General features: G+C 62.8%; 53 protein-coding genes, 1 pseudogene and 1 riboswitch (2 of these 55 cut by a window edge). Of the genes and pseudogenes, 22 read left to right on the top strand and 32 right to left on the bottom strand.

Going from position 1 to position 54,989, the window contains the following annotated elements:
* On the bottom strand, window positions 1–2,054 hold the 5' portion of the coding sequence (locus ACMGGN_RS00835) for a DUF1631 domain-containing protein (RefSeq protein WP_414156380.1). It extends 112 nt beyond the left edge of the window; the window shows 2,054 of its 2,166 coding nt (coding positions 1–2,054); it begins with the start codon at window positions 2,052–2,054; its stop codon lies off the left edge, out of view.
* 243 nt (window positions 2,055–2,297) lie between these two features.
* Between ACMGGN_RS00835 and nadC the strand changes: the two genes are divergently transcribed.
* Entirely contained in the window at window positions 2,298–3,146 is an 849-nt protein-coding gene (gene nadC, locus ACMGGN_RS00830; RefSeq protein WP_046784526.1) for a carboxylating nicotinate-nucleotide diphosphorylase, read from the top strand.
* Between the two features lie 74 nt (window positions 3,147–3,220).
* Here the strand turns inward: nadC and trxB are convergent, their stop codons facing one another.
* Complete coding sequence (gene trxB / locus ACMGGN_RS00825) at window positions 3,221–4,183, bottom strand: thioredoxin-disulfide reductase (protein ID WP_003247318.1); 963 nt, start codon at window positions 4,181–4,183, stop codon at window positions 3,221–3,223.
* A 329-nt stretch (window positions 4,184–4,512) separates the two neighbouring features.
* Between trxB and cysZ the strand changes: the two genes are divergently transcribed.
* Entirely contained in the window at window positions 4,513–5,241 is a 729-nt protein-coding gene (gene cysZ / locus ACMGGN_RS00820) for a sulfate transporter CysZ (protein WP_012316215.1), read from the top strand.
* 102 nt (window positions 5,242–5,343) lie between these two features.
* Here the strand turns inward: cysZ and ACMGGN_RS00815 are convergent, their stop codons facing one another.
* Entirely contained in the window at window positions 5,344–6,660 is a 1,317-nt protein-coding gene (locus tag ACMGGN_RS00815) for a methyl-accepting chemotaxis protein (protein WP_281870045.1), read from the bottom strand.
* 174 nt (window positions 6,661–6,834) lie between these two features.
* On the opposite strand from ACMGGN_RS00815, the gene ACMGGN_RS00810 reads away from it, so the two are divergent.
* Window positions 6,835–8,049 carry a glycosyltransferase family 4 protein gene (locus ACMGGN_RS00810; RefSeq protein ID WP_414156379.1) on the top strand — a complete coding sequence of 405 codons (1,215 nt, stop codon included), beginning with the start codon at window positions 6,835–6,837 and terminating at the stop codon, window positions 8,047–8,049.
* Here the strand turns inward: ACMGGN_RS00810 and ACMGGN_RS00805 are convergent.
* The 3 genes from ACMGGN_RS00805 to ACMGGN_RS00795 form a co-directional block, all read right to left on the bottom strand.
* Entirely contained in the window at window positions 8,018–9,121 is a 1,104-nt protein-coding gene (locus ACMGGN_RS00805; protein WP_046784530.1) for an NADH:flavin oxidoreductase, read from the bottom strand. The two genes, ACMGGN_RS00810 and ACMGGN_RS00805, sit on opposite strands and share 32 nt — an antisense overlap.
* Before the next feature lie 124 nt (window positions 9,122–9,245).
* A complete protein-coding gene (locus ACMGGN_RS00800; protein ID WP_046784531.1) occupies window positions 9,246–9,728 on the bottom strand; it encodes a glutathione peroxidase in 483 nt (160 codons plus the stop codon).
* A gap of 141 nt (window positions 9,729–9,869) precedes the next feature.
* A complete protein-coding gene (locus tag ACMGGN_RS00795) occupies window positions 9,870–10,355 on the bottom strand; it encodes an FKBP-type peptidyl-prolyl cis-trans isomerase (RefSeq protein WP_012316220.1) in 486 nt (161 codons plus the stop codon).
* On the opposite strand from ACMGGN_RS00795, the gene ACMGGN_RS00790 reads away from it, so the two are divergent.
* Window positions 10,354–10,656, top strand: a complete 303-nt coding sequence (locus ACMGGN_RS00790; protein WP_080952066.1) for a DUF3565 domain-containing protein — start codon at window positions 10,354–10,356, stop codon at window positions 10,654–10,656. The genes ACMGGN_RS00795 and ACMGGN_RS00790 overlap by 2 nt on opposite strands.
* A 31-nt stretch (window positions 10,657–10,687) precedes the next feature.
* Window positions 10,688–12,775, top strand: a complete 2,088-nt coding sequence (gene pta, locus ACMGGN_RS00785) for a phosphate acetyltransferase (protein WP_414156378.1) — start codon at window positions 10,688–10,690, stop codon at window positions 12,773–12,775.
* A 121-nt stretch (window positions 12,776–12,896) separates the two neighbouring features.
* On the opposite strand, the gene ACMGGN_RS00780 is transcribed toward pta, so the two are convergent.
* The 8 genes from ACMGGN_RS00780 to ACMGGN_RS00745 all read right to left on the bottom strand — a co-directional run bounded on the left by ACMGGN_RS00780 (window position 12,897) and on the right by ACMGGN_RS00745 (window position 25,260).
* On the bottom strand, window positions 12,897–13,619 hold the full coding sequence (locus ACMGGN_RS00780) for an OmpA family protein (protein WP_012316222.1): 723 nt from the start codon (window positions 13,617–13,619) through the stop codon (window positions 12,897–12,899).
* A gap of 109 nt (window positions 13,620–13,728) precedes the next feature.
* Window positions 13,729–14,373 carry an MBL fold metallo-hydrolase gene (locus ACMGGN_RS00775; protein WP_046784534.1) on the bottom strand — a complete coding sequence of 215 codons (645 nt, stop codon included), beginning with the start codon at window positions 14,371–14,373 and terminating at the stop codon, window positions 13,729–13,731.
* Between the two features lie 116 nt (window positions 14,374–14,489).
* The gene (locus tag ACMGGN_RS00770) at window positions 14,490–15,182 is read right to left on the bottom strand and encodes a sensor histidine kinase (RefSeq protein WP_046784535.1); all 693 of its coding nucleotides are present in this window, start codon (window positions 15,180–15,182) and stop codon (window positions 14,490–14,492) included.
* Complete coding sequence (locus ACMGGN_RS00765; protein WP_046784536.1) at window positions 15,179–16,786, bottom strand: tetratricopeptide repeat-containing response regulator; 1,608 nt, start codon at window positions 16,784–16,786, stop codon at window positions 15,179–15,181. Before ACMGGN_RS00765 ends, ACMGGN_RS00770 begins: the two co-directional genes overlap by 4 nt.
* Before the next feature lie 159 nt (window positions 16,787–16,945).
* Window positions 16,946–19,663: a LuxR C-terminal-related transcriptional regulator gene (locus ACMGGN_RS00760; RefSeq protein ID WP_119687766.1), complete on the bottom strand. Its 2,718-nt coding sequence runs from the start codon at window positions 19,661–19,663 to the stop codon at window positions 16,946–16,948.
* Between the two features lie 273 nt (window positions 19,664–19,936).
* On the bottom strand, window positions 19,937–21,301 hold the full coding sequence (locus ACMGGN_RS00755) for a DUF1329 domain-containing protein (protein WP_115273877.1): 1,365 nt from the start codon (window positions 21,299–21,301) through the stop codon (window positions 19,937–19,939).
* A 25-nt stretch (window positions 21,302–21,326) separates the two neighbouring features.
* Complete coding sequence (locus ACMGGN_RS00750) at window positions 21,327–23,246, bottom strand: DUF1302 domain-containing protein (protein ID WP_046784539.1); 1,920 nt, start codon at window positions 23,244–23,246, stop codon at window positions 21,327–21,329.
* Between the two features lie 331 nt (window positions 23,247–23,577).
* On the bottom strand, window positions 23,578–25,260 hold the full coding sequence (locus ACMGGN_RS00745; RefSeq protein ID WP_046784540.1) for a fatty acid--CoA ligase: 1,683 nt from the start codon (window positions 25,258–25,260) through the stop codon (window positions 23,578–23,580).
* 160 nt (window positions 25,261–25,420) lie between these two features.
* On the opposite strand from ACMGGN_RS00745, the gene ACMGGN_RS00740 reads away from it, so the two are divergent.
* From ACMGGN_RS00740 to ACMGGN_RS00730, 3 genes are all read left to right on the top strand, one after another.
* On the top strand, window positions 25,421–26,386 hold the full coding sequence (locus ACMGGN_RS00740) for a 2-hydroxyacid dehydrogenase (protein ID WP_196997040.1): 966 nt from the start codon (window positions 25,421–25,423) through the stop codon (window positions 26,384–26,386).
* 53 nt (window positions 26,387–26,439) lie between these two features.
* Complete coding sequence (locus tag ACMGGN_RS00735; RefSeq protein ID WP_125923400.1) at window positions 26,440–27,435, top strand: class I SAM-dependent methyltransferase; 996 nt, start codon at window positions 26,440–26,442, stop codon at window positions 27,433–27,435.
* 42 nt (window positions 27,436–27,477) lie between these two features.
* A riboswitch (yybP-ykoY riboswitch) is annotated at window positions 27,478–27,597 on the top strand.
* Between the two features lie 91 nt (window positions 27,598–27,688).
* Window positions 27,689–28,270 (top strand): TMEM165/GDT1 family protein, encoded by a 582-nt coding sequence (locus tag ACMGGN_RS00730; protein WP_174141606.1) that lies wholly within the window; start codon window positions 27,689–27,691, stop codon window positions 28,268–28,270.
* Window positions 28,271–28,349: 79 nt separating this feature from the next.
* On the opposite strand, the gene ACMGGN_RS00725 is transcribed toward ACMGGN_RS00730, so the two are convergent.
* From ACMGGN_RS00725 to ACMGGN_RS00710, 4 genes are all read right to left on the bottom strand, one after another.
* Window positions 28,350–29,165: a M48 family metallopeptidase gene (locus ACMGGN_RS00725; RefSeq protein ID WP_012316235.1), complete on the bottom strand. Its 816-nt coding sequence runs from the start codon at window positions 29,163–29,165 to the stop codon at window positions 28,350–28,352.
* A gap of 97 nt (window positions 29,166–29,262) precedes the next feature.
* Complete coding sequence (locus tag ACMGGN_RS00720; protein WP_115273873.1) at window positions 29,263–29,883, bottom strand: SOS response-associated peptidase; 621 nt, start codon at window positions 29,881–29,883, stop codon at window positions 29,263–29,265.
* Window positions 29,884–29,898: 15 nt separating this feature from the next.
* Complete coding sequence (locus tag ACMGGN_RS00715; RefSeq protein WP_115273872.1) at window positions 29,899–30,159, bottom strand: putative signal transducing protein; 261 nt, start codon at window positions 30,157–30,159, stop codon at window positions 29,899–29,901.
* Window positions 30,159–30,344, bottom strand: a complete 186-nt coding sequence (locus tag ACMGGN_RS00710; protein WP_012316238.1) for a CPXCG motif-containing cysteine-rich protein — start codon at window positions 30,342–30,344, stop codon at window positions 30,159–30,161. The genes ACMGGN_RS00715 and ACMGGN_RS00710 overlap by 1 nt, the downstream gene beginning before the upstream one ends.
* Before the next feature lie 122 nt (window positions 30,345–30,466).
* Between ACMGGN_RS00710 and ACMGGN_RS00705 the strand changes: the two genes are divergently transcribed.
* Window positions 30,467–31,636: a 1-acyl-sn-glycerol-3-phosphate acyltransferase gene (locus tag ACMGGN_RS00705; RefSeq protein WP_161871248.1), complete on the top strand. Its 1,170-nt coding sequence runs from the start codon at window positions 30,467–30,469 to the stop codon at window positions 31,634–31,636.
* A gap of 31 nt (window positions 31,637–31,667) precedes the next feature.
* On the opposite strand, the gene ACMGGN_RS00700 is transcribed toward ACMGGN_RS00705, so the two are convergent.
* Window positions 31,668–31,928 (bottom strand): hypothetical protein, encoded by a 261-nt coding sequence (locus ACMGGN_RS00700; protein WP_012316240.1) that lies wholly within the window; start codon window positions 31,926–31,928, stop codon window positions 31,668–31,670.
* 160 nt (window positions 31,929–32,088) lie between these two features.
* Between ACMGGN_RS00700 and ACMGGN_RS00695 the strand changes: the two genes are divergently transcribed.
* Complete coding sequence (locus tag ACMGGN_RS00695) at window positions 32,089–32,295, top strand: hypothetical protein (protein ID WP_046784546.1); 207 nt, start codon at window positions 32,089–32,091, stop codon at window positions 32,293–32,295.
* Between the two features lie 74 nt (window positions 32,296–32,369).
* On the opposite strand, the gene ACMGGN_RS00690 is transcribed toward ACMGGN_RS00695, so the two are convergent.
* Complete coding sequence (locus ACMGGN_RS00690) at window positions 32,370–32,954, bottom strand: YajG family lipoprotein (RefSeq protein ID WP_039603065.1); 585 nt, start codon at window positions 32,952–32,954, stop codon at window positions 32,370–32,372.
* Window positions 32,955–33,158: 204 nt separating this feature from the next.
* Between ACMGGN_RS00690 and ACMGGN_RS00685 the strand changes: the two genes are divergently transcribed.
* Together ACMGGN_RS00685 and mqo are read left to right on the top strand one after the other, a co-directional pair.
* On the top strand, window positions 33,159–33,392 hold the full coding sequence (locus tag ACMGGN_RS00685; RefSeq protein ID WP_046784547.1) for a hypothetical protein: 234 nt from the start codon (window positions 33,159–33,161) through the stop codon (window positions 33,390–33,392).
* Window positions 33,393–33,996: 604 nt separating this feature from the next.
* The gene (gene mqo, locus ACMGGN_RS00680; RefSeq protein WP_119687768.1) at window positions 33,997–35,502 is read left to right on the top strand and encodes a malate dehydrogenase (quinone); all 1,506 of its coding nucleotides are present in this window, start codon (window positions 33,997–33,999) and stop codon (window positions 35,500–35,502) included.
* 110 nt (window positions 35,503–35,612) lie between these two features.
* Here mqo and ACMGGN_RS00675 read toward each other — a convergent pair whose 3' ends face one another.
* The 4 genes from ACMGGN_RS00675 to ACMGGN_RS00660 all read right to left on the bottom strand — a co-directional run bounded on the left by ACMGGN_RS00675 (window position 35,613) and on the right by ACMGGN_RS00660 (window position 37,528).
* Window positions 35,613–35,903: a PA4642 family protein gene (locus tag ACMGGN_RS00675; protein WP_046784549.1), complete on the bottom strand. Its 291-nt coding sequence runs from the start codon at window positions 35,901–35,903 to the stop codon at window positions 35,613–35,615.
* Window positions 35,904–35,970: 67 nt separating this feature from the next.
* The gene (locus tag ACMGGN_RS00670) at window positions 35,971–36,441 is read right to left on the bottom strand and encodes a hypothetical protein (protein WP_046784550.1); all 471 of its coding nucleotides are present in this window, start codon (window positions 36,439–36,441) and stop codon (window positions 35,971–35,973) included.
* A 53-nt stretch (window positions 36,442–36,494) separates the two neighbouring features.
* Window positions 36,495–36,968, bottom strand: a complete 474-nt coding sequence (locus ACMGGN_RS00665) for a WbuC family cupin fold metalloprotein (RefSeq protein ID WP_046784551.1) — start codon at window positions 36,966–36,968, stop codon at window positions 36,495–36,497.
* A gap of 2 nt (window positions 36,969–36,970) precedes the next feature.
* Window positions 36,971–37,528, bottom strand: a complete 558-nt coding sequence (locus tag ACMGGN_RS00660; RefSeq protein WP_012316248.1) for a hypoxanthine-guanine phosphoribosyltransferase — start codon at window positions 37,526–37,528, stop codon at window positions 36,971–36,973.
* Between the two features lie 160 nt (window positions 37,529–37,688).
* Between ACMGGN_RS00660 and upp the strand changes: the two genes are divergently transcribed.
* Window positions 37,689–38,327 carry a uracil phosphoribosyltransferase gene (upp, locus tag ACMGGN_RS00655; RefSeq protein ID WP_011532223.1) on the top strand — a complete coding sequence of 213 codons (639 nt, stop codon included), beginning with the start codon at window positions 37,689–37,691 and terminating at the stop codon, window positions 38,325–38,327.
* A gap of 2 nt (window positions 38,328–38,329) precedes the next feature.
* Window positions 38,330–39,583 (top strand): annotated as a pseudogene (locus ACMGGN_RS00650) (uracil-xanthine permease family protein); the annotation flags it as partial.
* Window positions 39,584–39,639: 56 nt separating this feature from the next.
* Here the strand turns inward: ACMGGN_RS00650 and hemH are convergent.
* Together hemH and ACMGGN_RS00640 are read right to left on the bottom strand one after the other, a co-directional pair.
* On the bottom strand, window positions 39,640–40,653 hold the full coding sequence (gene hemH, locus ACMGGN_RS00645) for a ferrochelatase (protein WP_046784553.1): 1,014 nt from the start codon (window positions 40,651–40,653) through the stop codon (window positions 39,640–39,642).
* A 13-nt stretch (window positions 40,654–40,666) separates the two neighbouring features.
* A complete protein-coding gene (locus ACMGGN_RS00640) occupies window positions 40,667–41,572 on the bottom strand; it encodes a TIGR01777 family oxidoreductase (protein ID WP_251962461.1) in 906 nt (301 codons plus the stop codon).
* Window positions 41,573–41,758: 186 nt separating this feature from the next.
* On the opposite strand from ACMGGN_RS00640, the gene ACMGGN_RS00635 reads away from it, so the two are divergent.
* The 5 genes from ACMGGN_RS00635 (at window position 41,759) to ACMGGN_RS00615 (ending at window position 46,835) form a co-directional block, all read left to right on the top strand.
* Window positions 41,759–42,745 (top strand): NAD(P)/FAD-dependent oxidoreductase, encoded by a 987-nt coding sequence (locus tag ACMGGN_RS00635; protein ID WP_115273868.1) that lies wholly within the window; start codon window positions 41,759–41,761, stop codon window positions 42,743–42,745.
* Between the two features lie 106 nt (window positions 42,746–42,851).
* Window positions 42,852–43,820, top strand: a complete 969-nt coding sequence (locus ACMGGN_RS00630; RefSeq protein ID WP_115275490.1) for a YbgA family protein — start codon at window positions 42,852–42,854, stop codon at window positions 43,818–43,820.
* Entirely contained in the window at window positions 43,810–44,691 is an 882-nt protein-coding gene (locus ACMGGN_RS00625; protein ID WP_115273867.1) for a MerR family transcriptional regulator, read from the top strand. The genes ACMGGN_RS00630 and ACMGGN_RS00625 overlap by 11 nt, the downstream gene beginning before the upstream one ends.
* 6 nt (window positions 44,692–44,697) lie before the next feature.
* Window positions 44,698–46,119, top strand: coding sequence for a deoxyribodipyrimidine photo-lyase (gene phrB / locus ACMGGN_RS00620; protein ID WP_115273866.1), 1,422 nt, complete (start codon window positions 44,698–44,700; stop codon window positions 46,117–46,119).
* Between the two features lie 17 nt (window positions 46,120–46,136).
* Window positions 46,137–46,835 (top strand): SDR family oxidoreductase, encoded by a 699-nt coding sequence (locus ACMGGN_RS00615; RefSeq protein WP_115273865.1) that lies wholly within the window; start codon window positions 46,137–46,139, stop codon window positions 46,833–46,835.
* Window positions 46,836–46,895: 60 nt separating this feature from the next.
* On the opposite strand, the gene ACMGGN_RS00610 is transcribed toward ACMGGN_RS00615, so the two are convergent.
* The 6 genes from ACMGGN_RS00610 to hemA form a co-directional block, all read right to left on the bottom strand.
* Complete coding sequence (locus ACMGGN_RS00610; RefSeq protein WP_012316258.1) at window positions 46,896–47,414, bottom strand: acyloxyacyl hydrolase; 519 nt, start codon at window positions 47,412–47,414, stop codon at window positions 46,896–46,898.
* 105 nt (window positions 47,415–47,519) lie between these two features.
* Complete coding sequence (gene murI, locus ACMGGN_RS00605) at window positions 47,520–48,317, bottom strand: glutamate racemase (protein ID WP_174141589.1); 798 nt, start codon at window positions 48,315–48,317, stop codon at window positions 47,520–47,522.
* Window positions 48,310–49,065 carry a molybdopterin-synthase adenylyltransferase MoeB gene (locus ACMGGN_RS00600; protein WP_012316260.1) on the bottom strand — a complete coding sequence of 252 codons (756 nt, stop codon included), beginning with the start codon at window positions 49,063–49,065 and terminating at the stop codon, window positions 48,310–48,312. Before ACMGGN_RS00600 ends, murI begins: the two co-directional genes overlap by 8 nt.
* A complete protein-coding gene (prmC, locus tag ACMGGN_RS00595; protein ID WP_414156377.1) occupies window positions 49,059–49,889 on the bottom strand; it encodes a peptide chain release factor N(5)-glutamine methyltransferase in 831 nt (276 codons plus the stop codon). The genes ACMGGN_RS00600 and prmC overlap by 7 nt, the downstream gene beginning before the upstream one ends.
* Window positions 49,889–50,971 (bottom strand): peptide chain release factor 1, encoded by a 1,083-nt coding sequence (gene prfA, locus ACMGGN_RS00590; protein WP_115273862.1) that lies wholly within the window; start codon window positions 50,969–50,971, stop codon window positions 49,889–49,891. The genes prmC and prfA overlap by 1 nt, the downstream gene beginning before the upstream one ends.
* Complete coding sequence (hemA, locus tag ACMGGN_RS00585; protein ID WP_012316263.1) at window positions 50,968–52,245, bottom strand: glutamyl-tRNA reductase; 1,278 nt, start codon at window positions 52,243–52,245, stop codon at window positions 50,968–50,970. The genes prfA and hemA overlap by 4 nt, the downstream gene beginning before the upstream one ends.
* Before the next feature lie 188 nt (window positions 52,246–52,433).
* On the opposite strand from hemA, the gene ACMGGN_RS00580 reads away from it, so the two are divergent.
* The 3 genes in view from ACMGGN_RS00580 to ispE are tightly spaced (at most 4 nt apart) and all read left to right on the top strand, a layout consistent with a single transcriptional unit that may run on beyond the window.
* Window positions 52,434–54,146, top strand: coding sequence for a tetratricopeptide repeat protein (locus tag ACMGGN_RS00580; protein WP_414156376.1), 1,713 nt, complete (start codon window positions 52,434–52,436; stop codon window positions 54,144–54,146).
* 4 nt (window positions 54,147–54,150) lie between these two features.
* Complete coding sequence (gene lolB / locus ACMGGN_RS00575; RefSeq protein ID WP_414156375.1) at window positions 54,151–54,768, top strand: lipoprotein insertase outer membrane protein LolB; 618 nt, start codon at window positions 54,151–54,153, stop codon at window positions 54,766–54,768.
* Between the two features lie 3 nt (window positions 54,769–54,771).
* On the top strand, window positions 54,772–54,989 hold the start of the coding sequence (gene ispE, locus ACMGGN_RS00570; RefSeq protein ID WP_346640994.1) for a 4-(cytidine 5'-diphospho)-2-C-methyl-D-erythritol kinase. The gene runs 643 nt beyond the window's last position; only the first 218 of its 861 coding nucleotides appear in the window; it begins with the start codon at window positions 54,772–54,774; its stop codon lies off the right edge, out of view.

Genomic DNA, 54,989 nt, shown 5'->3' with positions numbered 1-54,989 from the left:
CCCAGCATGTTCCACTCGCGGACCTTCATCCCGGTGCGGTTGGCGAATACCAGGCGGTCACTGCTGTCGATACGCGCCACCAGTTTGCAGCGCAACGGCTCGTCATCGTCGAGCACTTCTATCCAGGCGCCGATGCGCAGGCGCTGTACCGCACGCAGTTGTGCGGCTTGCTCGTCGTGCGGGTGCAGCGGCGCACAAGCGGGCTCTTCGGCCATGGCCAGCACGATGTCCTCCGCCACCAGCACTTCGGCCAGAGCCTGATCGCCTGGGGTAGGCGGTAGCTCGACCCCTGCGCAGGCACGCAGGTGCAGTTGCTCGAGTTGCTGGAAAAAGTCGCGGGTCGCCTGCGAGTCCAGCGCCACGCCGGCCAAACCCTCACGCAATGCCTTGAGCAGGCCGGGCACTTGCTGCAGCAGGGCCTGCGGATCACGCCGGGGAATGATGCTGGCAAGCAATGTGTCCATGGTCGCTAGGGCGTTGATCCACGCCGCGGAGCCCTCACCCTGTTTGAGCCATGCCAGCAGCAGCACCTGGCTCCAGGCTTGCACCAGCATCTGCACGACCGCTTGAGGCAGCACCCGGCCGCGCAAGCGCTGGTTGAGTACCTGTTGCACCTGCTGGCGAGCCTGCACGGCGCGCGCACGCCCTTCTTCGGCATCGCGGGTGCGTTGCTCGAGCAGTTCGTTGCGCCGCCGTTCATCCTGGCTGAAGGCCATGAAGTCCTCCAGCAGTTCGGCGAACAGGGCCGAGTCCTCGGTGAAGTCATTGAGCAGACGCTGGACGATGCGCCCTACACGCAGGTGCAGGCTGTCACGCAGGCCTTCGCTACCGGTTTCCCAGCCGATCGAGGCTGCAGCGATCTCATTGAGCAAGCGCCGAGCAGGGTGGCTGGCGCGGCTGAACAGCCCTTTGTCGAGCAATGCCACCTTGAGCAACGGGATGTGCAGGCGGGCAATCAGCGCCCGCAGGCTGTACGGCAGGTTGTCATCGGCCTGGATGTAGTCGAACAGCAGGCCGACCAGGCTGATCATGTCTATGTCGGCCGTGGCAATACGCCGGCGGGTGCCACTGCGCACGCTAACCCGCAACAGCAACTGTTCGAGCTGCTGGCCAAGGTCGAAATCGTCTTCGTCGAAGGTGGCCGGCACATAGTGCTGCAAATGCGTGAGCAGGCGCAGCAGGTCGGCGGTGCTTATCGGCTGGGCTGTGGCAATGGATTGCAAGCGTGGCGCGATCCTGCCGCGGGCCGGTGCCAGCAGCCCTTGCACCGAGGTGAAGAAAGCCTGGCCGGCACTGTCCGCGCCGATGGCCTCGTCAGGCCCCAGGCTGGCCGGCGTCCGCCGCGAGCTCAGGCGACAGTCCTCGGCACGCCGGCGCGGCGCAGGCGGTAGCTCTGCCAGCACGCCGGCAGCGGCCAGCAACTGGTTGGCTTCGCCGTAGAGCACGTCGGTATCACGCAGCACGTAACGTTCGAACAACTTCAGCAGGACCAGTTTGACCCGCAGGCCAACACCCAGGTTACGCCCGGCATCAAGGAAGTAGCCACACAATGCGCCAGGCGCCAGGGGGCTTTTTTGCAGGTCCAGCGTACATTCGAGCAGGGCCTGCAAACGCAGGGTCAACTGCTCCAGGGCAATTGCGTCGCGCGACAGCACGCGCGCAACCATACCCTCGACGGTCGCTGCCCGCTCCTGTTGCGCCTTGTTTTTCGGGTGATCGGTAATGGCCACGAAGCCCAGTGGCTCGGCCTCACCTATGCGGGCGAACCTCTCGTAGAACCTGTCGAGAAAGCCGCGCTCGATGCTCTTGCGCTTGAGGCGCAAGTCGCGCATGGCCTCGAAATACAGGTTCTGATCGAAACGGTCAGCAGCCTTCTCGGCCATTTCAAAGAGGGTATCGTCAGCGTTGTCGAACAAGGCCTGCAAGCCCTGGCGCAATTGCAGGGCCGCCTTGTCGCGCACCTGCAGCAACAGCATCGGCAGGCAAGGCAAGGGCGTGCGCGCACCTCGATCGATGGCGGCCGCCAGGGGCACCACCTTGCCTTCTTTATGCATCCCGAACTCCTTGCTGGGCGACGTGTTCGATAAAAGTGAAAAATCGTCAAAGCTATGACGCCAAATACTGGGCGCCATTATCGGTAAAAATGCCGATACCTGCCAGCACCTCTTCACTCGCCGGTAAATGACTGTATTTTTTGCCAAATGCTCACTCGGCCTGACCAAAGGTCAGGTGCAAGGCGGCTGTAAACAGCGGCCCCCTGCCCTATAATCGCCGGCAACTTGCTTGTGGAGCCGACCATGCCGAACCTACGCCTTGCCGACCTGACCGCCGAGATCGAAGCCAACGTGCGCCGCGCCCTGCTGGAGGACATCGGCAGCGGCGACATCACCGCGCAGCTGATTCCGGCCGAGCGCCTGGCCAAGGCCACCATCATCACCCGCGAAGATTGCGTGATTGCAGGCACCGCCTGGGTCGATGCCGTGTTCCGTCAACTCGACCCGCGTGTGGCGGTGCACTGGCAGGTGGCCGATGGTGACCGGGCCACGGCCAACCAGGTGCTGTTCCACCTCGAAGGCCCGGCACGTTCACTGCTCAGCGGCGAGCGCAGTGCGCTTAACTTCCTGCAGATGTTGTCGGGCGTGGCCACACGTGCCCGTGCGCTCGCCGACCTGGTCGAAGGTACCCGGGTGCAACTGCTCGATACCCGCAAGACACTGCCCGGCCTGCGCCTGGCACAAAAATATGCAGTGACCTGCGGCGGCTGCCACAACCATCGCATCGGCCTGTTCGATGCCTTCCTGATCAAGGAAAACCATATTGCCGCCAGCGGCGGTGTGCCCGAAGCAGTAGCGGCAGCCCACCGCATTGCTCCGGGCAAGCCGGTGGAAATCGAGGTGGAAAGCCTGGATGAACTGCGCCAGGCGTTGAGCGCCGGTGCCGACATCATCATGCTCGACGAGCTGAGCCTGGACGAAATGGGCGAAGCGGTACGCATTACCGCTGGCAAAGCCAAGCTGGAGGCCAGTGGCGGGGTGACCGAAAGCACCCTGCGGGTGATTGCCGAGACTGGGGTGGACTACATCTCCATTGGTGCGATGACCAAGGATGTGAAGGCCGTCGACCTGTCGATGCGCCTGAGCCTCTGAAGCGGGCGAAACCTGCACAAAACCCAAGACACAAAAAAACCGGCCAGATGGCCGGTTTTTTTGTGCGCTGCGGATCAGAACGAGGCGTTGGCCAGGCCGTCCAGGTAGCGCTCGACGTCCAGCGCCGCCATGCAGCCGGCACCGGCAGAGGTGATCGCCTGGCGGTAAACGTGGTCAGCCACGTCGCCTGCGGCAAACACGCCTTCGACATTGGTGGCGGTAGCGTTGCCTTCACGGCCGCCGTTGACCACCAGGTAGCCGTCCTTCAGGGTGAGCTGGCCTTCGAACAGCGAGGTGTTCGGCGTGTGGCCGATGGCGATGAACACGCCGTCGACCTTGATTTCGTCGCTGCTGCCATCGTTGTTCTTCAGGCGCGCACCGGTCACACCCATGTTGTCACCCAGCACTTCGTCCAGGGTAGCGTTGAGCTTGAGCTCGATCTTGCCTTCGGCGACACGGGCGTTGAGCTTGTCGACCAGGATCTTTTCGGCGCGGAACGTTTCGCGGCGGTGCACCAGGGTTACCTTGCTGGCGATATTGGCCAGGTACAGCGCCTCTTCAACGGCAGTGTTGCCGCCGCCGACCACAGCCACCGGCTTGTTGCGGTAGAAGAAGCCGTCGCAGGTAGCGCAGGCCGACACACCCTTGCCCATGAAGGTTTCTTCCGAGGGCAGGCCCAGGTATCGCGCGCTGGCACCGGTGGCGATGATCAGTGCATCGCAAGTGTACTTGCCGCTGTCACCCTGCAGGGTGAAGGGCTTGTTGGCCAGGTCGACGGCGTTGATGTGGTCGAAGACGATCTCGGTCTCGAAACGCTCGGCGTGTTCCTGCATGCGTTGCATCAGCGCCGGGCCGGTCAGGCCATGGGGGTCGCCAGGCCAGTTGTCGACTTCGGTGGTGGTGGTCAGTTGACCGCCGGCCTGCATGCCGGTGATCAGCAGCGGCTTGAGGTTGGCGCGGGCGGCGTACACCGCGGCACTGTAACCGGCAGGGCCGGAACCGAGGATGATGACGCGCGAATGACGTACTTCAGACATGTCGAACTCCTGTCGAGCGGGCCTCAGGGGCCGGCATCGGTATACCGGCTGCGCCAGCTGAAATTAAAAAGGACCCACGCAGCACTTGGGGAAGGCTACAACGCGCAGGTCCGAAACCTGAAAGTTGAGCGCACTGTAGCGAGGTGGCAGAGATTAAGGAAATATCCTTCGACAATCCACCTCATAGGCATCCTCTATACGTCAATTTCTCCTATGGAAAAGGCCGTCGTGCTTTTGTTACAGGCAGTTTCCCATCCTCTGCCCGCCTTTCGTCAGCGCGGCAAAGCCGGTAAGGTCAGCGCGTTTTCCCTTCTCTGCGGAGCGTCTCGATGCAAGCCCCTGTCCTCTCTGGCCCCCAGTACCTGCGCGAAGGCCTGAAACTGGTGCTCAGCCCCAATCTGCGGTTGTTCGTACTGCTGCCGTTGGCGATCAACCTGCTGCTGTTCGGCGGCATGATCTACTTCGCCGGCCACCAGTTCGGCCTTTGGCTCGATGCCCTGATGCCTACCCTGCCGGACTGGCTGAGCTTCCTCAGCTACATCCTCTGGCCGCTGTTCGTCGCCTTGCTGGTATTGATGGTGTTTTTCACCTTCACCCTGGTGGCCAACATCATCGCCGCGCCTTTCAATGGTTTTCTGGCGGAAAAGGTCGAGGTGGTGGTACGTGGCGAGGACAACTTCCCGGCGTTCAGCTGGGGCGAGCTGGTGGCGATGGTGCCACGCACCTTCGGCCGCGAAATGCGCAAGCTTGGCTACTTTCTGCCACGGGCCATCGCGCTGTTCATCCTCTCGTTCATCCCGGTGGTGAACGTGATCGCAGCGCCGCTATGGCTGATCTTCGGTGTGTGGATGATGGCCATCCAGTACATCGACTACCCGGCGGACAACAACAAGATGAGCTGGCAGGACATGCTCGCCTGGCTGCGCCAGAAGCGCTGGCAAAGCCTGGGCTTTGGCGGCATCACCTACCTGGCGCTGATGGTGCCGGTGGTGAACGTGCTGATGATGCCGGCTGCGGTGGCAGGGGCTACGCTGTTCTGGGTACGCGAGCGCAACTGATCCCCGGCCCGCATGCGCGGCCCGCCGTAGGCGCGGCCTTGTGTCGCGAAAGGGCCGCAACGCGGCCCCAGCAACATGTGCATCACCGCCGAATCCAGGGCCTTACTGCCCCAACCGGCTGGAAAACTGCCCGACCGCATCCACAACTTTTTTCGCCCCTTCCTGAATCTCGACGATCACCCCACCGGTATCCGCCGCCAGCGCCAGCCCCTGTTCGGCCTGGCGCTTGCTGGTATCAATGATGTCCACCGCCGCCTGGGCCAGCTGCTCGTTCTGCTGCACCACCTTGGCGATCTCTTCGGTGGCGGTACTGGTACGTGAAGCCAGCTGGCGCACTTCGTCGGCCACCACGGCAAAGCCGCGCCCCTGCTCGCCCGCCCGGGCGGCCTCGATGGCCGCGTTGAGCGCCAGCAGGTTGGTCTGGCCGGCAATGTCGCTGATGGTCTTGATGATCGCGCCGATCACCTTGGACTGTTTGTCCAGCGCCTGGATGCCTTCTGCGGCTTCCTGCATCGACCCTTCCAGCCCACGCATCACCTCGACGGTCTGGGTCACCACATCGGTAGCCTTGTGCGCACTGTTGTCGGTTTCCAGCGAGGTGTTGTAGGCGATGTCGGCTGCCTGCGCCACGGCCTGCTCCTGATTGACCTGGTCGGTGATCACGGTGGCGAACTTCACCACCTTGTACAGCACATCATGGGCATCGATGATCGGGTTGTAGGAAGCCTCCAGCCATACAGTACGCCCATGGGCGTCGATCCGTTTGAACCGATCGGCCACGTATTCACCGCGGCGCAGCTTGTCCCAGAACGCCTGATAGCCCGCCGAATTGGCTTCTTCCGGCTCGCAGAACATGCGGTGGTGCTTGCCGCGAACCTGCTCCAGGCTGTAGCCCACCGTTTGCAGAAAGCGGTCATTGGCAGTCAGCACCTGACCGTCGAGGTTGAATTCGATCACCGCGGTGGAGCGCATCAGTGCCTTGATCAGGCTTTCATGTTCGCGCGAGGTCTCGATGGTGCGGGTCAGGTCGCTGCAGTGCATGGAAAAATGCCTGATGCGCCCGTCACTGCCCTTGACCGGCTGCAGGATCGAGCGCAACCAGGCTTCTTCGCCGTTGCCACGCAGCAACCGGAAAGCACCGTTGAGGTGTTCGCCGCGGCTGATAGCGCTTTTCATGCGTTGGTAGAAATCGAGCTTCTTCACATGTTCCGGCACGATGTCTTCAATATTGCGCCCGATCAACTGCTCGCTGCGGTAAAGCATCTCTTTCTCGAAATTGCCGTTGATCAGTTCGATACGCCCCTGGGGGTCGAGCTGAAGCACCAGCATTTCGCTGTCCAGGCTGTTCTTGATCTGCTCGATGGAATGAAGCTCCTCTCGCAGTTGCTGGATTTCTTTTTTGAGCTTGCTGTTGAACATCACCGCTCCCGGAGCGAGTCACCTGATCGAATGCATCTTCATCGGCTGCCTGGCAGGGCTCTTGAGTGCTGCACGAGGAAATATTCATCCCGCTGGAGCTGCCGGCAATCAGGCGTCATCGGCACGTCACAAGGCTGTCACATAAGCGCAACGCAGCAAGCGGAAACTTTTTTCATGAACACACCTGCCCTACGCATTACCCTCGTCAGTGAAACCTTCCCACCCGAAATCAACGGCGTGGCAAATACGCTCGGCCGACTTGGCGATGGCTTGCGGCAGCGTGGCCACCAGGTGGAGATCGTGCGGCCACGCCAGGCCGGTGAATTGCCCGCAGGCGACGATCAGGACCTTTTGCTGTGCCGCGGCTGGGGCCTGCCGGGCTACCCGGGGCTGCAATGGGGCGAAGTGTCGATGCACAAGCTGTTGAGGCGCTGGCGCCGGCAGCGCCCGGATGTGCTGTACATTGCCACGGAAGGCCCGCTGGGGCTCAGTGCGTTACGGGCGGCCCGGCGCCTGGGCATCGCCGTGGTCAGTGGTTTCCATACCAATTTCCCGCAGTATTGCGGCCGGTATGGCCTTGGCCTGCTGGCGCGGTTGCTCACCCATTACCTGCGTTGGTTCCACCGACGCACGGCCACCACCTTGGTGCCCAGCGCCAGCCAGAAGCTGGAACTGGAGCGGCGTGGCTTCGAACGCCTTACGTTGATGGCCCGTGGTGTCGATGCCTGCCTGTTCAACCCGGTCAGGCGCAGCCAGGCGTTGCGTGACGCCTGGGGGTTGGGCCCTGAAGACATCGCCGTACTGCACGTCGGGCGCCTGGCGGCGGAAAAGAATCTGGGGCTGCTACGGCCATGCCTGGACGCCCTGAAGAAGACTTATCCACACACGCGGCTGCGCTTGGTCGTGGTTGGCGACGGCCCGCAGCGTGCTGCTCTCGAACAGCAGCTGCCCGATGCGGTGTTCTGTGGCGCCCAGCGGGGTGAAGCACTGGCCGAACACTATGCCAGCGGCGACCTGTTCCTGTTCCCCAGCCTGACCGAAACCTTTGGCAATGTAGTGCTCGAAGCCATGGCCTCGGGGCTGGCGGTAGTTGCCTATGATGAGGCCGCTGCCGCCCAGCATATCCGCCACGGGCACAGCGGAGCCCTGGCCATGCCCGGTGATCAGGCGGCGTTCATCGATGCGGCCTGCTGGCTGCTCGAAGAAAGCGAAACCCTGCGCCGGGTACGCCTCAATGCCCGCCAGCATGCCAGCCGCCAAGGCTGGCCGGCGATCGTCGAGCAATTCGAGACGCATCTGTACAGCGCGTGCCTGGCAGCGCCTGCGGGTACCGAGCCTGCAGGCACCGCTCTGGCGGTCAAGCCAGGGTCGACAGCGCCTCGCGGCTGAACGGCAGCACCTGCGCTTCGCGGCCTTCGCGAACCTTCTGCGCCCATTCGGCATCCACCAGCAGTGCCCGGCCTACGGCCACCAGGTCAAATTCCTCATCACCCAGGCGACGCAGCAAGCCTTCGAGGCTGGCGGGCTTGGCCACCTTGTCGGTATCGACCATGAACTGCAGGAACTCGCCATCGAGCCCGACGCTGCCCACCGTAATGGTCGGTTTGCCTGTCAGCTTGCGTGTCCACCCGGCGAGGTTCAGCTCGGAACCTTCGAACTCCGGCTCCCAGAACCGTCGCGTCGAGCAGTGAAAGATATCCACACCCGCATCGGACAGGGGCGTAAGGAAAGCGGCCAGTGCCTCAGGTGTTTCAACCAGGCGAGCGTTGTAGTCCTGCTGCTTCCATTGCGAAAAGCGCAAGATGATCGGGAAGTCAGGGCCCACAGCGGCGCGCACGGCCTGGATCAGCTCGATGGCAAAGCGCGAGCGGCCCGCCAGGTCGCCGCCGTACTCATCTTCGCGACGGTTGCTGGCGGCCCAGAAGAACTGGTCGATCAGATAGCCATGGGCGCCATGGATCTCCACGCCGTCCATGCCAATGGCCTGGGCATCGCGTGCTGCAGCGGCGAACGCGGCGATCACCTCACGGATATCGCCCTGTGTCATGCCGTGCACCAGCACCTGCCCATCCTTGACCTTTTCGCTTGGCCCGTAGCCCGGCACTCCGGCGTCCGGTTCGGTACCCAGGCGGCGTACCGCGCCCACATGCCACAACTGCGGGACGATACGCCCACCTTCGGCATGGACAGCATCGACTACGCGCTTCCAACCGGCCAAGGCGTCTTCCCCATGAAAACGCGGGACATTGGCATAGCCGTTGGCGGCCTTGTGTTCAACCGTTGTGCCTTCGGTGATGATCAGGCCCACACCTGCGGCGGCGCGGCGGCGGTAGTACTCGACCATGCCATCATGGGGTGCGCCACCGGGGCAGAAGGTACGGGTCATCGGCGCCATGACGACGCGGGTCGGCAACTCGAGCGCGCCGAGGGTGAAAGGCTTGAAAAGAGGGTTGGTGGGCACTGGGCGCTTCCGTCTGGATGAGGAAATACGCCTGAGGTTAGGGCCAGTGGAAGGCGTGGCCCAGCATTATTGATCGGGGTGATTCTGCGGTATCGCTGGGGGCGCGAAGCGGCCCCAGGGATAGTCAGCCCAACGCTTTCTCGATGGCTTGCACCACGGTTGGATCATCCGGCGCTGTACGCGGCGCGAAGCGCGCCAGCACCCGCCCGTCCTTGCCCACCAGAAACTTCTCGAAGTTCCAGCTGATATCGCCAGGAAACTCGGCGCCCTCACCCGCCAGCAGGCGGTACAGCGAATGGCGCTGCGGCCCGTTGACCTCCAGCTTTGCCCCCAGCGGGAAGCTCACGCCATAGTTTAGGCTGCAGAACTCCTGGATTTCCTTCTCGCTGCCGGGCTCCTGGCCCGCGAACTGGTTGCAGGGCAGGCCAAGCACGTTGAAGCCTTTACCCTTGAACTGCTGTTGCAGCTTTTCCAGCGAAGCGTATTGCGGCGTCAGGCCACACTTGGAGGCGACATTGACCACCAGCACTACCTGGCCCTTGAATGGTGCCAAGGGCAGGTCCTGGCCGTTCAGCGCCTTCAACGTCAGGTCGTGAAATGCACTCATGTTGAATCCCCTCTCAGGTTCCCGGTTGCCGCTGGGGCGAACAGCGCCCACTAAAAAGGCGCTCATCCAAGCCGTGCACCTCCCGGGAGGTTTGTCGGCTTGTCCGAGCGCCTGGCGACTTTCTGAGCTTAGCGCAGAAAATCAGTGGTGATGGCCACCTTCGCCGTGGACGTGACGGTGAGCGATTTCTTCTTCGCTGGCATCACGCACGTTGACGACCTTGACCTGGAAGGTCAGACGCTGGCCGGCCAGCGGGTGGTTGCCGTCGACAGTCACGTCGTCGCCGTCCAGGTCACGGATGGTGACGATCTGCATCTGGCCGTCCGGTGCCGAAGCGTGGAACTGCATGCCCACTTCCAGCTCGTCGACACCCTCGAACATGCTGCGGTTCAGGGTGCTGACCAGTTCGGCCAGGTACTCGCCGTAGGCCTCTTCAGGCTCGATGCTGACGTTCAGTTCGTCGCCAGCCTGTTTGCCTTCCAAGGCTTTTTCCAGGCCCGGGATGATGTTGGCGTGACCGTGCAGGTAGACCAGCGGCGCGCCACCGGCGGAGCTGTCGATGGTCTCCCCGGCGTCGTTGGTCAGGGTATAGTCGATGGAGACTGCCTTGTTGGCGGCGATCAGCATGGGGCAAGACCTTTTGCAAAAGAATGTAGAGCGCACAAGTGTAACCAACGCATCGCCCGATTGCGAACGCAGCGCGGCTGCGGGAAGACCCATCAGTCGGATCATGGGCTTTCACCAGGACACCGAAGGCCACTGGGTGGTCGACCTGTCCTGCGGCCACACCCAGCACCTGCGCCACCAGCCACCGTGGCAGGCGCGCCCGTGGGTGCTCGACCCCCGCCAGCGTGCGCTGCGAATTGGCCAGGCTTTCGCCTGTGGCTGGTGTGCACAAGCGGCCGATAGCGATACCCTTGGCCGTTGATTCCTTGCAACGCTTATTCCGAGAAGCACGCATGCAAACATTTTTCATTGCGCCGACCGACTTTGGTGTCGGCCTGACATCCATCAGCCTCGGCCTGGTGCGGACTTTGGAACGCGCCGGGCTCAAGGTCGGCTTTTTCAAGCCGATCGCCCAGCCCCACCCCGGGGATACCGGCCCGGAACGCTCCAGCGAACTGGTCGCACGCACCCACGGTATCAAACCGCCAATGCCGCTGAGCCTTGCCCAGGTCGAGCGCATGCTCGGCGATGGCCAGCTGGACGAACTGCTCGAAGAAATCATCCGCCTTTACCAGCAGGCTTGCGTGGGCAATGACGTGGTGGTGGTCGAAGGCATGGTGCCAACCCGCCACGCCAGCTACGCAGCGCGAGTCAACCTGCACCTGGCCAAAAGCCTGGATGCCGAAGTGATCCTGGTGTCGGCACCGGAAAACGAAGTGCTCAGCGAACTGTCCGGGCGGGTCGAGCTGCAGGCTCAACTGTTCGGTGGCCCGCGCGACCCGAAAGTGCTCGGGGTGATCCTCAACAAGGTCCGCACCGACGAAAGCATGGCCGAGTTCGCCGCTCGCCTGCGCGAGCACTCGCCGCTGCTGCGCGGCAACGACTTCAAGCTGCTCGGCTGCATCCCCTACCAATCCGAACTCAACGCCCCGCGCACCCGCGATGTGGCTGAGCTGCTTGGCGCCCAGGTGATCAACGCCGGTGACTACGAGCAACGGCGCATGAACAAGATCATCATCTGTGCACGCACCGTGGCCAACACCGTGCCGCTGCTTACCCCTGGCACCCTGGTGGTGACCCCGGGCGACCGCGACGACATCATCCTGGCGGTGAGCCTGGCCGCAATCAACGGCGTGCCGCTGGCCGGCCTGTTACTGACCAGCGACAGCAAGCCCGATGCACGCATCCTCGGTTTGTGCCGCGGCGCCCTGCAGGCGGGCCTGCCGATCCTCTCGGTCAGCACCGGTTCGTACGACACGGCCAACCAGCTCAACTCACTCAACCGCGAGATCCCGGTGGACGACCGTGAGCGCGCCGAATTCATCACCGATTTTGTCGCCAGCCACCTCGACGCTGCATGGCTGCACCAGCGCTGCGGTACGCCGCGTGAGTTGCGCCTGTCGCCTGCGGTGTTCCGCTACCAGCTGATACAGCGGGCGCAGCAGGCCAACAAACGCATTGTCCTGCCCGAAGGCGCCGAGCCGTTGCTGGTGCAGGCGGCTGCGATCTGCCAGGCGCGCGGCATCGCACGGTGCGTGCTGCTGGCCAAGCCCGAGGAAGTCGAAGCGGTGGCCCGTGCGCAGGGGATCACCCTGCCGGCGGACCTGGAAATCCTTGACCCTGAGCTGATTCGCGGGCGCTATGTCGAGCCGATGGTCGACCTGCGCAAAAGCAAGAACCTCAATGCGCCGATGGCTGAGCAACAGCTGGAAGACCCGGTGGTGATCGGCACCATGATGCTTGCGCTGGACGAGGTCGACGGCCTGGTCTCCGGCCTGGTGCACTCCACCGCCAACACCATCCGCCCTGCCCTGCAGTTGATCAAGACTGCGCCAGGCGCCAGCCTGGTATCTTCGGTCTTTTTCATGCTGTTCCCCGAGCAGGTGCTGGTGTATGGCGACTGCGTGATGAACCCGCACCCCAGCGCCAGCGAGCTGGCTGAAATCGCGCGGCAGAGCGCCGAATCGGCGCAAGCCTTCGGCATCGCGCCACGGGTGGCGATGATCAGCTATTCAAGTGACTCGGCGAGCGACGAAGAAGTCGAGAAAGTGCGCGAAGCAACGCGCCTGGCGCAGGAAGCCGAGCGGGGCCTTGTGATTGACGGCCCGCTGCAGTACGACGCTGCCGCCAACCCGGCAATCGCCCGCCAGTTGGCGCCCAACAGCCAAGTGGCCGGGCGCGCCACGGTGTTCGTGTTCCCTGACCTGAACACCGGCAACACCACCCACAAGGCGGTGCAGCGCAGTACCGATGGGGTCAGCCTGGGGCCGATGCTGCAAGGGCTGCGCAAACCGGTGAACGACTTGCCGCGCGGCGCCCAGGTGGACAATATCGTGCACACGATCGCGCTTACAGCCATCCAGGCCAGCGTGGTGCGTTGAAACCTGGGGCTGCTGTGCAGCCCAATCGCCGGCAAGCCGGCTCCCACCAAGATGTGTGGCGCTTGCGATCCCGGTGGGAGCCGGCTTGCCGGCGATTGGGCCGCACAGCGGCCCTCATGGTTTACGGATACTGCTGCACCTGACCCTGCTGATCATACTGCTGGCCGGGAATAGGCTTGAGGTTGACCTCGACGCGACGGTTCTGCGCCCGGCCATTGGCATCGGCGTTGCTGGCAATCGGCTGGTCCGGCCCCATACCGCGCACCGACACGCGCGAGGCGTCCACGCCTTGCGAGGTCAGGTAGGCGCTCACTGCCTGGGCACGGCGCTGCGACAGGTCCATGTTGTGCTGGCGGCTGCCGGTGCTGTCGGTGAAGCCCACCACTTCGATGGTGTTCTGGTTGAACTGTTTGAACGAGGTCGCCAGGTTGTTCAGCGGCGAGTAGAAGCTCGGGGCGATGTTCGCCGAATCGGTGGCGAACGTGATGTTGCCCGGCATGATCAGCTTGATCTGGTCACCCTGGCGCTGCACTTCGACGCCGGTGTTGGCCATCTGGGCACGCAGTTCGGCTTCCTGTTTGTCGGCGTAGTAACCGTAACCGGCAGCGGCAGCACCTACCGCAGCGGCGCCAATCAGCGCGCCCTTGCCACGGTTGTCGTGGTCGATGGCGGCACCGGCGATGGCGCCGGCCAGCGCACCCAGGCCGCCGTACTTGGCGGTCTTGCTCATCCCGGTCGACCCACCCTGCGCCTGACCTTGGCTGTCGTAGGGGTTCTGGCCGGCACAGCCGGTCATCAGGGCTGCAGCGGTTGCGACGATAATCAGGCGACGCATGGTGAACATGGACAAGCTCCTACAAGAATTCGTGTGTGCGGCAAATCATGAATGCATTTATGCCAGCCTTGGATCGCGCTTGGGCGAAAAAATTCCATGACAGGCTGTTTATGCCGGCTCAGGCCCGCACGAAGGGGTTCTCGCGCATTTCGTCACCCAGTCGGGTATCAGGGCCGTGGCCGGTGACCACGATTGCATCCTCATCCAGACGATACAGCCGCTCCTTGATCGAGCGAACGATAGCCCGCTGATCGCCGCCCCACAAATCGGTGCGGCCAATGCCGCGTCGGAACAGGGTGTCACCGGCAACCAACAGCTTGGCGTCAGCGAACCAGAAGCTCATCGAACCCGGCGTATGCCCAGGCGTGTGCAACGCCACGCCACAGCCGCAGGCCAGCGCTTCATCGTCACCCAGCCAGCGGTCTGGTGGGGGCACCGGGGTATAAGGGACGCCGAACATCTGGCACTGCATCTCCAGGTTGTCCCACAGCACCTGGTCGTCCTTGTGCAGGTGCAAGGTCGCACCAGTGAGCTCCTTGAGCTTGCCCGAGGCGAGGAAATGATCGAAGTGCGCATGGGTGTGGATGATGCTCACCAAGGTCAGGCCGTGGGCCTGCAGGCGGGCGAGGATCTTGTCCGGGTCACCACCCGGGTCGACGACGATGGCCTTTTTGGTAAGCGGGTCGCCGATCAGGGTGCAGTTGCACTGCAAAGGCCCGACGGGGAAGGTTTCGCGGATGAGGGTGGTTGGGGCAGTGTTCATGGGGACTCCTGACGACTGCCTGGATGTTATCGTTGCCCGCCCCAGGGAGGCAATTATGCGGTTTTGTCGAGGATGGAGTGCTTGCCTGGAAATTTTCAGGGCCTATGAAATCGAGCCTAAGGCAGATACAACCTGAACAAGCCTCCGCCAAGCGCGCCACCATTGGCGATCTCGATTCGCCCGCGCACGCCATCGCGCTCATGCAGCGCAGCGATGCGCGCCGCGAAATAAAGGCCAAGCCCGGTGCTGCCGCTCTGCGCATCGATGCCCTGTACATAATCCTGCTGCCGCTCGAGCATGCGCGCCGGGTAGCCTGGGCCGTCATCGTTGACGCTGATCACCAATTGCTCGTTCTCTTGCGCGATGCTGATCAACAGCGCATGCCCGGCATAGCGGGTGGCGTTGGTGATCACATTGGCGATCACCGAGGCGACCAGTTCCCGATCGAAGAAACCCAGCGGATTTTCGCTGTCGATGCGCCAGGTGGCGAGGATATCGTTGTGCTCAAGCACTTGCTGATGAGCCGCCAGCTGCGCTTCGACGAAGTCGTCCAGCTCGTGATAGTCCGGGCACACCGGCAACTGGTTGACGCCCAGTTTGTACAGCCCCAGCATTTGCACCAGCATGCCATTGAGGTGGCGGAATTCGTGCTCGATCACGCCCAGCTCGGTGCCCCCGCGCAACTCCTCGGGCAGGCGCGCCAGCCACTGGTCGTGGGACTGGATCAGCGCTGACAACGAGTTTTTCAGGTCGTGCACGGTGGAGGCGATCACCGTGGAAAAATCCAGCCCCTGGTTGTCCTGGCTCATGCGCCGAACACCTTGATGTGCAGTTTGCGGTAGCGGTCATACCGGCTGTCGCTGGCAGGAATACCCGCGACGCTGGTCAGGCAGTTGCGACACTCCTGCAGGATTGCCGGCGGCGTGGCTTCGCCACCGATGCGCAACAGCGCCTGGGCAGTGTTGAGGGCAATGCTGATGTTCTTCGGTTGCAGTGACAGGGCCTTGCGAAACATCTGCAAGGCTTCATTGAGCTGCCCGGCCTGATAGCTGCGCACACCCTGGCGGTTGAGGTCGACTGCTTCGGTGACGGCGCCGAGCACCGTGGGGTCATCCGTCAGCTTGGCGACACTCTGCATGACCTTGGGGTCATCGCCGTAGGTTTCCACACAGCCTTTGAGGATGGTGCCGCCGGCACCTTCCTGGCCCAGCGCCTGCAGCTGTTTGGCCACGGTCAGGGCGGCTTCGACCGAGAAGAACTGATCCATCTTGTCCAGCCGCTGCAGGGCCTGCTCGGTAAGCTTGGCTGCAGTCTCTGCATCACCGGCCTGCTGCAGGCTGGCAGCTTTCATCAAGCGCGCACGCACTTGCAGGCCCTGATCCTCGACATTGTCCTTGGCCACCTCGCTGAGCACGGTATTGATCTCGACCCGGGTACGTGCATCCAGGCCGAAGCCGGCGTTCTTGTTCATCAATGCCTCGACCAGCCCAAGGTTGCTCTCCGCATCCTTGTAGCGCGAGCTCTGGCCCTGGTTCACCGCATGGCGAAACGCCTTCGAGGCGCTTTCGAAGTCTTCGTTGTCCAGCGCCAGTTTGCCCAGCGCGGCCTGGCGCCTCACCGCCAGGGGTGAAAGGCGCACGGCTTCTTCAAGCATGTTTTGCGCGCGCTTGGTCTCACCCTGGGCCACCAGCACGTCGGCCATGCCGTCGTACAGGCTCGGCATGATTGGAAACGCCTTGAGCGCCTGCTCATAAACGCCCTGGGCCTGGGCGTGCTGACCCCGTTTGTGCATCAGGCTGCCCAGCGCCGCATACACCCACGGCTGCGGGCGGCTGGCGAGAATGCCCTTGAGGAACTTTTCCAGCTCGTCGAAGCGGTTCAGGTCTCGCAGGGCATCGGCCCGGTAACGCAGGCACAGGGGCGCGAAACGCGGGTCCTTCTTGCACAGCTCGGCGCACGCAGCCAGCACTTCGGCCGGGCGGCCACGGTCCAGGGCCTGCAGGATCGGCTTGAGCAAGGTCTTGCGTTGCGTCAGCTTGTCGAGCCGCTGGGCCAGGCCCACCCGGTTGAACGGTTTGGTCAGGTAGGCATCGGGCTCGTGCTCCAGGGCGCTGAGCACGATGGCCTGGCTGCTCTCGGCGGTCACCATGATGAACACGCACTCATGGCTGATCAGCTTGTCGAGGATCATGTCCTCCAGCACTTGCTGGCCGTTCTTCTTGCCATCCCCAAGGTGGAAATCCTGAAGAATGTAGTCATAGCGCTTTTGCCCGCACATGCGCAGGGCCTGCTCACCGCTGTCGGCAGTGTCGACGTCACGCACGCCCAGCTCGCGCAGCATGGAGCGCGTCGACGTGCGAAAGTCGGTGAAGTCATCGACGATCAGAAAGCTCTTTTGCCCGTACTGCAGCATCAACACGACCTGTATTGGATGATGGGAGGATGGCGTGCGGCGATGCATACCGCCGAAACGTGTATCGGCAGCCAGGCGCAAAAGATGAGGGCAGGCAGTGCTGCAGCGAGAGGCTGGCCTGGGCCGTTGTTTATCCGGCCAGGCCGCCAACGACCGGCATCAGGCCAGCAGGCCCAACGACTTGGCCCGTGCCACCGCCTGGGTACGCCGCTCCACCCCGAGCTTGCTGTTGATATGGCTGGCGTGGGTCTTGACGGTGTGCAGCGAGATGAACAGGCGCTCGCTGATCTGCTGGTTCGAGCAGCCTTGGGCGATCAATTCCAGCACTGCCAGCTCACGACCACTGAGCGCCTCGCACGTGCCGCTGCTCGGCGCGGCCTGCTCGGGCAGACGAGCCAGCAGCTCGACCTGAACCTTGCAGGCAGGACGTGCGAGCAACTGCTCGCGAAGCCACAGCGGGTGCAGCTCGATCAACCGCTGAAACGGCTGCATCACCCCGCCCTGGGCCGCTGCCAGGGCCATGGGCAAGCGCTCGGCAGCCTGCGCCTCGCCACCGTGCTCCAAGGACAAGGTGATCCACTGGCACAGCGCGCTCAAGGTCAGCATCATGCCACCGCCGGCCTGCCCGCGCTCGACCAGGCCGCGCAAGCGCGCAGCGGCATCCTCACTGCGGCCCTGGATGCGTTCGAGCAAGGCCTGCTGCAACTCGATGTGCAGCGCTAACAACGGGTGGAACTCCGGCGCCGCCGCAGGCTGCTCGCCACCATAGGTCTGGCCCAGGCGCAGCAACCAGGACTCGGCCAGGTCGGTACGCCCCTGCGCCAGCCACAATTCGCACTTCACCAGCGTGATCATGGCCAGGTAGAAGATCGGCGGCACGTCCCAGATATGCATCAGCCTCTCGGCTTCGGCCAGCTCGGCGAAGGCGTCGGCGTAGCGCCCTTCACGCCCGTCGAGGGTAGCGATCACACAGTGGCCTATCAGCACGCTGATATCGCGACAGGCGCGCGCCTCGCCCAGCCCCGCACGCAAGCGCGCACGCCCTTGCGCAGGTTGCAGGCGCGTCACCAGCAGGTAGCCCTCGTACAAGGTCAGCCGCGCGCGCACGGCATACAGCCGCTGGGCCGAAAGGCCCTGGAGGCGTTGCAGCCCCTGGCGCACCTCGTCCAGCGCGCGCAGCGCCTCGCCCCTGGCATGCAGCACCCGGGCACGGTCGTAGTGCGCCAAGGCTTCGAACAAGGGGTTGCCAACCCGCTGGGCCAACTCCAGCGCCTCGCGGTTCCAACCACGCGCCCGCCAGAAGTCGCCATCGGCAATGGCCAGGTTGGACAGCGTCGACAGGCACACCAGACGCTGCCCATAACGTTTGCACGGCAGGCTTTGCAGCGCCTCACCACAATAGGCCAGGGTGCGTTCGCGATCACCGCGGCCACGCGCAATTACCCCGCTCAAGGCCAGCCACTGGGCCAGCATGGACCTTTGCGCGGTGGCTGAAGGCGCTGGCAAAAAGCGGCTGAGGTAGCTTGCCAGCTCTTCGGCTGCGTCCAATTGGCAGGCCAGGCCCAGCGCCCAGCTGTACAGCACGATCAGCCGGGGCGTACTGATCAGCAGGCTGTCGGGCAAGTCCATCTTCCAGCGCAGCAGCATGCCGACGTTCTGCTCGGCCAGCAGTTGCTCCTCCGACAGGCTCTGCACCAGGTCGGCGGCAACGTCCAGATGGCCAGCCCGCAGGGCTTGCTCCACCGCTTCGTCAAGCAGCCCCTGAGCCTGGAACCAACGGCAGGCACGCAGGTGCAGGCGCGCCTGCGGTTCATTGGACTGGCGGCTGCGCAACAGGTCGGAGAACAGGTGATGGTAGCGATACCAGTGCCCATGCTCGTCCAGCGGCACCAGAAACACCTGGTGCGCCTGCAGGTAACGAAGGATGGCCGCGCTGTCGTCGCGCTGACGCAGGGCATCGCACAACGCCGCGCAGAAGCGCTCCTGGCACGCAGTGTCGAACAGAAACGCCTGCACGTCCTCAGGCAGGATTTCGATGACTTCTTCCAGCAGGTAATCGCGGATCAACCCTTCCCCGCCATGCAGGGCCTGGGGCAGCGCATGCTCGTCGCCGGACTCGCTCGCCGCCAGTTGCCAGAACCGCAACCCGGCAACCCAGCCGTCGCTGCGCTGGATCAGGTTGTCCAAGGCCTGGCCGCGCAGGCCTGTAGGCTGGCGACCAATAACGGCCAGGGCCTCGTCGGGCGTCAGGCGCAGCTCCTGCTCGTTGATCTCGACCAGTTGCCGTGAGAGCCGCAGCCGCGCCAGGTGCCAGTCTGGCCGCTGGCGGCTGGTGACCAGCAACACCAAGCCGCCCGGCAAGTGGTTGAGAAAAAACTGCAGGCAGCGATCGAGCACCGGCCCCTGGGCCAGGTGATAGTCGTCCAGTACCAGCAGCAAGGGTGTATCGGCTTGCAGGTACAACGCCAACTCGTCGAGCAGGCCGTCGATCCATTCCTCGAACGCGAAGGGTTGGTGGCGCTGGCGCATTTTCAACAGGCCCATGGCTTGGCCGCCCAACGCCGGGCAGTACTGCTGCAGCCCCTCAAGCAAGCGTTCGAGAAAACGGCCCGGGTCAGCATCGCGCTGGCTGAGCCCAAGCCAGAGGCTGCGCCAATGGTCGGGCAGCGCCTCGCAGAATTCGATGGCCAGGGAGCTCTTGCCGAAGCCTGCCGGGGCATTGACCAGCAACAAACGGCCGCTGAGGCCGGCCTGCAAACGCTGGCACAGGCGCGCACGCGGCACGTGGCCGTGCGGCAGCGGCGGCCGGAAGAAGCGCCCGTCCAGCAGGCCCACGGCCTGGCTGGCGACTCCATGCGTACGGGACAAATCAGTCATGGCCGGCTCGTTCTGGTTGGAAGACTACGGCGGTACGGATTGTTCCGAGACTAGCGGGTAACGCGGCGTATTTGAAGATGATGGGCGCAAATGGCCTGTAAAAGACTACGACAAAAAACGACAAGCCTGATGGACAGAGGGCTGGCGCGGGGTTTGGCGAGGTATTCACCCGTTTTATGACTGCGCCGGCCAGTACAACAAGGGGCTGGAACAGAAACGCCCCGGCAAGCCGGGGCGTTCTGGGAGTATCACAAGGTGTGCAGCACTAGCGGTTCAACGAATACCTGACTGGCGCAGCGCAGCTGGCTGGAAGTCTGCCTTGCTGGCACTGAAGCCGAAGTCGTAGGCGCGCTTCTCTTCGTTCTTCATGCCCAAGGCCAGATAACGGCCCGATTGCAGGTCGTAGATGGCCTCCAGGGTGTACCACGGTACCTGAACATTGTAGTAGTCCTGGGCATGCGCCTCGGAAACCCGCCATAGCTGGCCGCGGCCGTCATACTGGTCGATCACCGCTGCCTGCCAGGTGTCCTCGTCGATATAGAAGTCGCGCTTGGCATAGATGTGGCGCTGCCCCGGCTTGAGCGTTGCAACCACATGCCAGACCCGGCGCAGCTCATAGCGGGTCAGGTCCTGATTGATGTGACCGGCCTTGAGGATGTCGGCGTACTTGAGCTTCGGATCGTCGAGTTTGTAAGCGTTGGAGGCGATGTACATCTCCTTCTTGCCTTCAAGCTTCCAGTCGTAGCGGTCTGGCGCACCGTTGTACATGTCCAGGTTGTCCGAAGTACGCAGGCCATCCGCTGCGGTACCCGGCCCGTCATACGACACCTGCGGCGCCTGGCGCACGCGACGCTGGCCGGCGTTGTAGATCCACGCCTTGCGCGGTTCTTTCACCTGGTCGAGGGTTTCATGCACCAGCAGCACGGTACCGGCCAGACGCGCTGGCGCGGTCACTTCCTGTTTGAAGTAGAAGAGGACGTTGCCCGGGTTGTTCGGATCGAAGTCCTTCATCTTGTCGCGGAAGACGAACTGATCGGCGAAGTACACCAGGCTGTAGGAGCCGTTCTGCTGCGGCGTGGCCTGGGTTACCAAACGGCTGACGCTGCCACCACGGTAGCGGGTGATGTGGTTCCAGATAACCTCAATGCCACTCTTGGGGATGGGAAATGGCACTGCGGTCTGGAAGTTGTTCAGCCCGTTGCCGCCTTCGACCAGCGTGGTCGCGGTGGCATTCTTCTTGATTGCGGCGAACACCTCGTCAGGCACCGTGGAGCCACGATGGGTCTTGTACACCGGTATCTTGAAGGTTTCTGGGTAGCGTTTGAACATCGCCACCTGGCCTGGCGACAGCTTGTCCTTGTACTGGTCAACGTTCTGCGCGGTGATGGTGAACAGCGGCTTGTCGCTGCCATACGGGTCGGAAAGGAAGCCCTTGGCATCGACGCTGCCTGCGGTCTTTGACAACGGTTGCCACGGGCCGATGGAACCGTCGGCGTTACCGGCCTTTTCCGCGCCCATCGGGGTCAGGGTGCTGCCCAGCTTTGCCGCTTCATCGGCGGAAACCGCAGCCATGACGCCGGTTGCCAGCAGGGACAGGCCCAGTACACCGGCTTGCAGCAGACTTCTGGTCTTGTTCATGTCGTGTCGTCCTGGATCTGTGTGCTTAGAAGTTCACGCCGAAGCTGAGGGCGAGGAAGTCGCGATCATCCACGGTGCTGTACTTGCCGTCGAAGAAGTTGGTGTACGACAGGCTCGCGGTGTAGGTCTGCTGGTACTCGGCGTCCAGCCCGAGGCTGACTGCCTTGCGGCCTTCCTCGAAGTTGCCGCCAGGGCCCGGCGAGTAACCATCGACGTCATGCGACCAGGCTACGCTGGGGCGCAGGTTCACACCGGCAATGACGTTGTTGTAGTCCCAGATCGCACGGACGCGATAGCCCCAGGAATCAGACGTGGTATAGCCATCGTTCTCGCAGTAGCGCGATACGTTGTTGGCATCGGTGGTGCCCAGGGTGCTGCTGTTGAGCGCCTCGCACTGGCCATTGGGCAGAGGCCCCGGGCCGAACACCGGGTCACGCCCATAACGCATCTTGGATGTGCTTTCCAGGCCGCCGACGTGGGTCCAGCCGATTTCGCCGACCATGGTCAGCCGCTCTGCCCCCATCACCTGATCGAAGAAGTGGGTGAAGGTTGTCTGCAGCTGGGTGATTTCCTTGCGACGATAACCAGGCTGGTCGGCACCCGGTGTTCCCTGCAACACAGAGACATCCGGATTGAGCGGCGTCAGGCCCGAATAGAGGATATCGGTGGTATTCAACTGCACCGGAGCGTTCGGCCGGTAGCTGATCTCGCCACTCCAGGCGGTACCGGTAGGCAGTGTGGTCGAGAAGCTCAGACCATACAGACGGATGTCTTCCGGATACTCCACGTAGTAGCTGGAGTTGCCTGCGACCTGCAACGGCATAAGGCTTGGCAACAGGCTCGCCAGCGCTGCAGACGGCACACCCGCACTGACCAGCGCGCCCGCCAGGCCGCTTGTGCTGTAGTACTGGGCATCGGCACCGCGACCGCTGAAGATTGGCGCACGGCTGTGGTAGTTCATGAAGTAGCCACCGAATTCGGTATTGAGCGGCTCGTACATGTAGCGCAGGGCAACACCGAACTGACCACTGTCCCGAGCATCGCGGTCCGCGCCACGACGGACGATCACGCCCTCATCGGGGGAGCCGTAACTCACGCCGCGTGCGGCCAGAGTGGCCGCGACTGGCGCAGCCAGCGGCCCAAGCCGGCTGGCCAAGGTGTTCTGCGTGGCCAGCACGGCCAGGTTGTTGTCGCAGCCGTCGGCGATCACGTCGGGCTGGGAGAAGAATGTGCCGCAGTTGTCGACAACGGTCTGGTCCCACTCGATCTGGTAGAAAGCTTCGGTCGACAGGTTGTCGGTGAGGCTTTGCGAGACGTAGAACATGTTGACGGGGATCAGGCCTTCCTTGATTTCAGCCCCTGGCCGGCGGAACGCAGAAACGTCGATCGGGTTGACTGCGTTGATGCCGCCGCCAATGAAGGTACTCTCCCCCCAGCTCACTACCTGCTTGCCCAGACGCACCGAGCCGGGTTGATCACCGATGGCGTAGTTGTGATAGACGAACGCGTCGAGCAGTTCGGCGCCAGACGACTTGGCGCCCTCCTTACGGTTCGAATCGCTGATGTCCTTGAACTCGCGGTTCTCGTCCTTGAGTTCGAAGTCGTACCAGTACTTGCCCCGCACGAAGATGCCGGTGTCGCCATACTTCAGTTCAAGGTCGTGGATACCTTTGAAGATCTTCGAGAAGGTTTCGCCTTTCTTGAAGTTGAGGTGACCATCGTCCGAGGTTTGCGAAAGACCCTTGCCGCCGTTGTTGGCGCCGATCAGGTTGCTGTTGGGGTTGGCGGTCGACCAGCTGGCCCCGACGGAGAGCGACGAGTCGAACTGGCCTTCGATTTCCCCGATGTTGAAACTGACCGCGAAAGCAGGGCTTGCGAGCGTGGAAGCAAGGCTGACGGCCAAAGGTAGCTTGGCCCGACGCCAGAACGGGTTTGCAGATGTCATCGACGCTACTCCATGTACTTTTTTGTTATGGCAGTGAGTCCTTTCAAGAACGGCCCGTGCGACCGGTATGCAGGCTTGCGCCCGTGGCGACACGTGTTGCGCGTGTCGCCCTCCCCCATTCCTGAAAATCCCCTGGCCCCGACTATAGCCAGCAGACCAAGGTGCTTGATCCCTCTAAAGTGTGATTTGCACACCGTTGGCCAATTCGCCCTGGCGTGTTCCCAGGTTACGCACCGGCAGTGCCCAAGCATGGCCGATTTTTACCGATTGGCAAGGTGACAGCCGCTCTGGCCTGCGGGTCGTGCCCCGGGGTACACGACCCGCAACGCGGTTACAGCGTGGAAAGGAAGGCGCTGTTACTCGCCTGCCACTGGACGATGTCCTGGCGGATGCGCTTCTTGTCGAGCTTCCCGACACTGGTCTTGGGAATTTCTGTAACAACGGCGATCTGGCAGGGAATCGCCCACTTGTTGATGTGCCCTTGCTCTACAAATGGCTTGAGGTGTTCCTTCAACGCCTTGGCATCGACAGCCTGGCCGTCATGCACCACCAGCAGGGCGAACGGGCGCTCCCCCCACTGCGGGTCGGCGACCCCAACCACTGCAACCTCGCGCACTCCAGGATGCCGGCTGATCAGGTCCTCGAGGTCCAGGGAAGATATCCATTCCCCCCCAGTCTTGATCACGTCCTTGATGCGGTCGCGAATGTCTATGTAACCCATGCCGTCGAGCGTGGCGACGTCACCGGTGTGCAGCCAGCCACCCTGCCACAGCTCCTCGCTTTTCTCCGGCTCCTTGAAATAGCCCATGGTCAACCAAGGCGCACGCAGCACCAGCTCACCTTGAGTCTCGCCATCTGCCGGGAGGAAATTGCCATCGCCATCGACGATCGCAGCTTCCACCAGCGGTACCGGGACACCGGCCTTGATGCGGTAGGTCACGCGTTCGTCTTCGCTACCGGCCTGCAGCTCATCGTTCAGGTGGGCGGCAGAAATCAGCGGGCACGTTTCGGACATGCCATAGGCTGCAGTCAGCTGAATGCCCCGGGCCAGCGCCGCTTGATATAGCGAGCGGTTGAGCGCACTGCCACCGATGATGATCTTCCAGCCGCCGAAGTCCTGGCCCTGGGAGCTCGGACAATTGAGCAGCATCTGCAGGATGGTGGGTACGCAGTGCGAGAAGGTGACCTTCTCGTCCCGCCAGAGCTTGATCAGCATGTCGGGCTCGTAGCGGCCCGGGTACACCTGTTTCAGACCGAGCATGGTGGCCGCATACGGGATGCCCCAGGCATGCACGTGAAACATGGGCGTGATGGGCATGTACACATCATTGCTGCCAAGCAGGCGGACGCTGTCGATACTGCCGGTCACCGAGGCCTCGGCCAAGGTGTGCAGCACCAACTGGCGGTGGGTGAAGTAGACGCCCTTGGGGTTACCTGTGGTGCCGGTGGTGTAGAACGTGGTGGCGACCGAGTTCTCGTCGAAATCCGGGAAGTCGTAATGCGGGCTGGCCGCCGCCAGCAATTGCTCGTACTCGCCCACCAGGTTCGGCAGTTCGGCGGTCTTGTCCGGGCCATCGGTCAACAGCAGGGTCTTGTCGACCGTGGTCAACTGCCCGGCAATGGCCTGGTAAAGGCCGACAAAATCGCTGTTGACCAGCACGAAGCGGTCCTCGGCATGGTTCATGGTGTAGAGGATCTGCTCAGGCGACAGACGCACGTTGATGGTGTGCACCACCGCGCCGATCATCGGGATGGCGAACATGCATTCCAGATAACGGTGGCTGTCCCAATCCATCACCGCCACGGTGTCACCGGCCTTGACCCCGGCTTCGGTCAGCACGTTGGCCAGGCGGGCGATACGCTCGTTGAGCTGTGGATAGGTCAGCCGCAACTGGTCGCGGTAGACGATCTCGCGGGTCTTCTCATAGCGGCTGCCGGACATCAGCAGGCGTTTGATCAGCAGAGGAAAGCTGTAGGCGCCCTCGGCGGGCTTGATGATGCGGGTCTGCAGCATGGTTATCCCTTCTTGAAAAGCGAGCCGGACAAGTCTGTGTCTACTGTAGTTCGCCAATGTGACGGTCAAATCAGCCGAAGGAATGATTTGGCTGCGCGAGGTATGAGTGGCATTGTTCGGTCGATGGATCAACCCTTGCCCTGCCACTGGAGCCGTACCTATGCCCAGCCCGCGTCGCGCTGTGTTTCTCGATCATGAATCCCTGGACCTTGGTGACCTCGACCTCTCACCTTTGCAGAGCCAGTTCGACGCGTTCGAACTGTACGACGCCACCCGCCCGGATCAGGTAGCCGAGCGCCTGCAGGGCGCCATTGCGGTGATCAGCAACAAGGTCATGCTCGACGCCAACGCCCTGTCTGCCAACCCACAGCTCAAGCTGATCCTGGTCGCTGCCACCGGCACCAACAACGTCGACCTGGCTGCCGCCCGTGCCCAAGGCATCACTGTCTGTAACTGCCAGGGCTACGGCACGCCCTCGGTGGCACAGCACACCCTGGCCCTGCTGCTGGCGCTGGCCACGCGCTTGTGCGACTACAACCAGGCGGTGGCCGACGGCCAATGGGCCAAGGCCAGCCAGTTCTGCCTGCTGGACTTCCCGATCGTGGAACTGGAAGGCAAAACCCTAGGCCTGCTCGGCCATGGCGAACTCGGTGGCGCCGTCGCGCGGCTTGCTGAAGCCTTTGGCATGCGCGTGCTGAGCGGGCAGATCCCCGGGCGCCCGGCGCGCAACGATCGCCTGCCGCTGGACGAACTGCTGCCGCAGGTCGATGCCCTGACGTTGCACTGCCCCCTCAACGAACACACACGGCACATGATCGGCGCACGTGAGCTGGCATTGCTCAAGCCCGGCGCGCTGGTGGTCAATACCGCACGTGGCGGCCTGATAGACGAGCAGGCCCTGGCCGACACCCTTCGTCGCGGCCATCTGGGCGGCGCCGCCACCGACGTGCTGAGCGTCGAGCCGCCGGTCAACGGCAACCCGCTGCTGGCCGGCGACATCCCGCGCCTGCTGATCACGCCGCACAGCGCCTGGGGCGCGGTGGAATCGCGCCAGCGCATCGTCGGCCAACTCAGCGAGAACGCCCAGGCATTCTTTGCCGGCCAGCCACGCCGCGTGGTCAGCTGAGCGCAAGGGCAGGCTCTGCTACACTGCGCCACTTTTTTCAGGAGGCGTCGTCCATGGACCCGCGCAGTGAAGTTTTGCTCCGCCAGGCGGACCTGTTCCAGGGTCCACTGCTGATTGCCGGCGCCCCCGCCGATGACCTGCTCGGCCAGTTGCCAAAGGCCAATGCCTGGACCTGGCACGCGGGTGATCAGGCCATGCTCGACGCCCGCTTTGCCGGGCGCAGCCATTACGGCGTCGACGTGCCGCCGGTCGCCTTCGAGGCGGCCGTACTGTTCCTGCCCAAGTCGCGCGAACTGGCGGCCTACCTGCTAAACGCACTGGCGTCACGCCTGGACGGCGGCGAACTCTACCTGGTGGGCGAAAAGCGCGGCGGCATCGAAGGCGCGGCCAAGCATTTGCAGGCCTTGGGCAAGCCACGCAAGCTCGACAGTGCCCGACATTGCCAGCTGTGGCAGGTCACCGTGGACAACGCGCCCGAAGCCAAGCCACTGGAAAGCCTGGCCGAACGCTTCGCGCTTGAACTGGAAGACGGCCCGCTGCAAGTGGTCAGCCTGCCTGGCGTGTTCAGCCACGGCCGCCTGGACCGCGGCACAGCGTTGCTGCTCAAGCACCTGGATAACCTGCCAGTGGGCCATGTATTGGACTTTGGCTGCGGTGCCGGTGTACTCGGCGCCACAGTCAAACGCCGTTACCCACAGAGCCGGGTCACGATGCTGGACGTGGACGCCTTCGCCGTGGCGGCCAGCCGCCTGACGCTGGCCGCCAATCAGCTGGAAGGTGAAGTCATCAGTGGCGACGGTATCGATGCTGCACCCGGCGACCTGAGCCTGATCCTGAGTAACCCGCCGTTCCATACCGGTGTGCACACCAACTACCAGGCATCGGAAAACCTGCTGAAAAAATCAGGCCAACATCTGCGAAAAGGCGGCGAAATGCGCTTGGTCGCCAACAGTTTCCTGCGCTACCAGCCACTGATCGAAGGCGCTCTGGGCAACTGCCGGACCTGTGCGGAGGCAGACGGTTTTCGCATCTATCAGGCAACACGCTGATAAAAACAGGGCTTGCCCAAAGCGTTTCGGCTAGGCAGAATCCGCACCGTCCTAGGGGAGTAGTCTCCCGCAAGCACCCTGCTTGCCCGGCACGCGTCAACACACTTGGCCCACAGGCCATGGCGCGTGCGACCCACGATCTGCGCAGACAGGTCCAGGGTTTGACAAGACCTATGACACGCACACCTTACCCGGGGCGGGGAGGCTGTACGTGTCATAGCCGTGTCGACCCGCCCCCACAGGAACCCTGATGCTGGAATCGCTCCTCGTACCTACCGCGATCGTCGCGCTTGCCGAAATCGGCGACAAGACGCAATTGCTCGCGCTCATTCTGGCTGCTCGCTTCCGCAAGCCCTGGCCGATCATCGCCGGCATCATCGCCGCCACCCTGGCCAACCATGCCGCCGCCGGTGCCGTGGGCGCCTGGGTCAGCGGGTTCTTCAGCGAGTCGACGCTGCACTGGATTCTCGCCGCGAGCTTTACCGCCACGGCCCTGTGGACCCTGGTGCCGGACAAGATGGATGATGATGAAAACCCTGCGCGTCGCTTCGGCCCGTTCCTGACCACGCTGATCGCGTTCTTCCTGGCCGAGATCGGTGACAAGACCCAGGTGGCCACGGTGATGCTGGCAGCCCAGTACCCGCACCTGATCATGGTCATCATCGGTACCACGCTGGGCATGCTGATTGCGAACGTGCCGGTAGTCCTGGCGGGCAATTTCGCCGCAGAAAAGCTGCCGCTGACGCTGATTCGCCGCCTGGCCGCGACGGCCTTCATCGTACTGGCGATCGTCGCCGTCTACTCGGCAATGAAAACCAGTGGGTGGGTGGGGTGAAGCTGCAAGCTGCAAGAAAGAGCAGATGTACGCGTACTGCTCTTGCTTGTAGCTTGTAGCTTGTAGCTTGTAGCTGCTCTTACTTCTTGGCGGCCTGATACAGCGGCATGACCTTGGGAATTGCCGCCTGCAACGAGGCGATCCGGCTGTCAGAGGCCGGGTGAGTGCTCATGAACTCAGGTGGCGCACCCTCGGACGCCTTGCTCATCTTGTTCCACAAGGTGATCGCGGCGTTCGGGTCGTAGCCGGCACGCGCCGACAGTTCCAGGCCGATCAGGTCGGCTTCGTTCTCGTTGGCGCGGCTGTTGGGCAAGGTCATGGCGTAGTTCACCACTTGGTCTGCCAGCGCAATGCTGTTCTGGCCAAGGCCAAACAGCGCACCTGCGCCCTGGCGGGCCATTTCCACACCGTAAGCCTTGGACATCGCTTCGCGACTGTGTTCACGCAGCGCGTGGGCGATCTCATGCCCCACCACTGCCGCAATCTCGGCATCGGTAAGCTTGAGCTGGTCGATCAGGCCGGTGTAGACGATGATCTTGCCGCCAGGGCCGCAGTTGGCGTTGAGCTCATCGCTCTTGATCACATTGACCTCCCACTGCCACTGGGCGGCATCCGGGCGGAATTTCGGCGCCTGGGCGATCAGCCGGTCGGCAATCACCTGCACGCGCCTGGCATCGGCGCTGGACTTGTCCAGCACGCCCTTGTTCGACGCCTCGCCAAGGGTCTGCTGGTACGACTGGGCGTACATCTGGTTGACCTCATCGGTCGAGAGCATGCTGAACATGTACTGCTTGCGCTCGACGCCGACAGCACCGCCGCTGGTGGTATTGACCGCCTGGCAGCCAGCCAGCAGGATGCCAGCGCTCAAGAGGCTGACGACAAAAGACTTACGCATGAAAACACTCCCTTTTTACATGCGGGATATCCTAGGCCGAGTCGCCCATGGGCTACCAGAGCCGCAGGGAAGATTTTCTTCGCCAGTACCGGCCTCATCAGGCCGGCGTCAGGCACTCGGGCGCATCCAGCTTCGGGTCATTGACGAAATTCGCCAGCGCCCGCTCACGTAGCGTGGCCGGTGGGCTGGCGAGCAGCTCATGCAGACGCGGCAGCGGTGTGTCAGGGGCCAGCCATGCGGCCTGCCCCGCCTCATCGAGAATCAACGGCCGGCGTTGGTTCATCGCCGCCTGGGTCACCACCGCACAGCTCAGCCACACCTGGTCCTGGACCGGGTAGGCTTCCCATATGGCCGCGAAATACAACGACGAACCCTCCCCCGGCGTCAACCAGTAAGGCCGTTTGCGCACCGTGCCACGCCATTCGTAAAAACCGTTGGCTGGCATCAGGCAGCGCCGCAGACGTAACGCTTCGCGGAACATCGGTTGCTCGGCCAAGGTTTCGGCCCGGGCATGCGCGGGGGTGCGTGAGAGGTCAGTGAGCCAGGCCGGGGTCAGGCCCCAGCGCGCCTTGGCCAACTGCATCTGGCCGTCGACCTGGCGCTGGATCAGCACCGAAGCGCCGGGCGAGATATTCCATTGCGCCGGCTGGCCGGCAGGAAAGCCTGGCAGGCTTGCCAGCACCTGGGGCCAGCGAAACAGGGCATAGCGTCCACACATGGGCGATTTCAGAACCTAGCAGATCAAGGTACCGGGATAGCTCTCCGGTTCGTCGCCGACAAGCGGCTGGGCGCCATTGTACGCATCGATCAGCTGCCGTGCGTAACCTGCCTGCTCATCGGCCACGGCGAGCCCGAGCAAGCCTTGCATCGGCAACTCGCCAACACCGCCCATCAGGTCACGGCCGATCAGGTGCACCTCGATACCCTCGCTGGCCAGCATGCCAGCGAGCATTTCTGCCTCCAGCAAGGTTTCCGGTTCGTAGATCCGCCGCATCAGGCATCGTCCTCGCGTCTGACTTCGAGCATCCATTCGTCGCCGTGCACCTGCAGGATGAACACCACCGGCTGACAACATACCTGGCAGTCTTCGGTATACATCTGGTCGCCACCAGAGATGTCCACGGTGGTTTCCACGCGCTCGCCGCAATAAGGGCAATCGTAGAAGTCGGTTTCCAGCATCGCGGCCTCCGCAGTGACTTATGCGTATAATTGCCGGTCTGTTTACAGGGCCTGCGTGTGTCCGAGCCGTTTTTCGGGCCCCACCCCTACTTTATTACCCTAGCCGTTTCCAACAAGAGAGCATGATGGGCGAATTCGATGCCATCCGACCGTACGACGATGCTGAGGTCCCTGCCGTGCTGGCACGCCTGCTCAGCGACCCGGCATTCCTCGATATCCTCACCCACTTCCGCTTCCCGCGCGCAGCCGGGGCACTCGGCTGGTTGCTCAAGCCGCTGATCGCCCGCCGCCTGCGCAAGGAGTTCGCCGGGGTTACCTGCGTGTCCACATTGCAGGACAAGGTCGAATACTACGTCGACCACACCATCGAGCGCGCTACCGACGGGGTCACGTACACAGGCGTCGAGCAACTCAAATCCGGTACCGCCTATCTGTTCCTGGCCAACCACCGTGACATCGTCATGGACCCGGCCTTCGTCAACTACGCGGTGTACCACGCAGGCCTGCCGACGCCACGCATCGCCATTGGCGACAACCTGCTGCAAAAGCCGTTCGTCAGCGACATGATGCGCCTGAACAAGAGCTTCATCGTCCACCGCTCGCTCACTGGCCGGCGCGAAAAGCTCGCGGCCTACCAACTGCTCTCGGCCTACATCAACCATTCGATCCGCAACGACGGCGCTTCGATCTGGATCGCCCAGGCCGAAGGCCGTGCCAAAGATGGCGATGACCGCACCGACTCGGCCATCCTCAAGATGTTCCACATGAGCCGCAAGGATGAGCCTTTCGGTGCGGTGATCCAGGGCCTTAACCTCACTCCGGTGTCGATCAGCTACGAGTACGACCCCTGCGACCAGGCCAAGGCGCGCGAACTGTATATCCGTGCGACTACCGGCACCTATCAGAAGGCGCCAGGTGAAGACGACAACAGCATCGCCAAAGGCATCACCGGCTACAAGGGCCGGGTACACATCAACTTCGCCCCGCCGGTAACCGCGTTCTACGAGGACACCAAGCAGCTGGCGCAGGAGATCGACCGGCAGATTCTGGGTGGCTACCGACTGTTCCCGGTGCACTACCTGGCCTACGCAATGTGGGGCGAAAAGGATGAGGCACTACAGGTGCCGAGCGCCGAGAAGCTGTTCCCGGCCGAGGAGCTGGCAAAAGCCAAGGAAGAATGGCAACGCCGCCTGGACGCCTGCCCGCAGGAGCAGCGGCCATACCTGGTGTTGCAATACGCCACGCCGGTGCGCAACCAGTATCAGGTCAGGCAACAGGCGCCGGTTGCCTGACCACAGGGGCCGCTTGGCGGCCCCGCATGGTTCAGATCCAGGTACTGAACCAGGACAGCAGCAAGGCCATCGCCAGGCAGGAAAAGCCCAGAATGTAGTAATAGCGCGGCACCCGCTGGTCGAATGCATCCACCAGCCCGTCATCCACTGCCAGGCTTTCGCGGGTGATGGCCTGGCGACGCCGTGCACTGTGCAGCAGCAACCCGCCCGGGCAGGTCATCAACAATGCCAGCAGATTGATCAGCTTGGTCGGATGGGCGGCCAGAACCCCCCAAAGCACTTGCAAGGACATCACGCAACCTCGGTCAGAACGCCAGCGAAGGCCGGCATTCTACCGAAGACCGGCCCTGGCGCCCGGACTTGGCGACAAAGTGTCACTAAATTTCATCTGTCACACGCTCGTCATCAAGGCAGGCCACCCTGTCGGCCTTTTCCCGAACCGGAGCGAGTACATGCTGCACGCCGAAAACCAGGACCGCCTCTATCTCATTGCCCAGAGCGATGAACAGCAGGCGTTGATCGATGGTTTTGCCATCAATGTCCAGGACCGCCAGTGGCTGGTGTATTGCGCCCTGGGCGGGCATGCGCATGAGCATTTGCCAGAGGTGGACCTGCTGACGGGCGTGAGCGTGCTGGATTTTCATATCCAAGCGGCCTGAGGCCTTCGAAAAACCAAAAAAAACCCGCTGCCTGGCACGCAGGCAGCGGGTTTGTTCTCGGTACAGCGAAAAGCTTATTCGCCCAGCACCTGGCCGATGGTCGGGTCTTTGAACAGGCGGGTCAACGCATCGCTCAACACATCCCCCACCAGCTTGGTGTTGGTTTCCTGGTTGGGCGCCATGCCGAAGCGCTGGTCCAACGAGGCGCCGTAACGGCCGCTGTAACGGCGGTTGGCGTTCGACACATCAGCACGGAAGGTGGCGCCGATGGTAGCCTCGGTCACGTACAGGTTTTCCTTGGGCGACTGGTACTTCAATTCGGCCAGGGTCACGGTCAGTTGCGGCGCGTTGGAGGCGTTGGCCGAAGGGGTGAAGCCCAACAGGCGTACGGCCGCCTCGGCCTGAGCCTGCAGCTTGGGCACGATGTCATTGCCATTGACGCTGATGGTGCTGGTCTCGGGGTACATGCCACCACGAGTGCCCAGGGACTGCGAAGCCCGGCCGTCCACCACCTTGACCACCACCGGCTGGCCGTGGCCGACCGGGGCGAGCTGGGCGTTGAGCTTGGGTTGCGGGCTGAGTTGTTGCGGGCTGTGGGCACAACCGACCAGGCTCAGGCTGGCCACGGCAAGCAAACCGAACAACAGACGTTGCAACATGCGTGTTTCTCCAGAAAAAGCGGCAAAGGCCCACAGTATACCTAGCGGCACGCTACAAGCGGCAAGCTACAAGTAAAAGCAGACCGCACGGGGCGCAGGCGTCTTCTTGAGGCTTGCCGGTTGAAGCCAGGCCCTTCTGTCACACGCGGTTCATGGTCCTGCTGTTATCTTCGCTGCAAGCCCTAACACACAGGACTCGACACCATGGCCTCGCTCTGGACCCTGCTCTTCCAACGCCCGCGCCACAATACCTATGCACGCCTCGATGGCGACGGCAACTGCCTGGGATTCAAGCAATGCAGCCAGCCACCAGGCAGCAACGGCTGGGTGCAGGTCAAAGAAATCCAGCTTGCCTGGCTGGGCCGCCCGCTGCCCGCCAACGCCCGGGTTTGCGCCCATGCAAGCGGCCATTGGCAACGGCGCACCCTGCCCGCCTGACAAACGCTGCAATAAAAAGCACGAATAACGACCTTTCTGCCCGCGACATCGTTATAATCTCCCCCCGATTATAAGGACGTCTCCTGATCGGGCCCCGCATTTGCCGTTTGACCCCGGCACCTTCACCGCTTCGCCCACAGAGAGCCTTCCACTCAGGTCTTGCATCGGCTGTCGTGCCTGCTTTTCCGGGCCTTCGCACTGCATGAACCTGCGGGTTGCCATCGCGCAGTCCCCTTTTGAGGTTCACGTCTCCAAAAGAGCGTGAAAAAAACGGTTTTCACAACTTCACGAGAGTGTGGCGAGCAAATGAACAGTCTGGCATGTGCAATAGCGACAGATGTGTCCCGAACAGCCCTGAACAGGCGGCTGATACGCTCATTTCACATGGGTGTCTGAAACCGCTCCATAACGCACGCACGACACCTTGACCATAAGTCGAATTGCCGCACCTGTGGCAAACGGCGTTCAATAGACGAACCCGAAGACTGATTTGGCGGTGTCCGCGGAAGTTGCAAGAACTGCGAAGAGTCGGACATGGCGATCCTGGCACACCTGGGGTCCTATGCTGTCAATTAGGTAGCTGTAGATTGTGGAGACGCGTTAAATGGCGCAGAACGAATCGGTTGATGTAGTACTGGTAGGCGCGGGCATCATGAGTGCCACCCTGGCCGTACTGCTCAAGGAGCTCGACCCGACCCTGAAGCTTGAGGTCGTCGAGGCGATGGACTCCGGGGCCGCGGAAAGCTCCAACCCCTGGAACAACGCAGGCACCGGCCATGCCGGCCTGTGCGAGCTGAACTACACGCCCCAGGCCGCCGATGGCAGCATCGACATCAAGAAGGCCGTGCACATCAATGCCCAGTTCGAGGTCTCGCGCCAGTTCTGGGCTTACCTGAGCAAAAAAGGCAATTTCGGCCCTGCCCGTGCCTTCATCAACCCTGTCCCGCACCTGAGCTACGTCGAAGGTGACAAGGGTGTTTCCTTCCTCAAGAAGCGTTTCGAGCTGCTCAAGCAGCACCATGCCTTCGCCGAGATGGAATACACCGAAGACAAGGCGGTGATGAATGAGTGGATGCCGCTGATGATGCCCGGCCGCCCGGCCGACCAGCACATCGCCGCCACCCGCGTGACCAAAGGTACCGACGTCAACTTCGGCGCACTGACCAACAAGCTGCTCAAGCTGCTGGGCGACTCGCAGAATGCGCAGGTCAAGTACAGCAAGAAGGTCGTCGGCCTGCGCCGTAACGGCGCTGGCTGGACCGTCAGCATCAAGGACGTCAACAGCGGCGGCAGCCGTGAAGTGGACGCCCGCTTCGTGTTCCTCGGCGCCGGCGGCGCGGCACTGCCGCTGCTGCAACTGTCCGGCATCCCGGAGAGCAAAGGCTTCGGCGGCTTCCCGGTAAGCGGCCAGTGGCTGCGTTGCGACAACCCGGAAATCGTCAAGCAGCACCAGGCCAAGGTCTACAGCCAGGCCGCCGTTGGCGCGCCGCCGATGTCGGTGCCGCACCTGGACACCCGCGTGGTGGACGGCAAGACATCGCTGCTGTTCGGCCCGTACGCAGGCTTTACCACCAAGTTCCTCAAGCACGGCTCGGTGATGGACCTGCCACTGTCGGTGCGCATGGGCAACATCGGCCCGATGCTGGCCGTGGCCCGCGACAACATGGACCTGACCAAGTACCTGGTCAGCGAAGTGATGCAGTCGATGGAACAGCGCCTCGAGTCGCTGCGCCGCTTCTATCCGCAGGCCAAGGCTGAAGACTGGCGCCTGGAAGTGGCTGGCCAGCGCGTGCAGATCATCAAGAAGGACCCGAAAAAAGGCGGCATCCTGCAGTTCGGTACTGAGTTGGTGTCGGCACAGGACGGCAGTATCGCGGCACTGCTCGGCGCATCCCCTGGTGCGTCGGTGACCGTGTCGATCATGCTTGAACTGATCGAGCGCTGCTTCCCCGAGCAGGCCAAGGGCGCCTGGGCTGCCAAGCTCAAGGAAATCTTCCCGGCTCGCGAGAAGACCCTGGCCACCGATGCAGCCCTGTACCACAAGATCAGTGCCGACAACGATGAGGCGCTGGACCTGGTAGAGAACAGCCCGGCCAAGCACTACGCCTAACGCCCCTAGGGGTAATGCCAGTCAGGTAGGCGATCCAGGGCCGCTTTGCGGCCCTGATAACGCTAACTGACTGGCAATGCCCCTAGGGCGTTTTTTCTGGCGGGGATCTATCAGGCGCGGGCTTTATCGATGATCTCGATGTATTCAGCCGCATTGCGCTGGTCGGCGATCACTTCGACGAAGGTCTTGCCCTGTTCGTCTTTGCCGTCCAGGTCCAGCCCGGCTTCGACGAAGAACCCTACGAAGCGCTCGAAATCGTCGACACGCAGGCCGCGGTAAGCCTTGATCAGCTTGTGCTGAGAAGGCGAAGTCACACCATCTGCAGGCTCAAACTGGAGAAACGACTTGATGTAGTCGTCGCTGATTTCGTCACCAATCACCTGCTTCTTGTCTTTGCGCATTGCCGGCTCCAACTGGACCATCACGAATTTCGAAGGCCGGCAGTTTACCCCCCACACGCGGCACGCCTCAACGCGTACGTACGGTACCTGTGTGCAAGTCGGCCCAGACATGGCCGTTGGAGTAGGTCAGAAACTGCACATACAGCGTCTCGTTGCGCAGCAGGTCCATGATCACGCGGTAGTCGCTGACCGGGTAGTTCAGGCTCAACGTGCGGGTCTTGTCGTCATACACAGGCTTTTTCAGGCTCTTGCCCGCCTCGCCATCGAAGGTGAGCAACACCTGGCTGATCGTCGCACCTTTACTCAACGGCTTGCCTTTGAGGCGCATCTGCAAGGAGGCGGTGATCGGAATTGGCTGTTGATCAGATGGGCGCTGCGCCCCAACCACTACCGAGTAGTCGGTTACCTGCAACAGTTGCTGGCCTGTCGGCGCTTCCTGGCGCAGAGCCTGGTCATCGGGCGGGAGAAACTGGCTGTGCAGCGGTGCGGCGGCAAGAGGCAGGCTGACTGCCAGCAACAGGGGAACGATCGCTCGCATGTAAGGCTCCTTGGCATGAAGGAGCACTCTAGCATGCTGCACAACGGGGGCTGTCAATCGAACTGCGCGAGCATCCAGGCATGATACCGGGCAACACCCTCTTCGCCTTCACGCGGCGCCCAAGGGGCATGCTCGCCGTCGGCCAACTGCCGGTACGGGCCGGCTTTGCATTCGAACAGAATGCTGTCTGCCTCGAGCACCACCAGGGAATGGAAGAGGCCGGGGCGCAGGTCCACGCCAAGGCACTCGCCACCGGCTTCAAGGACGCGCTTGTCGATCACTGCGCCCTGCTCATCGAACATGAGCAGCCCCAAGCGGCCTTTGAGCGCCAACAAAGTCTCGGCCTTGTCCTCGCTCAGGTGCCGGTGAGGCGCAATATAGGTGGACGGCTGCAAGCCCACTGCCAAACGGTGACAGGGGTCTTGCATCTCATGGAAATTGTGATGGTAGCGACCACGCGGTGCGTCGGCGGCTTTCTGCGCCAGCCCGGCAAACAACGCTTGGTCGATGAAAGCAGGCTGGCTCATGATCAAAGTCCCTTGACGGCGAAGATGCCGTTCGCGTTACGCCAGTAACCCTTATAGTCCATGCCGTAACCAAAGATATAGCGATCGATGCAAGGCAGGCCGACGTAGCTGGCCTTGAGGTCCGGGCTGGCCTTGCGGTCATGGTCTTTGTCGATCAGCACCGCAGTGTGCACCGAGCGGGCGCCGGCATGTTTGCAGAACTCGATGATGGCGCTGAGGGTGTGACCCTCGTCGAGGATATCGTCGACGATCAGCACGTCGCGGTCGATGAACGACACTTCAGGCTTGGCCTTCCAGAACAGCTCACCGCCACTGGTCTGGTTGCGGTAGCGCGTGGCATGCAGGTACGAGGCCTCCAGCGGGAACTGCAGGTGGGTCAGCAGCTTGCCAGCGAAGATCAGACCGCCGTTCATCACACAGAACACCACCGGGTTCTTGTCGTGCAGGTCCTTGCAGATCTGCTCGCCAACCTTGGCAATGGCCGCTTCGACTTCGGCTTCGTTGTAAAGGCAGTCTGCCTCGCGCATGACTTGACGGATGTGCTCGAGATCAGCGGACATTGCGCTCTCCAGGGGGGATTTTGGAAAAGCGGGCAAAGGTACGCATCCGCTCGTCACAGATCAAGCATTTATGGACTAACGTGCAAAAGGACTGCACGACAGCAAAGGCTGAATAGATTAATCTAGCGCGGTTTTTTTGCCCGCCTTTCGGAGCCCCCCTATGCCCACTCGTGAGATCCGCCACCCGCTGATCCGCCACAAGCTCGGCCTCATGCGCCGTGCCGACATCAGCACCAAGAACTTTCGCGAACTCGCCCAGGAAGTCGGCGCGCTACTGACCTACGAAGCCACCCAGGACCTGCCACTGGAAACCTACGAGATCGATGGCTGGTGTGGCAAGGTGCAAGTTGAAAAAATCGCTGGCAAGAAGATCACCGTGGTACCGATCCTGCGCGCCGGCATCGGCATGCTTGACGGCGTGCTCAGCCTGATCCCGGGCGCGAAGGTCAGTGCCGTGGGTGTCGCACGCAACGAGGAGACCCTCGAAGCACACACCTACCTGGAAAAGCTCGCCCCGGACATCAACCAGCGCCTGGCGCTGATCATCGACCCGATGCTTGCCACCGGCGGCTCGATGGTCGCCACCATCGACCTGCTGAAGAAGGCAGGCTGCAAGGAAATCCGCGCCATGGTGCTGGTTGCAGCGCCTGAAGGCATCGAAGTGGTGGAGAAAGCCCACCCGGACGTCCAGATCTACACCGCCTCGATCGACCAGCGCCTCAACGAACACGGCTATATCGTTCCGGGCCTGGGCGACGCCGGTGACAAGATCTTCGGCACCAAGCAGAAGGACGCCTGACCATGCAGGACGGCTTCAACGACCCGCTATGGCGCCAGGTCGTTTCGGGCGCGCAGATGCTCTTCGTGGCATTTGGCGCGCTGGTGCTGATGCCGCTGATCACCGGCCTGGACCCTAACGTCGCGCTGTTCACCGCGGGTATCGGCACCCTGCTGTTCCAGCTGGTCACCGGCCGTCAGGTCCCGGTATTCCTGGCCTCGAGCTTTGCCTTCATTACTCCGATCATCCTCGCCAAAGGCCAGTTCGGCCTGGCCGAGACCATGGGCGGCGTGATGGCCGCAGGCTTCGTGTACACCTTCATGGGCCTGATGGTGAAGATCAAAGGCACCGGCTTCATCGACCGCATGCTGCCACCCGTGGTGATCGGCCCGGTGATCATCTCCATCGGCCTGGCCATGGCACCGATCGCGGCCAACATGGCCATGGGCAAGGGCGGTGACGGCGCGGTACTGATGCCGTACAAGACCGCCATGCTGATTTCCATGCCGGCGTTGCTCACCACCCTGATCGTCGCGGTATTTGGCAAAGGCATCTTCCGCCTGGTGCCGATCATTTCCGGGGTGCTGGTAGGGTTTGCCCTGGCGTTCGCCTTTGGCGTGGTCGATACCGCCAAGATTGCCGCCGCGCCTTGGCTTGAGATCCCTAATTTCACCGCACCAGCGTTCAACTGGCAGGCCATCCTGTTCATCGTACCGGTCGCCCTGGCCCCGGCGATCGAACATATCGGCGGGGTGATCGCAGTCGGCAGCGTGACCGGCCGCGACTACCTAAAGAAGCCTGGCCTGCACCGCACCCTGCTGGGTGACGGCCTGGCCACCACGGCAGCCGGCCTGTTCGGCGGCCCGCCCAATACCACGTATGCCGAAGTGACCGGCGCCGTGATGCTGACCAAGAACTACAACCCGAAGATCATGACCTGGGCGGCGGTCTTTGCCATCACCCTGGCCTTCATCGGCAAGTTCGGTGCGTTGCTGCAGAGCATCCCGGTGCCGGTGATGGGCGGCATCCTCTGCCTGCTGTTCGGTTCGATCGCGGCGGTGGGCATGAACACCATGATCCGCCACAAGATCGACCTGGGCGAAGCTCGCAACCTGGTGATCGTGTCGGTGACCCTGGTGTTCGGTATCGGCGGCGTGCTGATCGGCAGCGGCGACGGCCCTGATGATTGGGGCCTGAAGGGCATCGCCCTGTGCGCTATCGTGGCCATTGCCCTGAACCTGATCCTGCCGGGCAACGATGGCTGGAAAAAGAGAAGCTGGACCTGTAGGAGCGGCCTTGCGTCGCGAAAGGGCCGCAAAGCGGCCCCTTCAATTCAAGCCTTTTCACACATCCGCGCCAGCACCCTCACCCACTCCGGGTGATCATTCAGGCACGGCACCAGCACCAACTCTTCGCCCCCTGCCTCGATGAACTGCTCCTTGCCGCGATCGCCAATTTCCTCCAGCGTCTCGATGCAATCGGCCACGAATGCCGGGCACATCACCAGCAGCTTCTTCGCCCCGGCCTTGGCCAGTTCATCCAGACGCGTCTCGGTATAGGGTTCGATCCACTTGTCTCGGCCTAACCGCGACTGGAACGAGACAGACCACTTGCCGTCCGGGATGCCCATCCTGGTGGCGAACGCCTTGGCCGACGCCAGGCACTGCCCCCGGTAGCACACCGCCCGCACTTCGGCACTGGCGTCCTTGCAGCAGTCCGCTGCCCGCAAATCATGCTTGCTACCAGGCATGAGCTTCTTCAGGTGCCGCTCCGGCAAGCCATGGAAGCTCAACAACAGGTGGTCGTAGTCCTGCTCAAGATAGGGCCGTGCACTGGCCACCAGGGCATCGATGTATTCAGGGTGGTCGTAGAACGGTTGCAGCACACGCAACTGCAAAGGCAAGGCGCGTTCGGCGACAGTCTGGTTGGCCAGTGCCACTACCGTAGTCACCGTGCTGTCAGCGAATTGTGGATAAAGCGGCGCCAGTGTCACCTTGCGCACACCTTGAGCGGCGAGGCGCTCAAGCACCTGCGCCAGTGCTGGCTCGCCATAGCGCATGGCGATTTCCACCGGACCATGGGGCCAGTGCTCGACCATCGCGGCCTGCAGGCGACGCGTCAACACCACCAAGGGTGAGCCTTCGTCCCACCAGATCGAGGCATAGGCATGGGCAGACTGTTCTGGGCGCTTGATCAGGATCAGCGACACCAGCAAGCGCCGCACCGGCCATGGCAGGTCGACCACGTAAGGGTCCATCAGGAACTGGTTGAGGTAGCGGCGTACATCGGCTACCGAGGTGGAAGCCGGAGAACCCAGGTTGACCAGCAACAGAGCGTGATCGGTCATGCAGCGTCCTATGTCAGAGGCGCCTGGACAGGTTGTCCAGGGCCGATTGCAGATCGTTGTAACGGAACGTGAAGCCCGCGGCCAGCAAACGCACAGGGCGTGCCCGCTGCCCACCAAGCAACAACGTCGACAGCTCTCCGAGGCCCGCCTTCAGCAGCAGGCCAGGCACCGGCAGCAGCGCCGGCCGGTGCAGCGCCCGGCCCAGGCGCCGGGCGAATTCGCGGTTACGCACAGGCTCTGGCGCGCAGGCATTATAAGGACCGCTGGCGTCCTTGTGCCGCAAGAGAAAATCTATCAGGGCGACCTGGTCGTCTATATGCACCCAAGGCATCCATTGCCGCCCATTGCCCAGCGGGCCGCCCAGCCCCAGCTTGAACGGCAGGCGCAGGCGCGACAGGAAACCGCCATCGCTGGCCAGCACCAGCCCCGTGCGCACCAACACCACGCGCAGCCCAAGGGCCTGCGCACGTTGCGCTGTTTCCTCCCAGGCAATGCACAGCTGGCTGGCGAAATCCTCGCGCACCGGCGGCGATACCTCGGTCAATTCACGCTCACCGCCATCGCCATACCAGCCCACCGCAGAACCCGAAATCAGCACTTCGGGACGTTGCTCACGGGTACCGAGCCAGCCCAGCAATTGCTCGGTAAGGCTGATACGGCTGGCCCAAAGCACATTGCGCCGGGCGGCGGTCCAGGGCCGGTCGGCAATCGGCGCGCCAGCCAGGTTGATCACGGCGTCCACCTGCTCGTCAGCGGCCAGTTCCTCCAGCTGGGCAATCCCGCGCACCCCGCTGCCACAGAGGCGCGCAACCTGATCAGGGCGCCGGCTCCACACGGTCAGGCGATGACCCTGGGCGAGCCAGAACGGGCAAAGATGCTGGCCGATCAAGCCAGTGCCGCCTGTCAGCAATATATGCATGGCTGTGTCCTCACAGAGTGCGGCGATGGTCTATTTTTACAACAAGGCACTTTTTTAACCCAACGCTCTCAGATAAACATAGGCCAACCTGCCCTATGAAGCGGAATAACCTTATACAAATTTTAAGTATTGTACAGGTTTGCCTGACAGCGTAGTCTGCTTACAGCACGGTTCGAAGAGGCCATCATGACAGTACCTATTGCCATCATCGGTGCCGGTATCGCCGGCCTTTCCGCTGCCCAGGCCCTGCAAAAGGCCGGGCAGTCCGTTCACCTGTTCGACAAAGGCCACGGCAGTGGCGGGCGCATGGCCAGCAAACGCAGCGAGGCCGGTGCGCTAGATCTTGGTGCCCAATACTTCACTGCGCGCGACCGTCGCTTCGTCGAGCAGGTGCAGCAATGGGTAGCCGCCGGCTGGGCCGAACAATGGAAGCCGCAGCTGTACAACTACCGTGACGGCGAACTGACGCCCTCGCCCGACGAGCAGACGCGCTGGGTCGGCGTGCCGCGCATGAGCGCGATCACCCGCGGCATGCTCAAGGACGTCACGGTGAACTTCGGCTGCCGCATTGCCGAAGTGTTTCGCGGCAAGCAGTACTGGCACCTTCAGGATACCGAAGGCTGCAGCCATGGCCCATTCAGCCGCGTTGTGATCGCCGTCCCCGCGCCCCAGGCCACGCCGCTACTGGCGGCCACCCCAAAACTTGCCGCCGTGGCAGCGGGCGTGGTGATGGAGCCTACATGGGCCGTTGCTCTGGCCTTTCAGACACCGCTGGACACACCGATGCAGGGCTGCTTCGTGCAGGACAACCCGCTCGACTGGTTGGCACGCAACCGCAGCAAGCCAGGCCGCGATGAGCAGCTCGATACCTGGGTACTGCATGCCACTTCCACGTGGAGCAAGCAGCATATCGACCTGGCCAAGGAAGAAGTGATCGAGCAGCTGTGGGGAGAGTTCGCCGAATTGGTCGGCTGCGTGGTGCCTGCAGCGTCCTTCTCCGTGGCACATCGCTGGTTGTATGCACGGCCGGCCGGCAGTCACGAATGGGGCGCGCTGGCCGATGCCGACCAAGGGCTCTATGCCTGTGGCGACTGGTGCCTGTCGGGCCGCGTGGAAGGCGCCTGGCTCAGCGGTCAGGAGGCGGCACGACGCCTGCTGGAGCATCTCGACTAAACAAAACTGCAAAACTATACAAAAATACTAGTTTGCATAAGTTTGTGGCTGTGCTGGAATAACCTTGTACACGCGCGAATCAATGTACAAGTTTTCGGAGACAGCCATGCACGATCCATCCGCCCACAGTAAGCCCCGCATTGCCATCAGCTCATGCCTGACAGGCCACAGTGTGCGTTACAACGGCGGGCACAAGTCGTCCGATCTGTGCCGCACCCAGCTGGAAGAACACTTCGACTGGCTACCGGTCTGCCCCGAAGTCGCCATCGGCCTTGGGGTGCCCCGCGACCCGATCCGGCTGGTCGGTGACCCCGAACACCCGGCCGTGGTCGGGACACGCAACCCTGGCATGGACGTCACCGGCCCGCTCGCCAGTTACGGCGAACAGATGGCCGCCGAGCTTGACGATATCTGTGGCTACATTTTCATGCAGAAGTCGCCGTCCTGCGGGCTGGAGCGGGTCAAGGTCTACCAGGATAACGGTCACCCGGCAGTACAGGGTGGCAGAGGTGCCTACGCAGCGGCTTTCTGTGCCCGTCGCCCGGACCTGCCGGTCGAGGAAGAGGGGCGCCTGCACGACCCGGTATTGCGCGAGAACTTCATCAGCCGCGTCTACGCCTACGCGGACTGGCAGCGCCTGCTGGCCGAGGGTTTGAGCCGTGGCGCACTGGTGCGCTTCCATTCACGCTACAAGTACCTGCTCATGGCCAACAACCCGCAGGCTTACCGACAGCTTGGGCGCCTGCTTGGCAGCATGAGCCGGGACGATGACCCTCAGGTGATCGGGCCCCGCTATTTCAGCCAGTTGATGCAGGCGCTGCGTCGCTGCGCCAGCCGCGGCACCCATGGCAACGTACTGCAGCACCTCAGTGGCTACTTCAAGGACGCGCTGACGCAGCAGGACAAGGCCGAGCTGCAACACATCATCGACCAATACCAGCAAGGGGTCGTACCGCTGGTAGTTCCGCTGACCTTGCTCAAACACCATTTGCGCAAGCACCCTGACCCCTACCTGCAGCAACAGACCTACTTACAGCCGCACCCCGACAGCCTGGGGCTGCGCAATGCAGTCTGAAGCGCCCATGCCCATCGGTGAACTGGCACGCCGCACCGGTGTGAATCCGGTAACCCTGCGCGCCTGGGAGCGGCGCTACGGGCTGCTGAAGCCGCAACGTACCGCCAAAGGCCACCGCTTGTATGGCCGCGACCAGGTCGAACGCGTCGAAGCGATCCTGGCCTGGCTGGAACGGGGCGCATCGGTCGGCCAGGTGCGCGAGCTGCTCGACAAGCCACCCGGCGTCGCTCCCCAAGGCGACTGGCAAACCCGCCAGCAACAGTTGATAGAGGCCATCGCCAACCTGTCCCAGCGCAGCCTCGACCAGCAACTCAATCAAGCCATGGCGCTGTATCCGGCCATCACCCTGTGCGAGAAATTGCTGCTGCCATTGCTCGATAGCCTGGGGCAACGTTGGTGCAATTACTTCAATGCCAGGCTCGAACAGGTGTTCTTCCACACTTGGCTGCGCAGCAAGCTGGGCGCACGGGTCTATCACGACAATCAATCACTGCACGGCCCGGCCGTGTTGCTGGCCGAAGACAGTGATCACGCCTTCGACCCCAGCCTTTGGCTGTATGCCTGGCTGCTGAGCAGCAGCGGCATCCCTGTCGAAGTGCTTGAAAACCCCGTGAGCGGAGTGGAGTTGCAACGTGCCGTCACCGCCCTGCAACCTCGCGCCCTGCTGCTGCACCTGGGCCCGCGCATCGATGGCCGGGCCCTGCTGCGTACCCTGCAGGGGATAGCAGGCACCAAGCTGCTGGGCGGCGCCACGATTTCCCTCCACCAAGCTCAACTGCACGGCTACGGTCTGCCCGAGCTTTTCCTGTTCGATACCCCGCAGGCGGCATTGCGCACGCTGCAAGGCAATGACCGCCCGCCTGTAGAGTAGATGCCCATGCAACTGATCTGGCTGCGCAGCGACCTGCGCGTCAACGACAACACCGCCCTGAGCGCCGCCTGTGAACGTGGCCCTACCGTGGCCTTGTGGCTTGCCAGCCCAGGCCAGTGGCAGGCGCATGACGACGCTGCCTGCAAGGTCGACTTCTGGCTGCGTAACCTGCGCGACCTGCGCCAGTCACTGGAGGGCCTCAATATTCCGTTGCTGGTCCGCAGGATCGACACCTGGGAGCAGGCGGCCCAAACGCTGCTCGACGTGTGCCGCCAGCACAACATCGAAGCGGTGCACTGGAACGATGAGTACGGCATCAACGAAAACAGCCGCGACCAGGCGACCCGCGCGTTACTGGAAGCCTCCGGCGTTCAGGCTCACAGCTACCTCGATCAGCTGTTGTTCCGCCCCGGCACCGTGCTGACACGCAGTGGTGATTACTTCCAGGTCTTCAGTCAGTTCAAGAAAGTCTGCCTGGAGCACCTGCACCGAAGCTTGCCGTCACAAGCACCTCGGGTAAAGCGCCAGGCCCCCGTGGGTATCGCCAGCGACCCCATTCCCCAGCACATCGATGGCTTCGACAAACCATCGCGCACCCTGAGCGAATACTGGCCTGCGGGCGAGGACGAGGCGCAAGCCCGACTGGCACGCTTCGTGGACGAAACCATCGAGGACTACCATCACCTGCGCGACCTGCCGGCAAAACCTGGCACCAGCCAACTGTCGGCCTACCTGGCGGCCGGAGTAGTCTCGCCCCGCCAGTGCCTGCACGCCGCACTGGCGAGCAACCGCGGCGAGTTCGACAGCGGTAGTACCGGCACCCAGACCTGGATCAACGAATTGCTCTGGCGCGAGTTCTACAAGCATATCCTGACCGGTTATCCACAGGTGTCACGCCACCGAGCATTCCGCACACACACCGAATCGCTGCCTTGGCGCGACGCCCCTGCCGACCTTGAGGCCTGGGAACAGGGACGCACCGGGTTCCCGATCATTGACGCGGCCATGCGCCAGTTGCTGCACACCGGATGGATGCACAATCGCCTGCGCATGATCGTCGCCATGTTCCTCAGCAAGAACCTGCTGATCGACTGGCGCCTGGGCGAACGGCACTTCATGCGCCACCTGATCGACGGTGATCTGGCCGCTAACAATGGCGGCTGGCAGTGGAGCGCCTCCACAGGCACAGACGCGGTGCCCTACTTCCGTATTTTCAACCCTGTTTCGCAGTCGCAACGCTTCGACCCACAGGGGCACTTCATTCGCCACTGGGTACCCGAGTTACGCGGGCTGGATGAAAAAAGTATCCATCTGCCTACGCAAAACAAGGATCTTTTCGCCGAAAATTCGTACCATCGTCCTATAGTTGACCTCAGTAGTAGCCGCCAGCGTGCGCTGGAGGCCTTCAAGGGGTTATCGCGCAGGTAGGGTGAGGGGTCCGCGTATTGAATCATCCGCGAATTTTCTGGGTTACGGGAGCAGGTAGTGGTCTGGGTTTGGCCTTGGTGGAGCAATTGCTCGGGCTAGGGCACCGGGTAGCGACAAGCGGGAAGGATTGCCAGGCGCTCGATACCTTGGCAGCACAGCACGGTAGCCGCCTGTTGCGCCTGCCATGGCAGTTGCATGACGAAGACCAGGCGGCCAGCGCCTGCCTTGAGCTTTGTCATGCCTGGGGCGCGCTGGACAGCCTGATCATCAATGCAGGGGCCACCGATTATCTGCCGGATGCGGTATCGGCCACAGACGTGTTCGAGACGATCGTAAGCAGTAACCAGCTGGCGGCCGAGCACTGCCTGGGCCAGGCTGTACCGTTGCTGTTGAAAGGCGAAAAGCCGCAGGTAATGGCAATCTTCAACCGTTATTCGGCCTTGCAGTTGTATGCGCCCACGCGCGTCACAGCAGGCTGGAACAACACACCGCAGTGGTTTCGCGAGGCGCGCCAGTCGCTGAAAAATCAGGGCATTGACCTGACGGTGGTGGCGCCACATTCGTTGAAGACACCGGTCACCTCAGCTATGGCATTTCCTGAAGACTGGACACCGCAGAGCGCCGCGCAGGAGCTGCTGCAACGCTTGCCACTGCGCGAGCCGGAGCTTGTGCTGGAGGTCACGAACCTGAGTAGCTTGTGGCCATTGTCACGCTAAGTGATGAGGAGGCATTGCCACCCGCTTCGCGGCCCCGCGAAGTGGGTGGCAATGGCAAACTCAGAGTGCCATGCGGTAATGCAGGCTGTAGCTCTCGACCCCATCGTTGGGCTGCTTGATGCCGGCGTTGGAATAGTGGATTGCCCGCACGCCAATCTCATGGCCACCTGCAAAGCGCAGCCCGAAACCGATTCGGTCTTCGAACTGGAACGACGAACCCAATTCGTTGCTTTCAAGCTCAGTGCTGGCAAATGCAGCCACGCCGATGCCCGCCTCGATGTAGGGCTTCACTGACTCACCAGCGAACTCATAGACGAATACCGGTGCGAAAGACAGGCTGTGGTTGCTCGCCGTCTCGTCGCCGTCCCAATAGGTGTAAGCCCCATCCCAATAACCGGTCAGCCGACCGACGCTCGTCTGCCACCAGCTGGCATCCCAGTTGGACTGAAGGCCCAGGCGGTAAACCTGGGTGGAGTCACCCGTCTGCCCTACCGATAACGAAACATCGGCAGCTTGCACTACCGCGATCTGTCCCAAAGTGACGGCGGCAGCCGCCGCCAAGCCAAGCAGTTTCCTCATGAGAAACATCCTTCTTTCCAATGCTGTTGTAAGTGTTCGCCTCATGGCAGGCAAAAAATAGAAATCAGGAGTGGGACGATAGTTCAGCTGTTTTTCACGTTTTTTTTACAACTGAAAACTTTGCACACTGCCCGACTTGTTCCACAGCACAGGGAGGATGTTTTCCAAAGATCGCGGATCGGCACTGGTCCAGAATGCAGCTTCGCGTGCCGGCCCCTCGGCCAGTAGTTCGCGCGCGGCCAGTAACCGTTGCAGTTGGCGCGCCACCGCCGCACCGGTATCGATGATAGCGACGTCGGCGGGCACCATCCCGGCCAGCAACGGGCGCAGGAACGGGTAATGGGTACACCCGAGAATCAGCGTATCGCAACCTGCCGCAAGCAAGGGCTGCAAGTAACCAAGCAACAGCTGGCGCAATTGCAGGCTGCCAAGGTCACCCGTCTCGATCAGCTCGACCAGCCCAGGGCAAGGCTGGGTGACCACGCGCACATCGTTGGCGAAGCGGTCGAGCAAGGCGGCGAACTTGGCGCTCTGCAAGGTGCCGGTAGTGGCCAGAACACCGACCACGCCGGAACGGGTGGCAGCAGCAGCAGGCTTCACCGCCGGCTCCATGCCTACCAGCGGCCAGTCCGGATAAAGCTCACGCAGGTCGGCAACTGCTGCCACGGTAGCGGTGTTACAGGCCAGCACCATCGCCTTGGCACCCTGCGCCTGGAAAAACTCGGCAATGCGCCGGCAGCGCTGGCGGATGTAGTCGGGGGTTTTCTCGCCATACGGCACATGCCCGCAATCGGCCACATAGAGCAGCGACTCGCTGGGCAGCAAGCGCTGGATCTCGGCCAGGACCGACAAACCGCCGACCCCGGAGTCCATCACGCCGACCGGTGCCGAGGGCTCAGCCATCGCGTTTGCCACATACCGCACAAGCCGGGTCACGCTTGACCCGCAGTTCACGCAGGCGCGTGCCCAGTGCGTCGATCAGCAGCAAGCGGCCCACCAGCGGCTCGCCAAAACAAGCCAGCAGTTTCATGGCTTCCAGCGCCTGCAGGCTGCCGACCAACCCAACCAGCGGGCCAATCACTCCGGCTTCGCTGCAGGTCAGCTCGTCTTCGCTGCCATGGCCATACAGGCAATGGTAGCAAGGGCTGTAATCGCGCCGAGGGTCGAACACCGACAGCTGCCCTTCGAGGCGGATGGCTGCACCACTGACCAGCGGCTTGCCGTGGGCGAAGCAAGCTGCGTTGACCGCCTCCCGGGTACCAAAGTTGTCGGAACAGTCCAGCACCAGGTCGACGGCCGCCACTGCAGCGGCCAGGGAGTCTTCATCCAGCGCCTGACGATGGGCGACCAAGGTAATTTCAGGATTGATGGCCTCAAGCCGTTGCAGCGCCGAGTCCACCTTGCTCATGCCAACGCTGCCACTGTCATGGATGACCTGGCGCTGCAGGTTGGTCAGGTCGACGGTATCGAAATCAGCCAGGTGCAGCTCACCTACACCGGCTGCTGCCAGGTAGAGCGCCACCGGTGAGCCCAGACCACCCAGCCCGATGATCAGCGCCTTGCTCTGCTTGAGGCGCAACTGGCCTTCGATGTCCACCTGTGCCAACAAAATCTGCCGGCTGTAACGCAACAATTCCTGATCGGTCAGCATGGCAAGCGCCCCAGGGAAATACGTTCATGACCGCCCAGGTCCTTGCGGCTGGCCACCTCGATGAAGCCTTGCCCGGTCAGCAGCGCGCGCACGGCAGGTGCCTGGTCGTAGCCGTGTTCGAGCAGCAGCCAGCCACCGGGCAGCAGATGCGCCGGCGCCTGGCCAACGATCAGCCGCAGGTCGTCCAGGCCATCGGCCCCGGCCACCAGTGCACTGCTGGGTTCGAAGCGCACATCACCGGCAGCCAGGTGCGGGTCTTCGGCAGCGATGTACGGCGGGTTGCTGAGGATCAGGTCGAAACGTTCAGCGTCCAAGGCACTGAACCAGTGGCTGGTGAGCACCTTGACGTTGCCCAGGCCCAAGCGCTGACGATTACGCTCAGCGAGCGCTACCGCTTCCTCGACCCGGTCCAGCGCCGTGACCTGCCAGGCCGGGCATTCGCTGGCCAAGGCCAGCGCTATCGCGCCGGTTCCGGTGCCCAGGTCGAGCACCTTGGCGGGCGTTGCAGGCTGCAACTCAAGCGCCGTCTCGACCAGAAGCTCGGTATCAGGGCGTGGGATCAACGTGTGGGGTGCCACTTCCAGGTCGAGTTTCCAGAAGCCCTGTTGGCCCAGAATGTAGGCAACCGGCTCACCGCCGCGGCGCCGATGCAGGTAGCCCGCGTAGGTCTGCGCATCCTCGCTGCTGACGATGCGTTCAGGCCATGTGTGCAGGTAGCTGCGCGACTTGCCGATGGCTGCCGCCAGCAGCAGTTCGGCGTCCAGGCGTGCGGTGGGCGAATCCGCAAGTTGCGCGTTGCGCAGCAGGCTGGCAATGATGGTCATCAGTCCCCCAATGCCGCCAGCTGATCAGCCTGGTATTCGGCCAGCAACGGTTCGATCACCGCGTCAACGCCCCCGGCAAGGATATCGTCGAGGGAATACAGGGTCAGGTTGATACGGTGATCGGTCACCCGCCCCTGTGGATAATTGTAGGTACGGATGCGCTCTGAGCGGTCGCCCGAACCTACCAGCAGTTTACGCTCGCTGGCGATGGCATTCTGCGCGGCGCTGGTCTGCATGTCATTGAGCTTGGCCGACAGCCAGGACATGGCTCGGGCCCGGTTCTTGTGCTGCGAGCGCTCCTCCTGGCACTCCACCACGATGCCGGTAGGCAAGTGCGTGATGCGGATGGCCGAGTCGGTCTTGTTGACGTGCTGGCCACCGGCGCCGGATGCGCGGTAGGTGTCCACGCGCAAATCAGCCGGGTTGATCTCGATTGCCACCTGTTCGTCCGGCTCGGGCAGTACCGCGACGGTGCACGCCGAGGTGTGGATTCGGCCCTGCGATTCGGTTTCAGGCACCCGCTGCACACGGTGCGCGCCAGACTCGAACTTGAGCTTGCCGTAAACGCTGTCGCCTTCGACGCGGGCGATGATCTCTTTATAGCCGCCGTGCTCGCCCTCGTTCTCGGAAAGAATCTCGAGGCGCCAGCCGCGCCGTTCGGCATAGCGCGAATACATGCGGAACAGATCGCCCGAGAAGATGGCCGCCTCGTCGCCACCGGTGCCGGCGCGAATTTCGAGGAACACGTTGCGCCCGTCATTGGGGTCTTTGGGCAACAGCATGCGTTGCAGCTGCGACTCCAGCACCACCAGCTGCTCCTTGGCTTCGCGCACTTCCTCCACGGCCATTTCGCGCATATCGGGGTCGGCGTCCTTGAGCAGCGCCTGGGCGCCTTCGAGGTCGTCCTGCACCTTGCGCCACTCTTTATAGGCGCCGATCACCGGCTCCACTTCAGCGTATTCGCGAGAATAGGCGCGAAAGCGCGCCTGGTCGGAAATGACTTCGGCATCACCGAGCAAGGCGGTGAGTTCCTCGAAGCGGTCCTGGAGCGTGTCCAGTTTGTTCAGCAGCGACGCTTTCATTGCAAGGATTTGTCCGTCGAGCCCTCGTTGAGGGCAAAGAGTTCCTGGGCCATGGCCAGCGCATCGAGGCGGCCCTCGGCCGAGAGCTTTTTCAGCTGCACGCTGGGCGCATGCAGGAGTTTGTTGGTCAGCCCCCGGGCCAGTTGCGCCAGTACGTCCTCGGGGTTGCCACCGTTGGCCAGCAGACGCTGGGCCTTTTGCAGTTCTTCGTCGCGCAGGCGCTCGCTTTGCTGGCGATAGGCGCGCAACACGTCGACCGCGGCCAGTTCGCGCAGGCGCACCATGAAGTCTTCGGCGCCCACCGAGACCAGCTCTTCGGCCGCCTGGGCTGCGCCCTGGCGGCTCTTGAGGTTTTCCGCGACCACTTCGTGCAGGTCATCGACGGTATACAAGTACACGTCGTCGAGCTCCCCTACCTCCGGCTCGATGTCGCGCGGCACGGCGATGTCGACCATGAAGATCGGCTTGTGCCGGCGCTGCTTCAGCGCGCTTTCCACCGCGCCCTTGCCCAGGATGGGCAACTGGCTGGCGGTGGAGCTGATGACGATGTCGCTGTGCGCCAGCTCTTGTGGGATATCGGCCAGCAGCACGGCGTGAGCACCGAACTGCTCGGCCAGCAGGCTGGCCCGCTCCAGTGTACGGTTGGCCACGACGATACGGCGCACGCCCTGCTCATGCAGGTGGCGGGCAACCAGAGTGATGGTTTCACCGGCGCCGATCAGCAGCGCCTGGCTGCGGCCCAGGTCGCTGAAGATCTGCCGCGCCAGGCTTACCGCAGCAAACGCCACCGACACCGGGTTCTCGCCGATCGCGGTGTCGGTACGCACCTGCTTGGCGGCGCTGAAGGTGGCCTGGAACAGGCGCCCAAGCAGCGGGCCGACGGTGCCAGCCTCGCGCGCCACGGCATAGGCCGACTTCATCTGGCCGAGGATCTGCGGTTCGCCAAGCACCAGTGAGTCGAGGCCCGAGGCCACGCGCATCATGTGCCTGACGGCATCATGCTCTTCATGGATATAGGCGCTGGCCCGCAGTTCATCCAGGCTCAGGCGGTGATAATCGGCCAGCCACTGCAGGACCGCCTCGGCGGACAGCTGATCCTGCTCTATATAGAGCTCGCTGCGGTTGCAGGTAGACAGGATCGCCGCTTCACGGCTGGCGGTCAGTCGGCAGAGCTGCTGCAGGGCGTCGACCAGCTGCTCTGGGGTAAACGCCACGCGCTCGCGTACGTCTACCGAGGCAGTCTTATGGTTGATACCAAGTGCAAGAAAGGCCATGCAAGGTCGCTGGTTGTGACGAGAAGCCGATAATTGTCCTCTTTCGCAGGTTTTAGAACAACCACCGTTCGCTATTGTCCCTATATACCAAGAGCATCACTGTAAACCGCGACCTTCGCGTGTGGGTTTGCCCCCGCGCTTGTGTCATCATGCTCCGACCGCCGGTAAGTCCTTCTAAGCCTCTTTATATGAACAGACCCTACGCACTGCTGCTTGCCTTCGCCCTGCTCCAGGGCTGCCAGAGCCTGGCCCCGCAAAAGGCCGAGCCTCCCGTTGCCGAAGCCGGCAAGGCCGAGCCCGTGGTGTATGGGTCGTTCAAGCAGGACACGCTCTACAGCCTGCTGGTGGCCGAGCTGGCCGGCCAGCGCAACCGGTTTGATATCGCCCTGGCCAACTACACCGACCAGGCCGAGAAAACCCAGGACCCGGGCGTGTCCGAGCGTGCCTACCGCATCGCCGAGTACCTCGGCGCCGACGAGCCGGCCCTGGATAGCGCTTTGATCTGGGCCCGCAACGACCCGCAGAACCTCGACGCCCAGCGCGCCGCGGCCATCCAGCTGGCCCGCGCAGGCCGCTATGACGACTCCATGACCTATATGGAGAAGGTGCTGCAGGGCCAGGGCGACACGCACTTCGACTTCCTCGCCCTGTCGGCCGCAGAGACCGACCAGAGCACCCGCGACGGTCTGATGCAGAGTTTCGACCGCCTGCTGGTCAAGTACCCCGACAACAGCCAGCTGGTGTTCGGCAAGGCCCTGCTGCTGAACCAGGACGGCAAGGCCGAAGAAGCCCTCGAACTGCTTGAATCACACCCGGCACAAAATGGCGAGATAGCCCCGACCCTGCTTCGTGCCCGCCTGCTCCAGGCCCTGGACCGCGGCCCGGAAGCCCTGCCGCTGCTGCGCGGGGCGATCCGCGACAACCCGGACGACAAGCGCCTGCGCCTGACCTATGCGCGCACCCTGGTCGAACAGGACCGCATCGCCGATGCCAAGGCCGAGTTCATCAGCCTGGTCCAGCAATACCCCGACGACGACGAGCTACGTTACTCGCTGGCGCTGGTATGCCTGGAGAACAAGGACTGGGACGAAGCCGAGAGCTACCTGCGTGAGCTGATCGAGCGCGACAGCAACGTCGACGCCGCCCACCTGAACCTGGGCCGCATCGCCGAAGAACGCCACGACCCGGCCGGCGCCCTGCGCGAATACGCACTGGTCGGCCCGGGCCCCGACTACCTGCCTGCACAATTGCGTCAGTCCGACATCCTCATCGCCAATGGTCGCGGCACCGAAGCGTCACGCCAGCTCGCCGAGGCGCGCGAGGCGCAGCCGGAACTCGCCATCCAGCTGTACCTGATCGAGTCTGAAAGCTACAGCAACAACAACAAGGACGCCCAGGCCAACCAGGTGCTGCAGCAGGCCATTCAGCGCTACCCGGACGACCTCAACCTGCTTTACACCCGCGCCATGCTGGCCGAAAAGCGTGACGACCTGCCGCAGATGGAAAAAGACCTGCGCGCTATCATCGCCCGCGAACCGGAAAACGCCATGGCGCTGAACGCCCTGGGCTATACCTTGGCTGACCGCACGACCCGTTACGCTGAAGCCAAGGCCCTGATCGAAAAGGCCTATCAGCTGACCCCGGACGACCCGGCAATCCTCGACAGCATGGGCTGGGTCGCCTATCGCCTGGGCAACCTCGAAGAGGCCGAGCGTTACCTGCGCCAGGCCCTGGAGCGCTTCCCCGACCATGAAGTGGCTGCTCACCTGGGCGAGGTTCTGTGGGCCAACGGCAAGCGCCGTGAAGCTCGCCAGGTCTGGACCAAGGCCTTCGAGGCCCAGCCCGACAGCCCTATCCTGCGCAAGACCGTCTTGCGCCTGACCGGATCCGAGACCCTTTAACGCCATGTTTTTGCGCCATTGCATCACCTTTACCCTGATCGCCCTGCTGGCCGGCTGTGCCGGCTTCGGTAGCCGGGAGGCCCTGCAGGGCCACGGCGACCCACAGAAGTGGCGCGCCCATAAAGAGCAACTGAGTAGCCTTGACGGCTGGCAGATCAACGGCAAGGTCGGCATCCGCGCCCCGCGCGACTCCGGCAGTGGCACGCTGTTCTGGTTGCAGCGCCAGGACTATTACGACATCCGTCTGGCCGGCCCGCTGGGCCGAGGCGCAGCACGCCTGACCGGCCGCCCCGGCGGCGTGGTACTGGAAGTGGCCAATCAGGGCCGCTACGAAGCCGCCAGCCCCGAAGCGTTGCTGGAAGAACAGCTGGGCTGGCAATTGCCGGTGTCGCACCTGGTCTGGTGGGTGCGTGGCCTGCCCGCCCCCGACAGCAAGAGCAAGCTGACCCTCGATGGCGACAGCCGCTTGGCCAGCCTGGACCAGGACGGCTGGCAGGTGCAGTACCTGAGCTACACCGAACAGAACGGTTACTGGCTGCCCGAGCGCCTGAAGCTGCACGGCAAGGACCTCGACGTGACCCTGGTGGTCAAGGACTGGCAGCCACGCCAGCTGGGGCGCTGACCGATGCACAGGCTCACCCTGCCCGCCCCGGCCAAGCTCAACCTGTGGCTGCACATCATCGGCCGCCGCCCGGACGGTTACCACGAACTGGAAACCGTCTTCCAGTTCCTCGATCACGGCGACGAGCTGACTTTCGCCCTGCGTGAAGACGGCGCGATCCGCCTGCACACCGAGATCGAAGCGGTGCCCCACGACAGCAACCTGATCGTGCGCGCCGCGCG

The sequence above is a fragment of the Pseudomonas sp. BNK-30 genome (assembly GCF_047456185.1).
Lineage (GTDB): Bacteria > Pseudomonadota > Gammaproteobacteria > Pseudomonadales > Pseudomonadaceae > Aquipseudomonas > Aquipseudomonas putida_E.
The sequence above is the reverse complement of the archived record's forward strand: the minus strand, read 5'-3'. Positions and strand labels throughout refer to the sequence as shown.

What these genes read in the sequence shown, in the direction of transcription:
- ACMGGN_RS00725 (WP_012316235.1), bottom strand. Translation starts at nt 29,165, where the DNA reads ATGCGTAAGTCTTTTGTCGTCAGCCTCTTGAGCGCTGGCATCCTGCTG.
- ACMGGN_RS00750 (WP_046784539.1), bottom strand. Translation starts at nt 23,246, where the DNA reads ATGACATCTGCAAACCCGTTCTGGCGTCGGGCCAAGCTACCTTTGGCC.
- ACMGGN_RS00770 (WP_046784535.1), bottom strand. Translation starts at nt 15,182, where the DNA reads ATGAGCCAGGACAACCAGGGGCTGGATTTTTCCACGGTGATCGCCTCC.
- prfA (WP_115273862.1), bottom strand. Translation starts at nt 50,971, where the DNA reads ATGAAAGCGTCGCTGCTGAACAAACTGGACACGCTCCAGGACCGCTTC.
- ACMGGN_RS00685 (WP_046784547.1), top strand. Translation starts at nt 33,159, where the DNA reads ATGGCCTCGCTCTGGACCCTGCTCTTCCAACGCCCGCGCCACAATACC.
- ACMGGN_RS00740 (WP_196997040.1), top strand. Translation starts at nt 25,421, where the DNA reads ATGCCCAGCCCGCGTCGCGCTGTGTTTCTCGATCATGAATCCCTGGAC.
- ACMGGN_RS00800 (WP_046784531.1), bottom strand. Translation starts at nt 9,728, where the DNA reads ATGAGTGCATTTCACGACCTGACGTTGAAGGCGCTGAACGGCCAGGAC.
- nadC (WP_046784526.1), top strand. Translation starts at nt 2,298, where the DNA reads ATGCCGAACCTACGCCTTGCCGACCTGACCGCCGAGATCGAAGCCAAC.
- cysZ (WP_012316215.1), top strand. Translation starts at nt 4,513, where the DNA reads ATGCAAGCCCCTGTCCTCTCTGGCCCCCAGTACCTGCGCGAAGGCCTG.
- phrB (WP_115273866.1), top strand. Translation starts at nt 44,698, where the DNA reads ATGCAACTGATCTGGCTGCGCAGCGACCTGCGCGTCAACGACAACACC.
- ACMGGN_RS00635 (WP_115273868.1), top strand. Translation starts at nt 41,759, where the DNA reads ATGACAGTACCTATTGCCATCATCGGTGCCGGTATCGCCGGCCTTTCC.
- ACMGGN_RS00765 (WP_046784536.1), bottom strand. Translation starts at nt 16,786, where the DNA reads ATGCTGCAGTACGGGCAAAAGAGCTTTCTGATCGTCGATGACTTCACC.
- ACMGGN_RS00610 (WP_012316258.1), bottom strand. Translation starts at nt 47,414, where the DNA reads ATGAGGAAACTGCTTGGCTTGGCGGCGGCTGCCGCCGTCACTTTGGGA.
- mqo (WP_119687768.1), top strand. Translation starts at nt 33,997, where the DNA reads ATGGCGCAGAACGAATCGGTTGATGTAGTACTGGTAGGCGCGGGCATC.
- ACMGGN_RS00780 (WP_012316222.1), bottom strand. Translation starts at nt 13,619, where the DNA reads ATGTTCACCATGCGTCGCCTGATTATCGTCGCAACCGCTGCAGCCCTG.
- ACMGGN_RS00670 (WP_046784550.1), bottom strand. Translation starts at nt 36,441, where the DNA reads ATGCGAGCGATCGTTCCCCTGTTGCTGGCAGTCAGCCTGCCTCTTGCC.
- hemH (WP_046784553.1), bottom strand. Translation starts at nt 40,653, where the DNA reads ATGACCGATCACGCTCTGTTGCTGGTCAACCTGGGTTCTCCGGCTTCC.
- ACMGGN_RS00700 (WP_012316240.1), bottom strand. Translation starts at nt 31,928, where the DNA reads ATGTCCTTGCAAGTGCTTTGGGGGGTTCTGGCCGCCCATCCGACCAAG.
- ACMGGN_RS00640 (WP_251962461.1), bottom strand. Translation starts at nt 41,572, where the DNA reads ATGCATATATTGCTGACAGGCGGCACTGGCTTGATCGGCCAGCATCTT.
- ACMGGN_RS00755 (WP_115273877.1), bottom strand. Translation starts at nt 21,301, where the DNA reads ATGAACAAGACCAGAAGTCTGCTGCAAGCCGGTGTACTGGGCCTGTCC.
- trxB (WP_003247318.1), bottom strand. Translation starts at nt 4,183, where the DNA reads ATGTCTGAAGTACGTCATTCGCGCGTCATCATCCTCGGTTCCGGCCCT.
- hemA (WP_012316263.1), bottom strand. Translation starts at nt 52,245, where the DNA reads ATGGCCTTTCTTGCACTTGGTATCAACCATAAGACTGCCTCGGTAGAC.
- ACMGGN_RS00795 (WP_012316220.1), bottom strand. Translation starts at nt 10,355, where the DNA reads ATGCTGATCGCCGCCAACAAGGCAGTCTCCATCGACTATACCCTGACC.
- ACMGGN_RS00695 (WP_046784546.1), top strand. Translation starts at nt 32,089, where the DNA reads ATGCTGCACGCCGAAAACCAGGACCGCCTCTATCTCATTGCCCAGAGC.
- ACMGGN_RS00625 (WP_115273867.1), top strand. Translation starts at nt 43,810, where the DNA reads ATGCAGTCTGAAGCGCCCATGCCCATCGGTGAACTGGCACGCCGCACC.
- ACMGGN_RS00630 (WP_115275490.1), top strand. Translation starts at nt 42,852, where the DNA reads ATGCACGATCCATCCGCCCACAGTAAGCCCCGCATTGCCATCAGCTCA.
- ACMGGN_RS00720 (WP_115273873.1), bottom strand. Translation starts at nt 29,883, where the DNA reads ATGTGTGGACGCTATGCCCTGTTTCGCTGGCCCCAGGTGCTGGCAAGC.
- ACMGGN_RS00600 (WP_012316260.1), bottom strand. Translation starts at nt 49,065, where the DNA reads ATGCTGACCGATCAGGAATTGTTGCGTTACAGCCGGCAGATTTTGTTG.
- lolB (WP_414156375.1), top strand. Translation starts at nt 54,151, where the DNA reads ATGTTTTTGCGCCATTGCATCACCTTTACCCTGATCGCCCTGCTGGCC.
- ACMGGN_RS00690 (WP_039603065.1), bottom strand. Translation starts at nt 32,954, where the DNA reads ATGTTGCAACGTCTGTTGTTCGGTTTGCTTGCCGTGGCCAGCCTGAGC.
- ACMGGN_RS00815 (WP_281870045.1), bottom strand. Translation starts at nt 6,660, where the DNA reads ATGTTCAACAGCAAGCTCAAAAAAGAAATCCAGCAACTGCGAGAGGAG.
- ACMGGN_RS00710 (WP_012316238.1), bottom strand. Translation starts at nt 30,344, where the DNA reads ATGCTGGAAACCGACTTCTACGATTGCCCTTATTGCGGCGAGCGCGTG.
- ACMGGN_RS00665 (WP_046784551.1), bottom strand. Translation starts at nt 36,968, where the DNA reads ATGAGCCAGCCTGCTTTCATCGACCAAGCGTTGTTTGCCGGGCTGGCG.
- ACMGGN_RS00810 (WP_414156379.1), top strand. Translation starts at nt 6,835, where the DNA reads ATGAACACACCTGCCCTACGCATTACCCTCGTCAGTGAAACCTTCCCA.
- ACMGGN_RS00675 (WP_046784549.1), bottom strand. Translation starts at nt 35,903, where the DNA reads ATGCGCAAAGACAAGAAGCAGGTGATTGGTGACGAAATCAGCGACGAC.
- ACMGGN_RS00775 (WP_046784534.1), bottom strand. Translation starts at nt 14,373, where the DNA reads ATGAACACTGCCCCAACCACCCTCATCCGCGAAACCTTCCCCGTCGGG.
- ACMGGN_RS00715 (WP_115273872.1), bottom strand. Translation starts at nt 30,159, where the DNA reads ATGCGGCGGATCTACGAACCGGAAACCTTGCTGGAGGCAGAAATGCTC.
- ACMGGN_RS00735 (WP_125923400.1), top strand. Translation starts at nt 26,440, where the DNA reads ATGGACCCGCGCAGTGAAGTTTTGCTCCGCCAGGCGGACCTGTTCCAG.
- ACMGGN_RS00660 (WP_012316248.1), bottom strand. Translation starts at nt 37,528, where the DNA reads ATGTCCGCTGATCTCGAGCACATCCGTCAAGTCATGCGCGAGGCAGAC.
- ACMGGN_RS00705 (WP_161871248.1), top strand. Translation starts at nt 30,467, where the DNA reads ATGATGGGCGAATTCGATGCCATCCGACCGTACGACGATGCTGAGGTC.
- ACMGGN_RS00745 (WP_046784540.1), bottom strand. Translation starts at nt 25,260, where the DNA reads ATGCTGCAGACCCGCATCATCAAGCCCGCCGAGGGCGCCTACAGCTTT.
- ACMGGN_RS00790 (WP_080952066.1), top strand. Translation starts at nt 10,354, where the DNA reads ATGGGGCAAGACCTTTTGCAAAAGAATGTAGAGCGCACAAGTGTAACC.
- ACMGGN_RS00580 (WP_414156376.1), top strand. Translation starts at nt 52,434, where the DNA reads ATGAACAGACCCTACGCACTGCTGCTTGCCTTCGCCCTGCTCCAGGGC.
- pta (WP_414156378.1), top strand. Translation starts at nt 10,688, where the DNA reads ATGCAAACATTTTTCATTGCGCCGACCGACTTTGGTGTCGGCCTGACA.
- prmC (WP_414156377.1), bottom strand. Translation starts at nt 49,889, where the DNA reads ATGACCATCATTGCCAGCCTGCTGCGCAACGCGCAACTTGCGGATTCG.
- murI (WP_174141589.1), bottom strand. Translation starts at nt 48,317, where the DNA reads ATGGCTGAGCCCTCGGCACCGGTCGGCGTGATGGACTCCGGGGTCGGC.
- ACMGGN_RS00760 (WP_119687766.1), bottom strand. Translation starts at nt 19,663, where the DNA reads ATGACTGATTTGTCCCGTACGCATGGAGTCGCCAGCCAGGCCGTGGGC.
- upp (WP_011532223.1), top strand. Translation starts at nt 37,689, where the DNA reads ATGCCCACTCGTGAGATCCGCCACCCGCTGATCCGCCACAAGCTCGGC.